The sequence below is a fragment of the Streptomyces sp. MA5143a genome (assembly GCF_900290235.1).
GTDB lineage: Bacteria > Actinomycetota > Actinomycetes > Streptomycetales > Streptomycetaceae > Streptomyces.
This window is the reverse complement of the sequence record NZ_OLMK01000112.1, coordinates 1-41785: the sequence shown is the minus strand read 5'-3', so window position 1 is coordinate 41785 and position 41785 is coordinate 1. Positions and strand designations below refer to the sequence as shown.

25 protein-coding genes and 1 pseudogene are annotated in these 41785 nt (G+C 74.2%); 7 read left to right on the top strand and 19 right to left on the bottom strand.

Features of this window, described 5'->3' with window-relative positions; all coding sequences use genetic code 11:
- Both SMA5143A_RS37460 and SMA5143A_RS37455 read left to right on the top strand, forming a co-directional pair.
- The coding region (locus SMA5143A_RS37460) for a type I polyketide synthase (RefSeq protein ID WP_146194015.1) at positions 1 to 2862 on the top strand (2862 nt) is incomplete at its 5' end.
- A gap of 137 nt (positions 2863 to 2999) precedes the next feature.
- Entirely contained in the window at positions 3000 to 14051 is an 11052-nt protein-coding gene (locus tag SMA5143A_RS37455) for a type I polyketide synthase (protein ID WP_107467267.1), read from the top strand.
- 68 nt (positions 14052 to 14119) lie between these two features.
- On the opposite strand, the gene SMA5143A_RS37450 is transcribed toward SMA5143A_RS37455, so the two are convergent.
- The 8 genes from SMA5143A_RS37450 to SMA5143A_RS37415 form a co-directional block, all read right to left on the bottom strand.
- Positions 14120 to 15121: a Gfo/Idh/MocA family protein gene (locus tag SMA5143A_RS37450; RefSeq protein WP_219923636.1), complete on the bottom strand. Its 1002-nt coding sequence runs from the start codon at positions 15119 to 15121 to the stop codon at positions 14120 to 14122.
- On the bottom strand, positions 15118 to 16476 hold the full coding sequence (locus SMA5143A_RS37445; RefSeq protein WP_107467266.1) for an NDP-hexose 2,3-dehydratase family protein: 1359 nt from the start codon (positions 16474 to 16476) through the stop codon (positions 15118 to 15120). The genes SMA5143A_RS37450 and SMA5143A_RS37445 overlap by 4 nt, the downstream gene beginning before the upstream one ends.
- Entirely contained in the window at positions 16470 to 17627 is a 1158-nt protein-coding gene (locus SMA5143A_RS37440) for a cytochrome P450 (protein WP_181362209.1), read from the bottom strand. Before SMA5143A_RS37440 ends, SMA5143A_RS37445 begins: the two co-directional genes overlap by 7 nt.
- Positions 17628 to 17828: 201 nt before the next feature.
- Positions 17829 to 19070 (bottom strand): activator-dependent family glycosyltransferase, encoded by a 1242-nt coding sequence (locus tag SMA5143A_RS37435; RefSeq protein WP_107467264.1) that lies wholly within the window; start codon positions 19068 to 19070, stop codon positions 17829 to 17831.
- A 198-nt stretch (positions 19071 to 19268) separates the two neighbouring features.
- Positions 19269 to 20534 carry a serine hydroxymethyltransferase gene (gene glyA, locus SMA5143A_RS37430; protein WP_107467263.1) on the bottom strand — a complete coding sequence of 422 codons (1266 nt, stop codon included), beginning with the start codon at positions 20532 to 20534 and terminating at the stop codon, positions 19269 to 19271.
- A gap of 134 nt (positions 20535 to 20668) precedes the next feature.
- A complete protein-coding gene (locus tag SMA5143A_RS37425; RefSeq protein ID WP_107467270.1) occupies positions 20669 to 21931 on the bottom strand; it encodes a sugar ABC transporter permease in 1263 nt (420 codons plus the stop codon).
- A gap of 14 nt (positions 21932 to 21945) precedes the next feature.
- The gene (locus SMA5143A_RS37420) at positions 21946 to 22719 is read right to left on the bottom strand and encodes an ATP-binding cassette domain-containing protein (protein WP_181362208.1); all 774 of its coding nucleotides are present in this window, start codon (positions 22717 to 22719) and stop codon (positions 21946 to 21948) included.
- Between the two features lie 48 nt (positions 22720 to 22767).
- A complete protein-coding gene (locus tag SMA5143A_RS37415) occupies positions 22768 to 23859 on the bottom strand; it encodes a sugar ABC transporter substrate-binding protein (RefSeq protein ID WP_107467261.1) in 1092 nt (363 codons plus the stop codon).
- Between the two features lie 300 nt (positions 23860 to 24159).
- On the opposite strand from SMA5143A_RS37415, the gene SMA5143A_RS37410 reads away from it, so the two are divergent.
- From SMA5143A_RS37410 to SMA5143A_RS37395, 4 genes are all read left to right on the top strand, one after another.
- The gene (locus tag SMA5143A_RS37410) at positions 24160 to 26694 is read left to right on the top strand and encodes a SpoIIE family protein phosphatase (protein WP_107467260.1); all 2535 of its coding nucleotides are present in this window, start codon (positions 24160 to 24162) and stop codon (positions 26692 to 26694) included.
- The gene (locus SMA5143A_RS37405) at positions 26691 to 27776 is read left to right on the top strand and encodes a substrate-binding domain-containing protein (RefSeq protein ID WP_107467259.1); all 1086 of its coding nucleotides are present in this window, start codon (positions 26691 to 26693) and stop codon (positions 27774 to 27776) included. The genes SMA5143A_RS37410 and SMA5143A_RS37405 overlap by 4 nt, the downstream gene beginning before the upstream one ends.
- A gap of 363 nt (positions 27777 to 28139) precedes the next feature.
- A complete protein-coding gene (locus SMA5143A_RS37400) occupies positions 28140 to 29291 on the top strand; it encodes a M48 family metallopeptidase (protein ID WP_107467258.1) in 1152 nt (383 codons plus the stop codon).
- 67 nt (positions 29292 to 29358) lie between these two features.
- Positions 29359 to 29856, top strand: a complete 498-nt coding sequence (locus tag SMA5143A_RS37395) for a GNAT family N-acetyltransferase (protein WP_107467269.1) — start codon at positions 29359 to 29361, stop codon at positions 29854 to 29856.
- On the opposite strand, the pseudogene SMA5143A_RS37390 reads toward SMA5143A_RS37395, so the two are convergent.
- From SMA5143A_RS37390 to SMA5143A_RS37370, 5 genes and pseudogenes are all read right to left on the bottom strand, one after another.
- Positions 29847 to 29978, bottom strand: a pseudogene (locus SMA5143A_RS37390) (aminoglycoside phosphotransferase family protein); the annotation flags it as partial. The gene SMA5143A_RS37395 and the pseudogene SMA5143A_RS37390 overlap by 10 nt on opposite strands.
- Before the next feature lie 37 nt (positions 29979 to 30015).
- Complete coding sequence (locus SMA5143A_RS37385; protein WP_107467256.1) at positions 30016 to 30516, bottom strand: DUF6098 family protein; 501 nt, start codon at positions 30514 to 30516, stop codon at positions 30016 to 30018.
- A 21-nt stretch (positions 30517 to 30537) separates the two neighbouring features.
- Complete coding sequence (locus tag SMA5143A_RS37380) at positions 30538 to 30735, bottom strand: hypothetical protein (protein WP_181362207.1); 198 nt, start codon at positions 30733 to 30735, stop codon at positions 30538 to 30540.
- A complete protein-coding gene (locus SMA5143A_RS37375; RefSeq protein WP_107467254.1) occupies positions 30735 to 31292 on the bottom strand; it encodes a hypothetical protein in 558 nt (185 codons plus the stop codon). The genes SMA5143A_RS37380 and SMA5143A_RS37375 overlap by 1 nt, the downstream gene beginning before the upstream one ends.
- A 174-nt stretch (positions 31293 to 31466) precedes the next feature.
- Entirely contained in the window at positions 31467 to 32474 is a 1008-nt protein-coding gene (locus tag SMA5143A_RS37370) for an NAD-dependent epimerase/dehydratase family protein (protein ID WP_107467253.1), read from the bottom strand.
- A 484-nt stretch (positions 32475 to 32958) separates the two neighbouring features.
- On the opposite strand from SMA5143A_RS37370, the gene SMA5143A_RS37365 reads away from it, so the two are divergent.
- The gene (locus SMA5143A_RS37365) at positions 32959 to 34338 is read left to right on the top strand and encodes an MFS transporter (protein WP_107467252.1); all 1380 of its coding nucleotides are present in this window, start codon (positions 32959 to 32961) and stop codon (positions 34336 to 34338) included.
- 239 nt (positions 34339 to 34577) lie between these two features.
- Here SMA5143A_RS37365 and SMA5143A_RS44890 read toward each other — a convergent pair whose 3' ends face one another.
- From SMA5143A_RS44890 to SMA5143A_RS37335, 6 genes are all read right to left on the bottom strand, one after another.
- Entirely contained in the window at positions 34578 to 36218 is a 1641-nt protein-coding gene (locus SMA5143A_RS44890; protein WP_375136594.1) for a glycosyltransferase family 9 protein, read from the bottom strand.
- Between the two features lie 45 nt (positions 36219 to 36263).
- On the bottom strand, positions 36264 to 37940 hold the full coding sequence (locus SMA5143A_RS37355; protein WP_107467251.1) for a PfkB family carbohydrate kinase: 1677 nt from the start codon (positions 37938 to 37940) through the stop codon (positions 36264 to 36266).
- A complete protein-coding gene (locus tag SMA5143A_RS37350; RefSeq protein ID WP_107467250.1) occupies positions 37937 to 38593 on the bottom strand; it encodes a D-sedoheptulose-7-phosphate isomerase in 657 nt (218 codons plus the stop codon). Before SMA5143A_RS37350 ends, SMA5143A_RS37355 begins: the two co-directional genes overlap by 4 nt.
- Before the next feature lie 98 nt (positions 38594 to 38691).
- Positions 38692 to 39960: a glycosyltransferase gene (locus SMA5143A_RS37345; RefSeq protein WP_107467249.1), complete on the bottom strand. Its 1269-nt coding sequence runs from the start codon at positions 39958 to 39960 to the stop codon at positions 38692 to 38694.
- Positions 39957 to 40922, bottom strand: coding sequence for a glycosyltransferase (locus SMA5143A_RS37340; protein ID WP_107467248.1), 966 nt, complete (start codon positions 40920 to 40922; stop codon positions 39957 to 39959). The genes SMA5143A_RS37345 and SMA5143A_RS37340 overlap by 4 nt, the downstream gene beginning before the upstream one ends.
- Positions 40919 to 41785: glycosyltransferase family 9 protein (locus tag SMA5143A_RS37335; protein WP_107467247.1), on the bottom strand; the 867-nt coding region annotated here is incomplete at its 5' end. The genes SMA5143A_RS37335 and SMA5143A_RS37340, both read right to left, overlap by 4 nt.

Here is a 41785-nt window from a genome sequence, read left to right as displayed (position 1 = left end):
GCGGCGGTGGTGGCGGGGGCCTTGTCGTTGGACGACGGTGCCCGGGTGGTGGCGTTGCGTTCGAAGGCGATCCTGGCCCTGTCCGGCGAGGGCGGTATGGCCTCCGTGCAACTCCCGGTGGTGGAGGTGGAGCAGTTCGCCCCGGTGACGGACGGCCGGGTGGAGGTGGCTGCGGTCAACGGTCCTTCCTCGGTGGTCGTGGCGGGTACGCCGGAGGGTCTGGACGAGGTGATCGTCGAGGCGGAGGCGCGGGGCGCGCGTGCCCGGCGGGTCGAGGTGGACTACGCCTCGCACTCCGTACAGGTCGAGCAGTTGGGGGAGGAGATTCCGGCGGTCCTGGCGGACATATCGCCCACGGGGGCCTCGGTGCCGTTCCACTCCACGGTCACGGCGGGACGGTTCGACACGGCCGGGCTGGACGCCGGGTACTGGTACCGCAACCTGCGGTCGACGGTGCGGCTGGAGTCCGTGATCAGGGGGCTGGTGGAGGCCGGCCATCGGCTCTTCGTCGAGGTCAGCGCGCACCCCGTCCTGGCCGGTGCCGTGCAGGAGACGGCGGAGGCGGCCGGTCGGGACGTGGCCGTCACCGGGACCCTGCGCCGGGACGACGGCGGCCTGGAGAGGCTGCTGCTGTCGTTGGCGGAGGCGTATGTGCACGGGGCACCCGTCGACTGGCGGGTGCGCTTCGCGCCCGTCGGAGCCGACCCCACCCCCGACTCCCGCGTGCCTCACGTCGATCTCCCGACGTACGCCTTCCAGCATCGCCGCTACTGGCCCGAGACGACGGCGGTCGCCGCCGGCAAGGGCCGCGCCGTCGACGACTGGCGCTACCGGGTCGTATGGCGACGAGGCACCCTCCCCGACGGCGAGGGCCCGCGCCTCGCCGGACGATGGCTGCTGATCGCCCCCGAGGCATCCCACATGGAGAGGGACCCCGGCGCGAGCCCCCGGGCCGACGTACCCACGACGGCCGAGGGCCGGATCGCCGCCGCGCTACGGGCGGCCGGAGCCGAGGTGACCCTCGCGGCGCAGGCGGCCCCCGGCGACTACGCGGGCGTGATCGCGGTCCCGCGCTCCCTCGGCGACGCAGTGACTCTGCTCCGTGACCTCCGTGCCGCTGATGTGACGGCGCCGTCGTGGTGGCTGACCGAGGGTGCCGCCCCGGTCGTCGCGGGCGACGTCGTCAGCCCGGAGGCGGCCCAGCTGTGGGGGCTGGGACAGGTGGTGGGCCTGGAGCACCCGGACCGGTGGGGCGGGCTCGTCGACCTGCCGGCCGACTGGACCGAGGACACGGGGCGCAGGCTGGCGGCCGTACTCGCCGCGGGGCGCGACCACCGCACCGGCGAGGGCGACGACAGCCGGGCCCGCGCCGCCCTCGGCGACACGGCCCTCCAAGGTGCCGTCGGCGTCGAGGACCAGGTGGCCGTGCGTGAGTCCGGTACGTACGTACGGCGGCTGGTGCGGGCCCTGTCGGGCGGACGCCGGCCGGAGCAGGTCTGGGAACCGCGCGGCACCGTCCTCGTCACCGGTGGTACGGGCGGCATCGGCGCGCACGTCGCCCGGTGGCTCGCCGCCGAGGGCGCGGAGCACCTGGTGCTGACGAGCCGCCGCGGCAGGGCGGCGCCCGGCGCCGTCGACCTCGGCCGGGAACTGGAGGCACGGGGGACACGCGTGACGTTCGCGGCGTGCGACGTGGCGGACCGCGACGCCCTGGCGGCCGTACTGGCGGACATACCGCAGGAGACCCCCCTCACCGCGGTCGCCCACGCCGCCGGTGTGGCGACCTTCTCCGACGTGCTGTCCATCGACGGGGACGAACTCGTCTCCGGTACGGCGGCGAAGGTGGAGGGTGCCCGTCATCTCGACGAGCTGACGGCGGGTCTGGATCTGGACGCGTTCGTGCTGTTCTCGTCGGGGGCGGCGGTGTGGGGGAGCGCGGGCAACGGTACGTACGCGGCGGCCAACGCGTATCTGGACGGGCTGGCGTACGAGCGGCGGGCGCGGGGGCTGACGGCCACCTCCGTCGCCTGGGGCGGCTGGGCGGGAGGCGGCATGCTCCAAGGCTCCGAGTCCGTCGCCGGACAGCTGGAGCGTATGGGGCTGCGGCAGATGCAGCCGGAATTGGCGATCGGGGTCATGAGCGAGGCCGTCGGACAGGGCGAGACCGCTCTCACCGTCAGTGACATGGACTGGGAGCGGTTCGCACCCGTCTACGCGCTCTCGCGACGCCGCCCCCTCATCGAGGAGATCCCCGAGGCCGCCCGAGTCCTCCACGGCGGGGACCCGGCCGACGACACCGCGACGGCCGACACCAACGCCGCCGCCCGGTTGCGCGAGAGCCTCGCCGGGCTCACCGACCTCGAACGCCGGGACTCTCTCCTGGACCTGGTCCGCGAACACGCGGCGGCCGTCCTCGGTCACGCCTCCCCGGACGCCCTCACGCCCGACCGGCCGTTCAAGGACCTCGGCTTCGACTCCCTCACCGCCACCGAACTCCGCAACCGGCTCAACACCGCCACCGGACTGCGGCTGCCCGCGACCCTCGTCTTCGACCACCCCACCCCCACCGCCCTCGCCGGCCTCCTGCACGACGAACTCCTCGGCGGCGCACCGGACGACCCGATGGACGCCCTGCGCGTCCAGCAGGAGCTCGACCGCATGGAAAAGGCACTCCTCCCGGCGGTGACCGCGCCCGACATGGACCCCGGCACCCGAGCCGACGTAGCACAGCGACTGCGTGATCTCGCGGCCCGGCTCAGCGGCACCGACCCGGACGCCCCACCCCGGACCGCCGACGGCCTGGAGGCCGCCACGGACGACGAGATCTTCGACCTCATCGACCGCGACCTGGGCGTCGGCTGACGCCGGCACCGCCCGTCCTGTCCCGCCCCACCCTGCCCCGCCGCGCCCACCCGCAGCCGGGCGACCTCGTCGCGCCGCGCACGGCCCCCGCCGTCCGCGGCCCGCGCAGGCGCCCCCACACCGATCTGGAGTCGACCATGACCGAGGACAAGCTCCGCACGTATCTGCGGCGGGTCACGGCAGAGTTGCAGCAGACCCGCGACCGGTTGCGCGAGTCCCAGGACCGGTGGCGTGAACCCCTGGCCGTCATCGGCATGGCCTGCCGTCTGCCCGGCGGCGCCGATTCGCCGGAGAAGCTGTGGCGCCTCGTCGCCGACGGCGTGGACACGGTCGGCGGCCTGCCCACCGACCGGGGCTGGGACCTGGACGACCTGTACGACCCGGACCCCGACAAGCCGGGCAAGACCTACACCCGCGAAGGTGCGTTCCTCTACGAGGCGGGCGATTTCGACCCCACGTTGTTCGGCATCTCGCCCCGCGAGGCGCTGGCCATGGACCCGCAGCAGCGCCTGCTCCTGGAGACCTCCTGGGAGGCGATCGAACGCGCCCGGATCGACCCTCTCTCCCTGCGCGGCAGCCGCACCGGTGTCTTCGTCGGCGGCCTGCCCACCGGCTACGGAGCCCTCCTGATCGACTCCGAGGAGGACCAGGGGTACGCCATCACCGGCGGCACCGGCAGCGTCATGTCCGGCCGTGTCTCCTACTCCCTCGGTCTTCAGGGACCGGCGGTGACCGTCGACACCGCCTGCTCGTCCTCTCTCGTCGCCCTCCACCTCGCCGCCCAGTCGCTGCGTCAGGGCGACTGCTCCATGGCCCTGGCCGCCGGAGTCGGCATCCTCGCGACCCCGGCCGGCTTCGTCATCTTCGCCCGTCAGCGCGGTCTCGCCGCCGACGGCCGCTGCAAGGCGTTCGCCGACGCCGCCGACGGCATCGGCTGGGGCGAGGGAGCCGCCGTCGTCCTGCTGGAACGCCTGTCGGACGCTCGGCGCAACGGTCATCCCGTGCTCGCGGTGGTTCGTGGTTCGGCGGCGAATCAGGACGGTGCGTCGAACGGTTTGAGTGCGCCGAACGGTCCTGCTCAGCAGCGGGTCATCCGGCAGGCTCTGGCGAGTGCCGGCCTGTCGCCGTCGGAGGTGGACGCGGTGGAGGCGCATGGTACGGGGACGCGGCTGGGTGATCCGATCGAGGCGCAGGCGTTGTTGGCGACGTATGGTCAGGATCGTGAACGGCCGTTGTTCCTGGGGTCGTTGAAGTCGAACATCGGTCATACGCAGGCGGTGTCCGGAGTCGCTGGTGTGATCAAGACGGTGCTGGCTCTGCGGCAGGGGTTGTTGCCGAGGACGTTGCATGTGGATGAGCCGTCGAAGGAGGTCGACTGGTCGGCGGGGGCGGTGGAGTTGCTGACCGAGGCGCGTGTCTGGCCGGAGACCGGGCGGCCGCGTCGGGCCGGGGTGTCGTCGTTCGGGATCAGCGGCACCAACGTTCATGTGGTGCTGGAACAGGCCCCGGAACCCGACGACACGGCGGAGTCCGCGCCGACGCACGAGGACCGGCCCCACACCGGACCCACCCCCTGGACGCTCTCCGCAGCCACCGAGGCGGCCCTGCGCGACCAGGCCCGCCGCCTCCTGGACCACGCCGCCGCACACCCCGACCACACGGCCCCCGACATCGGACACTCCCTCGCCGTCACCCGCGCCGCCCTCGCGCACCGCGCCGTCGTCCTCGCCGACTCGCGCGACGGCCTCCTCGCCCGCGTACGGGCCCTGGCGGACGGCGACGACGCACCCGGCGTCGTGACCGGCACGGGCACGAAGGGCAAGGCCGTCTTCGTGTTTCCGGGTCAGGGGTCGCAGTGGGTGGGGATGGCGGTGGAGCTGTGGGAGACCTCGCCGGTGTTCGCGGAGCGGATGGGGGAGTGCGAGGAGGCGTTGTCGGCGTATGTCGACTGGTCGCTGCGCGAAGTCCTGTCCGACGAGGCTGCGTTGGGTCGGGTGGATGTGGTGCAGCCGGTGTTGTGGGCGGTGATGGTGTCGCTGGCTGAGGTGTGGCGGTCGTACGGGGTGGAGCCGGCGGCGGTCGTAGGGCATTCGCAGGGGGAGATCGCGGCCGCCGTCGTGGCCGGGGGGCTGTCCCTGGTGGACGGAGCGCGGGTGGTCGCCCTCCGGTCCCAGGCGATCCTGGCCCTGTCCGGCAAGGGCGGCATGGCCTCCGTACGACTTCCGGCCGATGACGTACGCACGATGACGCCCCTCCTCGACGGCCGGGTCGAGGTGGCCGCGGTCAACGGCCCCTCCTCGGTGGTCGTGGCCGGTACGCCCGAGGGCCTGGACGAGGTGATCGTCGAGGCGGAGGCGCGCGGCGCACGCGCCCGGCGCATCGCCGTCGACTACGCCTCGCACTCCGCTCATGTGGAGGACATCCGGGAGGAGCTGGCGGAGGTGCTGGCGCCCGTGGTGCCGGTGTCCTCGAAGGTGGCGTTCCACTCGTGCGTCACCGGGGGCCGCTTCGACACGGCCGGACTGGACGGCGGGTACTGGTTCTGCAACCTGCGGCAGCCGGTGCGGTTCGAGGAGACGACGCGGGGGCTGCTGGAGCAGGGACACGGGCTGTTCGTGGAGATGAGCCCGCACGCCGTGCTGACGGGGGCGGTGCAGGAGACGGCGGAGGCTGCCGAACGCGACGTGGCCGTCACGGGCACCCTGCGCCGGGACGACGGCGGCCTGGAGAGGCTGCTGCTGTCGTTGGCGGAGGCGTATGTGCACGGGGCGCCCGTCGACTGGCGGAAGTGCTACGCCGGGACCGGGGCCCGGACCGTCGACCTGCCCACCTATGCCTTCCAGCACCGGCGCTACTGGACCGACACGCCCGCCGCGACGGGCGCCGCCGTCGGTCGATCCGTGGACGGCTGGCGCTACCGGGTGGCCTGGCGGCGGATCACCCCGACGGCCGCCGCCCCCCTGGAGGGCCGCTGGCTGCTGGTCGCCCCCGGCGGTGACGGGGGCGAGGTCGCCGAGGCACTGCGGACGGCCGGGGCCGAGGTGGAGGTGTCCGGCGTGCCCGCCACCGGGCTCGACGGTGCCTACCGGGGGGTCGTCTCACTGCTCGACTCGGCAACCGACGCCCTCGCACTGACACAGGAGTTGGACGCAGCCGGAGCGCGGGCGCCGCTGTGGTGGCTGACGCGCGGCGGGGCGGCCGTGGCGACGAGCGACGACGTGCGCGGGACGGCCGCCCAACTGTGGGGGCTGGGACAGGTGGTGGGCCTGGAGCACCCGGACCGGTGGGGCGGGCTCGTCGACCTGCCCCGGGTGTGGAGCGAGAGCACGGCGGAGGTGCTGGCCGCCCTCCTGGCGGGCTCCGCGGGGCCCGAGGACCAGCTCGCGATCCGGGGGTCCGCCGTCTACGCGCGGCGGCTGGTCCGCGCCCCGCTCACCGACCGAGGCCCCGTCCGCCCGTGGAAGCCACGCGGCACCGTGCTCATCACGGGCGGCACCGGCGGGATCGCCGCCCATCTGGCCCGTCGGCTGGCCGCCGAGGGCGCCGAGCACCTCCTGCTGCTCAGCCGGCGCGGCCCCGAGGCGCCGGGTACCGGGGCACTCGCCGAGGAACTGCGGGCGCTGGGCGCGGAGGTGACGTTCGCGGCATGCGACGTGGCGGACCGCGACGCCCTGGCGGCCGTACTGGCGGACATACCGGGGGAGACCCCCCTCACCGCGGTCCTCCACACCGCCAGCTCCCATTCCTACGGCCCGGTGCTCGACGTCGGGCAGAGGGAGTTCGCGGACGGTACGGCGGCGAAGGTGGAGGGTGCCCGTCATCTCGACGAGCTGACGGCGGGTCTGGATCTGGACGCGTTCGTGCTGTTCTCGTCAGGGGCGGCGGTGTGGGGGAGCGCGGGCAACGGTACGTACGCGGCGGCCAACGCGTATCTGGACGGGCTGGCGTACGAGCGGCGGGCGCGGGGGCTGACGGCCACCTCCGTCGCCTGGGGCGGCTGGGCCGACGGGGGCATGCTGTCCGGATTCCCGGCACTCGCCGACCAGTTGGAACGGATGGGCGTACGGCCCATGCGGCCGGACTCCGCCATCGACGTGCTGTGGGAGGCCGTCGAGCAGGCGGAGACCACACTCACCGTCAGCGACATGGACTGGGAGCGGTTCGCCCCCGTCTACGCCCTCGCCCGGCGCCGTCCGCTCATCGAGGAGATCCCCGAGGCCGTCCGCGCCCTGAACGGCGAACGGCCCGGCGCCGACCGCGCCGACGGCACCGCAGCCGGGCAGCTGCGCGGCACCCTCGCCGCCCTGAGCGAGCCGGAACAGCGCGCCACACTGCTGGAGTTGGTGCGTTCCCGTGCCGCCGCCGTGCTCGGCCACACGGACGCGGCGGAGGTCGCCGCCCACCGCCCCTTCAAGGACCTCGGCTTCGACTCCCTGACCGCCACCGAACTCCGCAACCGGCTCAACACCGCCACCGGACTGCGCCTGCCCGCCACCCTCGTCTTCGACCACCCCACCCCCACCGCCCTCGCCGGACGGCTGCGCGACGAACTTCTCGGCGGCGCCGACGCCGCGGGCACGGCACCGGCCGTACGGCGTACCACGGACGACGACCCGCTCGCCGTCGTCGGCATGGCCTGCCGCTACCCCGGTGGCGTCCGCGGCCCCGAGGACCTGTGGACACTCGTCACCGAGGGCCGCGACGAGATGGGCGACTTCCCGACCGACCGGGGCTGGGAGGCCCTGTCGCTGTACGACCCGGGACGCGATACCACCCTCGCAGGACAGGGCGCCTTCCTCTACGACGCCGGTGACTTCGACGCCGAGTTCTTCGGCATCTCCCCACGCGAGGCCCTCTCCATGGACCCGCAACAGCGGCTCCTCCTGGAGACCTCCTGGGAGGCGATCGAACGGACCGGCATCGACCCGCTGTCGCTGCGCGGCAGCCGCACGGGCGTGTTCGTCGGCGGCACACCCCAGGAGTACGGCGCCCTGCTGATGAACTCCGCCTCCCTCGCCGGAGGTTACGCGCTGACCAGCTCGTCCGGCAGCGTCATGTCGGGCCGGGTCTCCTATGTACTCGGCCTGGAGGGGCCGGCCGTCACCGTCGACACCGCCTGCTCCTCCTCCCTCGTCGCCCTCCACCTCGCCGGCCAGGCGCTGCGCGCGGGGGAGTGCGACCTCGCCCTCGCCGGCGGCGTCACCGTCATGGCCACACCGGGGGCGTTCGCCGAGTTCGCCAACCAGGGCGGCCTCGCCGCAGACGGCCGCTGCAAGGCGTTCGCGGACGCCGCCGACGGCACCGGATGGGGCGAGGGCGTCGGCATCGTCGTCCTGGAACGCCTGTCGGACGCGCGCGCCAACGGGCACCGCGTCCTCGGCCTGGTCCGCGGCTCGGCGGTGAACCAGGACGGCGCCTCCAACGGCCTCACCGCCCCCAACGGGCCCTCCCAGCAGCGCGTCATCCGCGCCGCGCTGGACGGGGCGGGCCTCACTCCGTCCGACGTGGACGCCGTCGAGGCCCACGGCACCGGCACCCGCCTCGGCGACCCCATCGAGGCCCAGGCCCTGCTCGCCACGTACGGCAGGGACCGCGACGCCGAACGGCCGCTGTGGCTCGGCTCCGTCAAGTCGAACATCGGACACACCCAGTACGCGGCGGGCGTCGCCGGCGTCATCAAGACGATCATGGCTCTGCGGGCGGGCACCCTGCCGCGCACCCTGCACGTGGACGAGCCGACCCGACAGGTCGACTGGTCCGCCGGCGCCGTACGCCTCCTCACCGGCAACCGGCCCTGGCCCGAGACCGGCCGACCCCGCCGCGCCGCCGTCTCGTCCTTCGGCATCAGCGGCACCAACGCCCACCTCATCCTGGAACAGGCCCCGGAAACAGCGCCGGACGAGGCCCCCGGCGACACCCCGGCCGACCGGCCCCCCGTCCCCGCGGACGCGACCTCCACCGGTCACCCGTACGAGACGCCCGCGTCCGGACAGCCGGACATGCCGGTCCCGCCCGGACAGTCGGCCCCGGCGGTCGCCCCCGCACCACCGGTCCCGGCGGTCGCCCCCGCACCGTCGGCCGTCGTCGGCGCACCGGTGCCGTCGGAGCCCCGCCCCGCGGCCGTGGTGCCCTGGCTGGTCTCCGGCCACACCGAGGCCGCCCTGCGCGCCCAGGCCGCGCGGCTCCTCGCCCACCTGGACTCGCGGACCGGGGTCGCGCCGCTCGACATCGCCTGCTCCCTGGCCACCACCCGCGGCGCCCTCACCCACCGCGCGGCCGTCGTCGCCGACGCCCCGGCCGCCCTCCTCGCCGGGCTCCGCGCGCTCGCCGACGGCGACCCCACGGCCCCCGACGTCGTCCGGGGCACCGCACGGGAGACCCCGCTCGCGGTGGTCTTCCCCGGACAGGGCTCCCAACGCCCCCACATGGGCCGCGACCTGTACGAGCGTCACCCCGTCTTCGCCGCCGCCTTCGACGAGATCTGCGCCGCCTTCGACCCGCTGCTCGACCGTCCCCTGCGGGACGTCGTCTTCGCGGACGACTTGGAACGGCGGACGGAACTGGACCGGACCGCATACACCCAGCCCGCCCTGTTCGCCGTGGAGACCGCGCTCTACCGCCTCCTGGAGAGCTGGGGCGTCCGTCCCGACGTGCTCATCGGCCACTCCGTCGGTGAACTCGTCGCCGCCCATGTGGCGGGAGTCTGGTCACTGCCCGACGCCTGCCGTGTGGTCGCCGCCCGCAGCAGCCTCATGCAGGCGCTGCCCGCCGGCGGTTCGATGCTCGCGGTCGAGGCCGACGAGACCACGGTCGTCGCCGTGCTCGCCGCCCACCGGGACCGCCGGATCGGCATCGCCGCCGTCAACGGGCCCACCTCCGTGGTCGTGTCCGGGCCGGAGAACGCCATCCTCGACGTGGCGGCCGAGTTCGTCGGACGCGGCCACCGCACCCGGATGCTCACCGTCAGCCACGCCTTCCACTCCCCGCTCATGGAGCCCATGCTCGCCGACTTCGCCGCAGCCCTGGCCGACGTCGAGTTCCACGAGCCGGTCCTGCCCCTCATCTCCAACCTCACCGGTGCCCCCGCGGCCGTCGGCGACCTGCGCGCCCCCGGCTACTGGGTGCGCCACGTCCGGAACACCGTCCGTTTCGCCGACGGCGTGCGCACCCTGCTCGACCGGGGAGTGCGCACCTTCCTGGAAGCGGGTCCCGGCGGTGCCCTGACCGCCATGGCGGCGGCGACCGCCGCCGAACACACCGAGGACACCGTGACCTGCCTCGCCACCCTCCGCGACGCGGACCGCGACGAGGCGGACGCCCTGGTCACCGCCCTCACCCGCCTCGCCGTCCACGGCACCCCCGTCGACTGGCGGGCGTACTACGCGGGCAGCGGCGCCCGCACCGTCCCGCTTCCCACCTACGCCTTCCAGCACCACCGGTTCTGGCTGCGCGTGCTCGGCACCGGCACGGGCGGCGGCCGGGACGCCTCCTCCATCGGCCTGACCACCGCCGGGCACCCGCTCCTCGGCGCCGTCACCGACTTGCCCGGCACCGGCGGACTGCTGCTCACCGGCCGCCTCGACCGCGCCGACCAGCCCTGGCTCGCCGAGCACGCGCTCGGCGGCGTCCCGGTGCTGCCCGGCACCGCCCTCGTGGACCTCGCCCTGCACGCCGGCGGCCACGTCGGGTGCGACACGCTCGACGAACTCGTCATCCACGCCCCCCTGCCGCTGCCCGAAAGGGGCGGAGTCGCGGTCCGGCTCACCGTCGACAGCGCGGACGACGACGGGCGGCGCCCCTTCACCCTCCACGCCCGGCCGGAGACCGCCTCCGACGACCCATGGACCCGCCACGCCTCGGGTGCGCTCGCCCCCGCCCCCGCCGGGGCGCCCGCGGCCGGCAGCACCGTGTGGCCGCCGCCCGGCGCGCGCCCCGTCCCGCTGGACGACTTCTACGCCACGACCGCCGCGGCCGGCCTCGACTACGGTCCCGTCTTTCGGGGCCTGACCGAACTCTGGCAGGCGGACGGCGCACTGCACTGCCACGTCACCCTGCCCGACACCGCCGAGCGGGGCGCCGACGACGAGAGTGCCGCCGACGACGGGAGCGCCGACGGCTTCACCGTCCACCCCGCCCTCCTCGACGCCGCCCTCCAACCACTCGCCCTCGGCATCCTCGGCGCGGACCGGCCCGACGGCACGGCCGTCCCGGCGGGCCTGCCGTTCGCCTGGTCCGGCCTCCGGGCGTACGCGACCGGCGCGTCCGCACTGCGGGTCCGGCTCACGCCCACCCCCGACGGGGCCGTCACCGTACGAGCCACCACCCCCGACGGCCTGCCCGTCCTGGACATCGACGCCCTGACCCTGCGCGCGCCGTCCGCCGTCCCCGCGGCCCCGGCCGGCACCACCCCCCGAGCCGAGCCGCTGTACCGGCTGGACTGGCCGACGGTGCCCCCGGCCGCCGAACCACCGTCGGCGACCGGAGGATGGGGTCTGCTCGGCCTCGACCCCCGCGAACTGCGTCCCCGGCTGGCCGCGGCCATCGGCCGGGACGTCGTCCCCTACCTCGACCGGGACGCCCTCACCGACACGATCGACACGGGTGTCCCGGCGCCCGCGACCGTCCTCCAGATCTGCGACCCGCCCGGCCGGGGCGACACGGCCGCCGACGCCCACGCGGTGACCCGGCAGCTGCTCGACACCCTGCGCCCCTGGCTCGACGACCAGCGGCTCACCGGCACCCGTCTCGTCCTCGCCACCCACGGCGCCGTCACGGCCGCCCCCGACGACCCCGGTCCGCTCCCCGCCGCCGCAGCCGTCTGGGGCCTGGTCCGAGCCGCCCAGTCCGAACATCCCGAGCGCCTCGTCCTCGTCGACCTCGACGACGACACCGCGTCCCTCGCGGCCCTGCCCCGAGCCCTGGCGACCGGCGAACCCCAACTGGCCCTCCGCCACGGGATCCCCCACGTCCCGAGGCTCACCCCCCTGCCGCCGCCCGAGGACCCGGCGGCCCGACAGACCCCTCCCGCGACCGCCGATGCCCCGGTCGCGGGAGGCCCCCACGCGGAAGGACCGGCGGTGACCCCGTCGTCCGGGACCGCCCCGTCACCCGAGCCGGGCGCGTCCGGGGCGCCCGGACCCGAAAAGGTCAAGTCCGCGGCGCCCCCGCCGCCCATGGCCGCCACCCCCCGGGCACCCCTCCCCGGCACGCCCTTCGGCCCTGACCGTACCGTCCTGATCACCGGTGCCACCGGTGCCCTCGGTGCCCTGGTGGCCCGTCATCTCGTGGCCCGGCACGGCGTGCGGCATCTGCTGCTGGCCGGCCGCCGGGGGCCCGCCGCACCCGGCGCGGACGAGCTGGCGGCCGAACTCGCCGAGGCCGGTGCCCGGGTCACCTGGGCGGCGTGCGACGTCGCCGACCGCGAGCAGCTGGCCGGGCTGGTGTCCGGCGTGCCCGTCGAACACCCCCTCACCGCCGTCGTCCATCTCGCCGGGGTCGTCGACGACGGGCTGCTCGGCGACCTCACCGCGGAGCGGCTCACGGCGGTGCTGCGCCCCAAGGCGGACGCCGCCTGGCAGCTGCACGAGCTGACCCGGGGCCTCGACCTCACGGCCTTCGTGCTGTTCTCCTCCGCCGCCGGTGTGCTCGGCAGTCCGGGCCAGGCCAACTACGCCGCCGCCAACGCGTTCCTCGACGCCCTGGCACAGCACCGCCGCTCGCTCGGTCTGCCCGCGCTGTCCCTGGCCTGGGGACCCTGGCAGGGCGTCGGCGGCATGGCCGACGCGCTCACCGCCGGTGAGCGGCCCCGACCGGGGGCGGACGGAGTACGGCCGTTCACCGCCGCCTCCGGTCTCGCCGCCCTCGACCGCGCCCTGGCAACCCCCGACGACGCCCTGCTCGTTCCCCTCGGGCTCTCCCCGGGTGCCACCCCCGTCCCCGCCGACCGTGTCCCCGCCGTCCTGCGGTCCCTGGTGCGCGGCAGCGCCCCCCGGCGGACCCTTGTCCGCGGCACCGGCCGCGCGGACGCCTCCGCCCTGGCCGCCCTCGCCCCGGCCGACCGGGGGACCGCGCTGGTGGAGCTGGTGTGCGCGGAGGCCGCCCGGGTCCTCGGGCACAGCGGCACCGACGGCCTCACCGCGGACCGTGCCTTCGGTGAACTGGGCTTCGACTCGCTCACCTCCGTCGAACTGCGCAACCGGCTCGCCACCGCCACCGGCCTGCGGCTGCAACCCACCCTGGTCTTCGACCACCCCACCCCCGGCGACCTCGCCGCCGCCCTCGACCGGCAGCTCACCGCCCCGGCGGCGGCACCCGTGCGGGCCGCCGCCCCGGCCGACCCGACCACGGCCGTCGCCCAGGCCGTGGAGTCCCTCTACCGTCACGCCGTCACCGTCGGCCGCTACGACCAGGCCGGGAAGGTCCTGATGAACTCCGCCGGCCTGCGCCCCGCGTTCACCTCGGCCGACGCGGTCGGCAAGGCACCGGCCCTGGTCAAGCTCGGTGACGGAGGCCGCCACCCCGCCCTCGTCGGGCTGCCGTCCACCTCCGTGTGGGCCAGCGACCAGGAGTTCGTCGCCCTGGCCCGGCCGCTGCGCGGACTGCGCGACACACACTCGCTGATGATGCCGGGGTTCGTCTCCGACGAACTGGTCGCGGGAAGCGTCGAGGCGGCCGTGGACCACGCCGCCCGCACCATCGCCCGCACCCTCGACGGCGCCCCGTTCGCCCTCGCGGGCCGCTCCTCCGGAGGTTCCCTCGCCTACGCGGTGGCCACCCGCCTCGAGGAACTCGGCACCCCCGCCGTCGGCGTGGTCATGCTGGACACCTATGTGGCCGGCACCCCGCAGACCGACTACATCGTCCACGCCATGGAGTCCCGCTCCCTCGAACGCGAGGCGGAGTTCGGCCGGATGACCGGCCTCCGGCTCACCGCGATGGCGTCGTACTTCTCCCTCTTCGAGCCGTGGCGGCCGCGCCCCATCGCCACACCCGCACTCCTCGTCCGCGCCTGCGAACCCATCGCCGTCGACGCCGACGACCTGAGGGAGCGCCCCGAGGAGTGGCAGTCGGTCTGGCCCGTCCCCCTGGACGTGATCGACGTCCCCGGTGACCACCACTCCATGATCGAGGAGCACGGCGGGACCACCGCGAGGACCGTGCACGACTGGCTGACCGCGCACGGCGCCTGAACGACGAGGGCGGGGCCCGGGGAGAACCTCTCCCCGGGCCCCGCCCGTGGCGCCCGACTCCCGTGCCTCTAACGGATCTCCCGCGCGCAGGCCCGCACCCGGTCCAGCAGATCGCCCATGCCCAGCAGGTCCTCCTCACGGTCCCGGGGCGGCACCCCGTCCAGCACGGCCGCCGCGAAACTCCGCACCACGGCCCCGTACTGGTCGTCGGCCGCCAGCGTGATCTCCCGCACGAGGTCCTGCTGCTCCAGCCGCAGCACGGGCCGCAGCGTCGGCGGCGGGGTGAAGGCACGATCGAGGACGATCCTGCCCCCGCCGCCCCACAGCGCGTACGAGCAGCGGTAGGAGTGCTCGAAGCCGAAGGACAGCTCGGCGGTGACCCCGTCCGCAGTGGTCAGCAGCACATGGCCCGCCACGTCCACGCCGAGTTCCGGGTCCACCCGCAACACCGCGCCCACGGGGTCGAGTTCGCCGCCCAGCAGCAGTCGTGCGGCACGCAGCGGATACACACCGACGTCCAGCAGCGCGCCCCCGCCGAGGTCGGCCCGGTGCCGGACGTTCCCGGCGGGCAGCGGCGGGATGCCGAACGCGGCGCTGAAGGAACGCAGTTCGCCGATCTCGCCGGCCGCGACCAGCCGCCGTACCTCCTCGTGCTGACCGTGGTGGAGGAACATGAAGTTCTCCATCAACCACACCCCGTTGGCGCGGGCGGTCTCCAGCATCAGGGCCGCCTCGGCGCGGCTGGTCGCCAGGGGTTTCTCCACCAGCACGTGCAGACCCGAGCGCAGCGCCCGCACCGCCCACGCGGCGTGCAGTCCGGTGGGCAGCGGGACGTAGACGGCGTCGAGGTCGCCGCGGTCGAGGAGGCGGTCGTAGCCCTCGACCGGTTCACCGCCGAAACGCTCGGTGAACCGGCGTGCCTTCGCAGCGTCCCGGCTGGCGATCGCGACCAGCCGGGTTCTCGGTTCGGCGGTGATGGCGGGCAGCACCCTGCGCCAGGCGATGTCCGCGCAGCCGAGGACACCGACCCGCACCGTGCGCTCCGGGCCGGTTCCGGACGGCCCGCTCACCGCAGTGCCTCCGCGCAGGCCACGAGGGTGCGCGCCTCGATGTCGACGTAGTGGCTGTGGCGCAGCAGCTCCTTGAGCTGACCCAGGGTGACCCAGCAGTACCCGGCGGGCACCCGGGCCGGGAAGCCCTCGTCCAGCTCAGCGATCACATAGCGGTTCTCCGCGGCGAGGAACCGCCCGCCCTCCTCCGACAGGATCCGGTCGTAGCGGATCCGCTCCGGGGCGAGCGCGTCGAGGACATCGAGGTAGGGGGGCCGCTCCTCCGGCGGGCGGCCGCGGTGCTCGTCCGGTACGCAGTGCACCGTCGGCCCGATCTCCAGCCGGTCGAGACAGCCCTCCTGGGCGTGCGCCTGCACCAGGAAGTGCGGGACCCCGCCGATCGCCCGGTACAGCAGGGCCGCCAGTCCCCGGGAGCAGGGCGCCAGCATCGGCTGTGTCCAGTGCGGCACTTCGCGGTGCGGTGCGCTGACGTCGACGGCGACGATGCGGAACCGCCCGCCGTCCTCGGCCGCGATCTCCGTCGGCGTACGGCGCCAGCCGGGGATCGAGGTGAGCGACACGGGATCGGCGGTCAGCTCGCACCGGGTCTTGGCGTCGGTGAACCAGCTGGACAGCTCCGTCATGGAGTGCAGGGCACCCTGCCGGGGCCCCAGGGCTGCCGTCGAGGCCGCCCAGGCGGGGCCCGTCCCGTCCGCCGCGCCGGCCTCGGTGTCGGCGCGGGGCAGACACGACAGCACCGTACGGGCGTCCATGTTGACGAGGTTGTCCCGGTGGAGCAGGGCCCTGATCTCCTCCAGGGTGAGCCACCGGAAGTCGTCGTGGACGGGCACCTCCTCGTCCACCTCGACGATCATGTTGCGGTTCCGTTTGTGCAGGAACCAGGCGCCCTGCTCCGACTGCAGGACGTCGACCAGCACCCGGCCCCGGCGGTCGGTGAAGTACTCCAGGTAGCGGACGGACCCGCCCCGGTGGACCCGGGTGTAGTTGCTGCGGGTCGCCTGCACGGTCGGGGACAGCTGGACGCCGTCGACGTTGCCGGGTTCGGCCTTCGCCTGGAGCAGGAAGTGCCGGACGCCGTCGAACATCCTGGCGAGGATGCCGAGGACGCCGATCTCCGGCTGGTGGATGATCGGTTGCCACCGTTCGGGGACGCCGCCGTCGCCGCCGGGCCGCACCCGCAGGCCGCGCACGCTGAAGAACCGGCCGGTGCGGTGCCGCAGGTCACCCGTCTCCCCGTCGAATTCCCAGCCGTCCAGGTCCGCGAACGGGATCGGTTCGACGCGCTGGTCGTTGACCCGGGCGCGCTCGGCGAACCAGGTGGCGAAGTCCGCCGTGGCGGGCGCCGCGCTCACCATGTGACGGGCAGGCAGGCGGGGCCGCGCAGGACGCCCCCGGTGAACTCGATCGCGTCCCGGGGGATCGCGAGCGCCAGCTTGGGGAAGCGCCGCAGCAGGGACCCCGCCGCCACCTGGAGCTCCATGCGGGCGAGTTCCGCGCCGATGCAGCGGTGGGCGCCGTGGCCGAAGATGAGATGGGGATTGGCGGGGCGGTGGAAGTCCATCCGCGTCGGCTCGTCGAACACGGCCGGATCGAGGTTCGCGGCCTGGGTGTCGATCACCACGGCCTCGCCCTTGCGGATGGTGCCGGCACTCAGCTCGACGTCGTCGACCGCGATCCGTACGAACCCGCCGGTGACCGAGAGCGGCGCGATCCGCAGGACCTCCTCGACCGCCGCCGGCACCAGTTCGGGTGAGGCCCGCAGCTCCGCCAGGTGCTCGGGGCTGCCCAGGACCAGGGCCGCGAAGTTGGCGATCTCATGGGCGGTGTTCTCGAACCCGCCGACCAGCAGCGTCAGCGCGAGGTTGACGAGTTCCTCCTCGCTCAGCCGGTCGTCGTGGTCACGGGCCTGGACCAGCCTGCCCAGCAGATCGTCGGACGGGGCCCGTCGGCGCTCCGCGACCAGCTCACCTATCAGCCCCATCATCTGCCCGACCGTGGACTCCACCTCGCCCTGATCGGTGCCGGTGAACAAGGTGTGCGCCAGAGCGCGGAAGGTGTCGCTCTGCGCGTCGGGCACGCCCAGCATGTCGCAGATGACGGTGAGGGGCAGCGGCCGGGCCAGTGCGGTCACCAGGTCGGCGGGCGGCCCCTGCTCCTCCATCGCGTCCAGCAGCTCGTCCACGGCTTTCTCGACCCGCGGCCGCATGGTCTCGACACCGCGCACCGTGAACGCCTGGGCGACCAGTTTGCGCAGCCGCGTGTGCTCCGGCGGGTCGAGGCTGAGGATCGAGGTGTCGTGCAGCAGGGGAGCCGTCGGCCGGGGGATGTCCGCGCCCACCGTCGCGGCCCTGCTGAACCGTGGGTCCGACAGCACCGTCCTGACGTCCGCGTACCGGGTGATCAGCCGCGCCTCCGTGCCGTACGCCATGCGGATCCGCGCGAGCGGCTCCTTGTCCTGCAGTTCGCGGTAGCACGGCGGATACGCGAAGCCCGTGGGTTTGCTCATCGGAAACGAATGAATGTTCTCGACTACGTCCATTGGCTGGCTCCCGGTCATGGAGATGGAGGGCGCTGTGAATGTGGGGTGACAGGCGGTACGAGCCGCAGGCAGGCGGTCGGCGCCGTGGGAAACGACGACCTCCGGGGCGGTGAGGACGTGGCGTCCTCGCCGCCCCGGAGGTCTGACCCGCTCGCGGGCGTGCGGGTCTCAGGCGCGGTGGTCCGCCGTCAGCTTCTCCAGCACGGGCACCACGTCCGCCGGCGCGGGCAGGGCCAGGACCCGCTCGTCCCGCAGCCGGCGCGCGGACTCGCCGAAGGACGGGTCCTCGAGCAGCCGCTCCAGCGCGGCACGTATCTCGCGCCGCTCCGACACGTGGAGCCCCGCACCGACGCTCCGCAGGTGCCGTCCCAGGTGCACGGCGTACCAGGTGTCGGCGGCCAGCAGCTGCGGAACACCCGCCGCTAGGGCCGTGTTCCAGGTGCCGCCGCCCGCGTGGTGGATCACCGCCGAGCAGCTCGGCAGGAGCGCCAGCAGGGGTACGAAGTCGACGAGCCGCGTGTTGGCGGGGACCGGCTCCTCCTCGCCCGGGGCCTGCCACAGGGTGGCGATGAGCTCGATGTCCAGGTCCTCGAACATGCGCAGGTCGGCGAGGGAGAGCGCGTCGTGTCCCGCCTGGTTGCGCAAGGTGACCCCACCGGTCAGGCACACCCGGGGCCGGGTGGGCGGCTCGTGCAGCCAGGCGGGCACCGTGGCGGCCCCGTTGTACGGCACGTACCGCATCGGGACCCGCCGCACGTCGAGCGGGAACCGTGCCTCGGCCGGGACCGTGTCGAGGGTCCACTGCCCGACAGCCATGTCCTCGGCGTACCCGCCCCCGCCGAAGCGCTCCAGCAGCGGCCCGAGCCACGCCTCCAACGGGTCGGCGCGTTGTTCCTCGGGCGCCTCGTGACGCAGTCGGAGGAATGTCTGCCGCATCTGCTGGAAGTAGTCCGGGCTGAACACGAGCCGTGCGTGCGCCGCGCCGACGGCCCGCGCGGCGACCGGGCCGGCGAAGGTGTAGGGCTCCCAGACGACCAGGTCCGGCCGGAAGTGCCGGGCGAACTCGACCAGCCCGGCGACGAACTCGTCGTTGTTCACCCCCCGCATGTAGAAGTCGACGAACGCCCGGTACAGCGTTCCCTGGCCCTCCCAGGTCTCGGGCGGCTCGACGGCACCGTCCTGGCCGAAGCCACCCGCGAAGTCGGCCTGGCCGGCCTCCTGGAGCCGCTTCAGGAAGGTGTGGTCCTCACCCACCGGTACGGCGGTCAGCCCGGCCCGGGTGATCTCCTCGGTCAGCGCGGGCTGCGACGCCACGTAGACGTCGTGCCCCGCCGACCGCAGGGCCCAGGCGAGCGGGATCAAGCTGTGGAAGTGGGTCTTCTCTGAGTGGGTCGCGAAGAGCACCCGCATCGGGCGGAAACCTTCCGTTCGGTGGGCGGAGAGGCCGCGTCCCGGGCTGCGGGACCGGCACCCGGCAGCAAGGCTGCTCCGCCGCGGCCCGCCCGCCAACCCCTATCGCCCCCCACCTCGCCGCACCCCGCCCGACCTGTCACCCCTATGTGCGGGGCGCCCGGGGGACAGGGGGGTGCTCCCCGCCGCCGCTCGGGGTCACTTGCCCAGGGTGGGGTAGAGCGGGTGCTTGGCGGTGAGGGTCTTGACCCGTGCCTTGAGGGCCTCGGTGTCGTGGGTCGGCTTGAGGGTCTCGGCGATGATGTCGGCGACCTCGGTGAAGTCGGCGGCGGTGAAGCCGCGGGTGGCGAGGGCGGGGGTGCCGATGCGCAGGCCGGAGGTGACCATCGGGGGGCGGGGGTCGTCGGGGACGGCGTTGCGGTTGACGGTGATGCCGACCTCGTGGAGGCGGTCCTCGGCCTGTTGTCCGTCGAGGTCGGAGTCGCGCAGGTCGACCAGGATGAGGTGCACGTCGGTGCCGCCGGACAGGACGTTGACGCCGGCTTGGCGGGCGTCGGGTGCGGTGAGGCGCTCGGCGAGGATCTTCGCGCCTTCGACGGTGCGGCGCTGGCGGTCCTTGAACTCCTCGCCGGCGGCGACCTTGAAGGAGACGGCCTTGGCGGCGATGACGTGTTCCAGGGGTCCGCCCTGGAAGCCGGGGAAGACGGAGGAGTTCAGCTTCTTGGCGAAGGTCTGCTTGGCGAGGATGATGCCGCCGCGGGGGCCGCCGAGGGTCTTGTGGGTGGTGGAGGTGACCACGTCGGCGTGTTCGACGGGGTTGGGGTGCAGGCCGGCGGCGACGAGGCCGGCGAAGTGGGCCATGTCGACCCACAGGTATGCCTCGACCTCGTCGGCGATGCGGCGGAAGGCGGCGAAGTCCAGCTGGCGGGGGTAGGCCGACCAGCCGGCGATGATCACCTTGGGGCGGTGTTCCTTGGCGAGGCGCTCCACCTCGTCCATGTCGACGAGTCCGGTGGTGGTGTCGACGTGGTAGGGGACGACGGTGAACTGCTTGCCGGAGAAGTTCAGGCGCATGCCGTGGGTGAGGTGGCCGCCGTGGGCGAGGTCCAGGCCGAGGATGGTGTCGCCGGGCTGGGCGAGGGCGAAGAGGGCGGCCTGGTTGGCGGAGGCGCCGGAGTGGGGCTGGACGTTGGCGTACTCGGCGCCGAAGAGGGCCTTGACGCGGTCGATGGCGATCTGTTCGGTGACGTCGACGTGTTCGCAGCCGCCGTAGTAGCGGCGGCCGGGGTAGCCCTCGGCGTACTTGTTGGTGAGGACGGAGCCCTGGGCCTCGATGACGGCGAGCGGAGCGAAGTTCTCCGAGGCGATCATCTCCAGGGTGGACTGCTGGCGGTGCAGCTCGGCGTCGACCGCGGCCGCGACCTCCGGGTCCAGCTCGTGCAGAGACGTGTGCAGAACGGTCATCGACGTCCTCCCCGATGAAGCTGATGCGTATGAAGCAACCGATTGAGCGATACGCAACATGGTCAGGGCGGGGCGGGGCCCGGTCAAGGGTGCGTCACGAACACGCGCGCACGCCGAAGGCCGCCCCGACGCCGTCACGCCCGTCCGTGTGCCTCCTGCGAGCGGCGTGAGAAGGAGTCGATGACCACGGCGGCGAACAGCACCCCGCCCGTGATCATGAACTGGACGGCGACCGGTGTGTCCGTGATGGCCATGCCGGAGGCGATCGACTGGATGACCAGCATGCCGAGCACCGCCGACCAGGTCGTGCCCCGGCCCCCGAACAGGCTGGTACCGCCGATGACCGCCGCCGCGATCGCGTTGAGCAGCAGCACGCCCGAACCGGAACTCTGGCTCACCGACGTGATGCGGGAGGCGAGGAACAGGCCCCCGATCCCGGCCATCGTGCCCGACACCGCCAGCACCGCCGTCTGGACACCGGCCACATTGAGGCTGGCGCGCCGCGCGGCCTCGACGCCGCCGCCGAGCGCGTACACCTGTCGTCCGTAATGGGTGCGGCGGAGCACGATGTCGAGGCCGGCCACCACCACCAGGAACACCAGCAGGGCGAGCGGCAGCCCCTGGAAGCGGTTGAGGACATAGGCGATGGCGAACGCCGGCACCGCCACGACACCCGTGCGCACGGCGATGCCCGTGAACGAGCGGTGCGGCATGCCGACCGCCATACGGCGCCGTCGGTCCTGGTGGGCGGCGGCGAACACCATGACGGCGCTGATCGCCGCCACACCGTAGGCGACGGCGTCATGGCTGAGGTAGTAGCTGGTCAGCTGGGCGACGATGCCGTCCTCGCTGAGGTTGACGGTGCCGCTGGTGCCCAGGATGTAGAGCATCAGACCGTTCCAGGTGAGCAGGCCCGCCAGCGTGACGACGAACGCGGGCACCCGGGTTCTGGCGAAGGAGAAACCCTGGACGCTGCCGGCGGCGGTGCCGGCGAGCACCGCGATGACCAGTGCCAGCCATTCGGGCACACCGTTGTTCACGTTCAGCACGGCGAAGACGGCCGCGGCGAGTCCGCTGATCGCGCCGACCGACAGATCCAGCTCGCCGATCAGCAGCACGAAGACGATGCCCACGGCGATCAGCCCCGTGCCCACGATGTCCACGCTCAGGTTGGACAGGTTCCGGGGGGAGAGGAAGTTCTGGTTGAGGACCTGGAAGGTGATCCAGACGGCGGCCAGGACGAGGAGGACGGGCAGCGAGTTCAGCTCGCCCGAGCTCAGCTTGCGCCGCAGGACGGCGAGGCCGCGCTCCGCCGCCCCGGCGACGGCGCGGCCGCGTCTCGGCTCACGGGCCTCGGTGTCGGATCCGGTGGGCTCCGGCCGCGCTTCCTCCCGCATCTCGCGCATCCCCCTCACCACCCCGCCTCGGGAGCGGCCACCCGGCGGGGCACGTTCTCCGTGGCCCCGGTGATGCAGGCGATGATCTGTTCCTGCGACGCGGTGTTCACATCGAAGAAGCCGTTGTTGCGGCCGAGGCGCAGCACGGCCGCCCGGTCCGCGAGCGCCTTGACGTCGCCCATGTTGTGGCTGATCAGCAGGACCCCGAGACCCCGGTCGCGGAGCTGGTCGACGAGGTCGAGGACCTCGTTGGTCTGCTCCAGGCCCAGGGCCGCGGTCGGCTCGTCCAGGATGAGCACACGGGGCTCGCCCAGCAGGGAGCGGGCGATGGCGACCGTCTGCCGCTGACCGCTGGACAGTGCGACGACGGGGGCGCGCAGATCGGGGATGCCCCGGGTCAGCCGGTCCAGCAGATGCCGGGTGCGGCGCTCCATCTCCACCTCGTCGAGCAGCCCGAACCTGCGGATCTCCCGCCCGAGGAACAGATTGCCGACGACGTCGAGGTTCCCGCACAGCGCGAGGTCCTGGTAGACGGTCGCGATCCCGAGATCGCGGGCGTCGTGCGGGCGCCTGATGTGGACCCTGCCGCCCTCCCACTCGATGACCCCCCGGTCCGCGGGGGCCACACCGGAGATCACCTTGACCAGGGTGGACTTGCCGGCCCCGTTGTCGCCCAGCAGGGCCACGACCTGTCCGGCGTGGATGTCCAGCTCGACGTCCTTGAGGACGTCGACGACGCCGAAGCGCTTGCACACACCGCGCAGCGCCAGCAACGGGGGACTCGGCACGGGCAACCATCTCCTCACCGGGGCGCGGGGCCCGGTCATGACCGGCTGTCAGGTCAGGCCGACCTGTTCGCAGGCGGCCTGTACGGCGGGGGTGCAGATCTGCCCGACCGTGTAGGCGCCGTCCTTCACCAAGGTGTCCTCGATCGTGTCGGCGGTCACGGGTATGGGGGTGAGCATGACGGCGGGCACGGTCCTGCCGTCGCTGGTGACGGTGTCCTTGGCCACCTCGTCGAGGCCGTCCCCGCGGGCCGCCGCCACCGCCATGGCGGCACCGGCGGAGGCCTCCGGGCCGAAGGGCTTGTAGACCGTCATGTACTGGTCTCCGGTGACGATCCGCTGGACGGCCCGCAGTTCGGCGTCCTGCCCGGTGACCGGCGGCAGCGGCTCGACCTTGTTCGCCTTGAGGGCGGTGATGCTCCCGGCGGCGAGACCGTCGTTGGCGGCGTAGACCCCGTCGATGGACTCGGCGCCGAGGCTGGCGAGGGCGCTGGACATGTTCATGTGCGCGGTCTCCGTCCGCCACTGGGCGGTGTCGTACTCCTTGCCGATCTTCACCTTGCCCTGGAGCACGGACAGCGCGCCCTTCTTGAACGCGACCGCGTTGGGGTCGCTGAGATCGCCGTTCATCATGACGATCTGGTTGTCGCCCGCGCTCTGGCCCATGGCCGTCAGGAGGGCCTGGCCCTGGAGCCGGCCCACCTCCTCGCCGTCGAAGGAGACGTAGCCCGAGATGGGGCCCTCGGCGAGCCGGTCGTAGGCGATGACGGGGATGCCCGCGTCCGCCGCCTTCCCGACCGAGCCCGCGAGCGCCTGGGAGTCCACGGCCACGAGCACGATGGCGTCCACCCCTCGGGTGATCATGGAGTCCATCTGCTCCTGCTGGGCGGCCACCTCACCCTTGGCGTTGCCGTGCTCGACCTCGCAGTCGGCGCAACGCTCCTTGATCTCCCGCTCCAGCAGCAGCCTGTCCTGCTTCTCCCACCGCGCCGTGGTGGAGTCCGGCAGCAGCAGGCCGATCGTCGTGGCGTCGCTCCCGCCCGACGCGTCGTCGGAGGCGTCGTCGGCACCGCAGGCGCTGAGGACGACGGCCGTCGAGACCGCGGTCACCGCGGTGGCCGCGTCCCGGATGCGGGCCTTCATGTGACAGACCTCCTCGCCCTGCGCCGCGTCGCCCCTCACCGCGCGCGGGGAAGACCGTGTGCGCCGCGGGGTCGGGGATACGTGTCCGGTCGCGGAACGGCGCCACCGGCTTCGGGACGTACCGCGTGGAAGCGGCGGGGCGACCACGTCGTCAGTTTGTCACCGGCCGCGATGTTCTGCGAATGCTGACCCGCCGACCCCTCCGCCCGTTCTGTCTGGTTGGTTCGTATATGCGATTCTGGTAGGTGAGTGCCTGATCTTGTCAGGGCTCGCGGCATGGACGGGAGGAAGGTTGCGGACATGCCCCATGACGGCCCTGTCCAGGCCGGAGTCTCGGAGCGGCGGGTGTCCGGGTACGGTGCCGCCGACACCCGCTACTCCTCCCTGCTGCCGGAAGCCGCCGCGAGCGAACGGGCGCTGACGTTCGCCGGGGCGGCGCTCGCCGCCGTCTACACGGCCGGCCCCACGGACACGGAGCTCCGGCTGGTGGAGACGACGGGACGCGCCACCGCCGCGTACGCGCCGCCCGACCGGCTGCCCCTGTCGGGCGGCTCGGCCGTCGCGCACGCCGTTCGCACCGGCCGACCGCTCTGGCTCGACGCCCCGGGCCTCGCCGGCTACCCGGAGGGCCGGCCGGTGCCGTCGGACACGCCCGCCTCCCTGGGCGCGCTGCCCCTGAGGACCGAGGGCGGTCGCCGGGGCTGCCTCGTCGTCGTGGGGCCGTCCGCCGCCGGCTTCGACCCCGAGCAGCGCGGATTCCTCGGTCGGTTCGCCGACGCCGTGGCCAACGTCCTACGGGCCGGGGACGGCGACGCCGCACCGACGTCGCCGCTGGCCACCGCCCTGCGCGGGATGCATGTCGGCTCGTTCACCCTGGTGCCGGACAGCGGTCTCATCGAGGCGGACGAGACCCTGCTCGACCTGGTCGGGATCACCCCGGACGAGTTCGACGGCAAGGTGGACACCCTGCTGGCCCACGCCGTCCCGGAGGACATGCACGCCCTGATGTCCGTGGTGGAGCCCACGACCCAGGCCGTCGAGCGCCGGGAACTGGAGTTCCGGGTCCGCTGCCCCACGGGCGGGATGCGCTGGTTGAGCCTCGGCTGCCGGGTCCTCGCCGGAGCCGACGGCCGGCCCGAACGGGTGCAGGGCATCGTGACGGCGACCTCCGAACTCAGCCGCAGCGCCGACGACGTCTCCAGGATCCAGTGGCTGACGGCGGCACTCGACGACGCCACGACCGTCCGCGACGTCGGCCGGGTCGTGGTCAGCGCGCTGCGCGAGCCCCTGGGCGCCGACCGGGTGGCGCTCGCCGAACTCCAGGGCGACCGACTCGTCGTGACCGTGCTGGACCCGCCCCAGACCACCTACTGGCCCGAGAGATGGCGGGCCGAATGGCGTACCGAGTGGCCCGAGGCGCCGATCAGCGTCCTCCCCACCCTCAAGACGGCCCTGCGGGACGGCCGTATGGACCTGTGGCCGGCCGGCACCGAGTTCGAACCGGGCCTCCTCGGCATCGGCGACGGCGGACTGGCCGTCCTGCCGCTGCCCGCCAAGGGCCGCGCCGTCGGCGTGTGCCTGATCGGCTGGGACCGTCCGCACGAGTTCGTCCCCGACGAGCGGGCCCTGCTCACCGCCACCGCCGCACTCGTCGGCGACGCGCTCAAGCGCGCGCAGGCGCACGACGCCGAGCAGGAACTCGCGACGATGCTCCAGCGCAGCCTGCTGCCCCGGCGCCTGCCCGACCTGCCCGGCGGCACCGCCGTCGCCCGCTACGTCCCCGCCCGACAGGGCCTCCAGGTCGGCGGTGACTGGTACGACGTCATCGCCCTCTCCGAGGACCGGGTGGCGCTCGTCATCGGCGACGTCCAGGGACACAGCGCGGGCGCCGCGACGATCATGGGCCAGATGCGTACCGCGGTCCGCGCCTACGCGGTCGAGGGCCACCCGCCCGACGTGGTCATCTCCCACGCCAACCGGCTCCTAGTCGGCATGGAGACCGACCTGTTCGCCACCTGCTGCTACGCCGAACTGGACATGGAGGAGGACAACATCCTCTTCGTCCGCGCCGGACACCTCTCGCCGCTGATGCGCCACCCGGACGGCCGCACCGAGGAGGTCCTGGTCGAGGGCGGGCCCCCGCTCGGCATCCTCGCGGACGCCGAGTTCCCCATGACAGCCGTCCCCATCGTCCCCGGCGCGATGCTCGCGCTGGTCACCGACGGCCTCGTCGAGGCCGCCGACCTGCCCCTGGACGAGGGCATGCGCCGGATGCGCGCCTCGCTCACCGTCGCCGACCCGGCGGACCCCGGACGGGTGGCCGACGCCCTCCTCGGCGACTTCGGCCCCCGCGAGGACGACGTGGCGCTGCTGCTGCTGCGCTACGACGGGATGCGCACCCGGCCGGTCAAGGCGGGCTGGGCGGTGTGGCGGCTGCCCGACGCGGTCATGCACGCCCGCCGCTTCACCGCGCGCACCCTGCGCCGGTGGCACGCGCAGGAGGTGGCCGACGCGGTGCTGCTGGTCGTCTCCGAACTCGTCACCAACGCCCTGGTCCACACCCAGGGCCCCGTACGCATCGACCTCACCCTGCGCGGCGACCGGGTACGGGTCTGCGTCAGTGACTCCTCGCCCCGCGCCCCGGCCAAACCGGTGATCGTGGACTGGGAGTCGACCGGCGGGCGGGGCCTGATGCTCGTCGAGGCGATGTCCGACACCTTCGGCACGGTGCCGGTGGCGGGCGGCAAACAGGTGTGGAGCGAGATCGTCGTACCGCGAAGCGACACGGCCTCCGCGCACCCGGGGACCCGAACGGAACCGAGGGACCTGTCATGAGAACACGTACGGGACAGGTCGGGGCGGCCGTCGTCACCGCGCTCATGGCGATGTCCATGGCCGCCTGCGGAGACGACGGCGCCTCGGACACGGACGGCGGCTTCACCGTCGGTCTGCTCCTGCCGAGCGGAGCCATCCCCCGCTGGGAGCACTCCGACAAGCCGCTGATCGAGAAACGGATCAAGGAACTGTGCCCCCGCTGCACCCTGCGCTACGCCAACGCCCAGAACGACGCGACCCGCCAGCGCGACCAGGTCACCTCCATGATCACCAAGGGGGCGAAGGTCCTGATCCTCGACGCCGCCGACACCCGGGCGATCCGTTCCTCGATCCAGGAGGCCGACCGCGCCGGCGTCCCGGTCGTCGCCTACGACCGGCTCGCCGAGGGCCCGATAGCGGGTTATGTCTCCTTCAACGGCGCACAGGTCGGCAGGCTCCAGGGCGCGGCCCTGCTGAAGGCGATGGGCCGCGACGCGCGGGGCGGGACCGTCGTCATGATGAACGGCGACCCGGCCAGCCCCAACGCCGCCTGGTACCGGGACGGAGCCCTGTCCGTCCTCAAGGGCAGGGTGAAGATCGGCAGGGAGTACGAGACCCAGGGGTGGAGCACGGACAACGCCCACGCCAACATGGCCGCCGCGATCGCCGCCCTCGGCCCCCGGCGCATCGACGGAGTCCTCGCGGCCAACGACGCGATCGCCGCCGGCGCCGTCTCCGCCCTCAAGAAGGCGGGCGTCAGCGAGCTCCCGCCGGTCACCGGCCAGGACGCCGACCTCGACGCCGTACGGCGCATCGTCGCGGGCGAGCAGACCATGACGGTGTACAAGCCCTTCCAGGCGGAGGCGTCCGCGGCGGCCCGCATGGCCGTCGCCCTGGGCCGCGGCGAGGACCTCGACGACATCGCCACCACCACGACCGACAGCCCCACCACCGAGGACATCCCCACGGTGCTCCTCGCACCGACCCCCGTGACGATCGGCACCATCAAACCTGTCCTCGTCGACCACGGCGTCTACACCGTCGACCAGATCTGCACCCCGGCACTCCGCGCCGCCTGCGACCGGGAGGGACTCACCTCCTAGCCAGGTCTCGCCAAGGCCTCCCCGCCTGCGGGGGCCGGGTCAAACTCGCCTTCTGTGCAGAGGGTGTGAGGACCCTTCAGTAACTTTCCTTCCCCTCTTTTCCCACCGGCCCCACGGGTACCACGATGTCCCCACGGGAGCGGCGATGACCTGCGCGGCGAAACGGCCACGGCCCCCGGTCACGGCGACCCCCGACCCCACGTGCGAGCGGCATGTGGTGAGCGCGCCTTCCCGTGGGGACGGGGACTGCGCGAGCGAGGGGCCCGGTGCACCACGCACCGGGCCCCCCGTCGTCGGGCTCGTGTGCGAGCACCGGGGCACGGTACGCGTTTATGATCTCCGCAGCCGACGGGGGAGGGTGCAGTGGGGCAGACACAGGTGGCGGACGCGGCGGGGACCGCGCCGCCCGGCAAGGGCAGAGCGGCCACGGTGACCGCGTACGGCGTCGCGTGCGCGGCGCACCTCATCGTGGCGGGGCTGGTGATCGGCGGCCTGACCCTGATCGTGTTCGGCTGGGCGACGATCGTGCAGCCGGTGATCGGGCTGGTGCTGCTCGGTGTCGCCGCCCAGCTGCGGCCCCGCCTCGGCACCCTCGCGTCCGACTGGCCCACCCTGCGCCGCGGCCAGGCCCCGGCGCTGTTCACGCTGCTCGACGCCGTCGCGGACGAGGTCGGCGAACGCCGCGTCGACGCCGTGCGGATCACCTCGGACTTCGCCGTTCGGGCGTCCGCGTACGGCGTCCGACGCCACCGGGTGCTGGACATCGGGCTCCCGCTCTGGGTGACCTCCCGCCCCGAGCAGCGGGTCGCCGCGCTCGCCCAGGAGTTGGCGTACTTCGGCGGTGACGTCCGGCGGGGCACGCTGGTCGGTACGGCGCTCACCTCCCTGAACGGCGGGATGGAACTCGCGGCGGCCCGCGCCGAGGCGCCGACGGGCATCTGGACGGCGGCCCCCGGCGCCCATCACGCGGACGAGATGTCCGAGGCCACACGCGACTTCAAGAAGCGTGGCCGGATCGTGAACTACGTGCTGTGGATTCCGCAGCTGGTGATGAAGGGCCTGAGTCGGGCGCTGCTCCGGCTCACGGTCCCGGCGGCGGGGTACGCGGAGTTCCGGGCGGACGCCGAGGCGGCCCGGGTCGCCTCCGCCCCCGCGGTGGCCGCCCTGCTGCGGGACCGGCGGTCGGCCGACAGCGTGTGCACCGAGACGCATCGACTGGCCGTCGCCACCCGTACCTTCGGCCGCGGCGAGGCCCTGCGGAACGCGGAGCGGGACTTCTGGACGAAGGTCGCCGACCACGCGGCCACCCTGCCCGGCCGCGCGCCGGACGGCCCGACCGACGCCGGCGCCGGTACCGCGGACGACGATCCGCGTATCGCCCGACTGCCGCGGGACGCGGGGCGGCCGGCGGCGGTCACCCTCGGCGGGTCGGCGGCCGACGCCGTCGAAAGCGAACTGGACGAAGCGCGGCGGCTGGTGGCACGTAAGGTCATCCAGGACTGCGTGCTGGTCTGAACCCACCGCCGGACCCCGCCCGAAACAGGGTGGACACCGTCCGATGCGGTGACCGATGATCTCCGGCATGATCCGGGCAGCCACTGTGAACGACGTCGCGGACATCCGCGCGATGATCCGCGAACTCGCCGCGTACGAGAGGGCGGTGGAACAGGCCCGCGCGACCGAGGAGCAGCTCCAAGAGGCCCTGTTCGGTGAACACCCCGCCGCGTACGCCCTGATCGCCGAGGACGAGGACACCGGCGAGACCGTGGGCTACGCCCTGTGGTTCCCCCGCTTCTCGACCTGGACCGGCACGCGGGGCATGCACCTGGAGGACCTCTACGTCCGGCCGGCGGCACGGGGCGGCGGCTACGGCAAGGCCCTGCTCGCGTCGCTCGCCGCGATCTGCCGACGGGACGGCTTCGAGCGCTTCGAGTGGTGGGTCCTCGACTGGAACGAACCGGCGATCGGCTTCTACAAGTCGCTCGGCGCGGAACTCCTGGAGGAGTGGACGGTGTGCCGACTGAGCGGCACCCCCCTCGACGACCTCGCGGCACAGGCTCCCGGCACCGCTCAGCCGTAGCGAGCGAACAGGGCCTCCAGATAGGTTTCCAGACGCGTGGTGAGGACCGCGGGCGTCAGATCGCGGCGGCCCACCTCCCGCCATGGCACGGCGGCCTTCTCCGCGTCCGGCGCGAAGGCCAAAGGCCGGCATGGGTGCGGCGATCGGGCCGGGTGTAGCTCAGCCGGTGCCGTTCACGGGCCGGTCGCCGTCATCCGCCCGCTGGGACGGCTCGTCGCCGTCACGCTGCATGGGGCCCCATTCGCCTTCCTGGCGGTCGACGGTCTCCGCGGCCTCCTTGATGAGCGCCTCGTCGATCCAGCCGACGGGGTCGATGTCACCGAGGAGAGGCTCGTTGTCGGGCCCCCGGCCCCTCACCCGGCCGCGCAGGATCCAGGGGCGGACCCCCGGTCCCTTCTCGCGCGGAAGGTGCGAGTAGTCGTACAGGCGGCGCGCCACCCACAGTTCGACCGGCCGGTCCTCCCACCAGGGTTCCAGGTCGAGGGGGTTGGCGGACAGCCCCGGCAGCCGTACGCCGGTGAGGCCGTCCCTGCTCGTGACGAGGTCGCGGTCCGCGTCGGGGCCGCGTGACCAGCGGACGTGGAGGCCGGACGTGTGCCGGACCAGGTCCGCGAGCTCCTCCAGGGTCCGCAGGGCGGGAAGTTCGTCGCGGGTGCTCATCGGGTCGTCGGGTTCGTCATCTCAGGGGCGGTCGTCGCCCACGCCACTGCTGTCGCTGTCGCCGTTTTCGGCGTCCCGGGGCTCGGTCTCGTCGTCGCGTGCGCCTTCGGCCTGGGACGGCGTGGTGCGGGGCACCTGCTCGCCTGGGGCCGGTTCGTGGCCGGTGGCGATGTCGGTGTCCGGTTCTCCCTCTGCCTGGGACGGGGTCGGTTCGCTCATCACTGTGCTCCCTGGCCGTGCGGTCCTGCGGTGCGGAAGGTGGACGCGGTCTGTTCGCGATGGAGTTCCTCCAGAGCGTTCAGCTGCCGGTGGCCGCGGCGCAGGAGATCGTCGAGCACGTCGGGGTCGAGGCGGTCGTCGCTCTCGGCGAGTTGCCGCAGGGCCTCCCAGCACGCGATCTTGCCGCTGACCCCGACCCGCAGCATCTCCAGTTCGATCACCGTGCTGAGCGGGGAGCGGCGCACCAGCCTGCCGTTCGCCTTCAGCCGCCCCAGCTTCTCGGCGGCCCAGCCCGCGTAGACCTTGTACCTGCGCGCGGGGATGTGCAGCCGGTGCAGCAGGTCGGTCAGGCTGCGCCGGTCCTTGGCGATCTCACCGGCGATCGCCTCCAGGGTCGGGCCGAGGTCGGTGCCCCGACAGGAGCGGGCCAGATAGCGGGCGCGGTCGGTGCCGGCGGTGGCGCCGGCCAGGTGGTCGTTGAGGTAGACGGAGAGCAGCTGCGTGTCCGTCCGTCGGGTGGAGGTGGGGGTGGGGCGGGTCCGTGTCGCATGACTCATCGAGTTGCTCCTTCGCGGTCTCGACGGGCGCGCGCCCTGGTTGGCGCGGTCGCGTGCCGGGCACCTCGCGGGCCGCCGGGAAGCGACGGTCCCACCGGGTACCCCTCGCGGTCATCATGAGAGCTTTTATCTGTTTTGTTCCGGTTGTGGGTGGTCTATGCGGCGGGTACCCGATCACACCCGCAGAAACGCGCCGCCGCCCCGCGCCAAGTGGGCGATCGTCCGCTCCAGGCCCTCCTCCCACGACACCCTCGGGTTCCAGCCGAACAGCTCACGCAACCACGTGGTGTCGGGCACCCGGCGCTCGGCCTCACCGGAGGGACGGTCGACGAAGCGGAGCGGAGAGTCGGAGCCCGTCAGGGCGAGCACCCGGCGGGCGAGTGCGACGACACTCGTCTCCTCGCCGCCGCCGACGTTGACCGGGCGCACCGAACGGCCCGCCGCCACCAGCAGCACCCCCTCCACCACGTCGTCCACGAAGCACAGCGACCGTGTCTGGCGCCCGTCTCCCGCGACCGTCAGCGGCTCCCCGGCCAGGGCCTGCCGGATGAACGTGGACACCACCCGGCCGTCGTCCGCCCGCATCCGGGGCCCGTAGGCGCTGAACACCCGTACGATCCCCGCGTCCGCGCCCTCGGCGCCCGCGTACGCGGTGACCAGCGCCTCGGAGAACCGGTGGGCCTCCTCGTAGGCACAGCGGGGGCCGACCGGGTCGACCTCGCCGACGTCGTCCTCCCGCTGGGGACGACCGCGGGCGCGGCCGTAGACGGCCGAGGACGACCCGAGGAGGAACCGCGCGCCGTCCCGGCAGGCCACCGCCAGCGCGTTGCGGGTGCCGGCGCTGCCCGCCTCCAGCGTCTCCAGGGGGAGGCGGCGGCGGTCGGCGGGTGCGGCGGGACCGGCGAAGTGCAGGACGACGTCGTACGGGCCGTCGAGCAGGTCGGTGGGGCCGGGCGCTGTCGGGTCGGCGATGTCATGGGTGACGAGGCGGAAGCCCGGCACTTGTCTCAGGTGGGCGATGTTGTCCGGCGAGCCCGTCGAGAGGTTGTCGACGCAGTCCACGGCGACACCCCGCTCCAGCAGCCGTTCGCACAGATGCGAGCCGAGGAAGCCGGCGCCTCCGGTGACCAGGGCCCGCTCCCAGGCTCGGGGTGCCGACGGGACGAACCTCACGGGTGTCATGCGCACCGCCTTTCAGGGGCCCTTCAAGGCCCGTCCGGACGGGGTTTTCGGCGGTCGGCAGAGCCGGGGGCGCGCCGCTCCCGGCCGGGGTGGGCGCTCGATGGGGAAGTGCTGTGAGCAAGCCCACCTGGTGGGGCAAGGGCGGGTGAAGGAGGGGCACTTGGGCCGGCGGTCGAGTGGGCTCTTTGCCGTCACCAGGTGGCTCGCGCTGCCCGTCTGCCACGATGGGCGATGCCGTGCCCGGGACGGGCCCACGCCGCAGCCGGTGGGGGACACCGACCCGCCGGGGCGGCCTCCGGAGTGATCCGGTGGAGCGGCCGTGCAGCGCAGCCGGCGTTCCGAGACCTCGCAGCCGAACCCCTCGTCCCGCCCTGCCCGCGTCCACGGACCCGTCTCCGAGTAGCCCACTGTGCCTTCTTCCCCCGCCGGCCTCGCGCCCGCCCCCGCCTCGCGCTCCCCCTGGCGTTCCCTGAAGTACCCCAGCATGCGCTGGTGGTCCCTCGCGAACTTCATGTCCAACGCCGGGACGTGGATGCAGCTCACCGTCCAGAACCTCCTGGTGCTCCAGATCACCGGCTCCGCCGCCGCGACCGGTCTGTCCATCTCCGTGCAGGCCGCGCCCGCGCTGCTGGTCAGCCTCCTGGGAGGCGCCGCCGTGGACCGCTGGCCCCGGAAGACGACCGCCGCGGTCAGCCAGGCGCTGCTCGGCGCGGTGGCCTTCACGACCGCCGTCCTCGTCGCCACGGACCGGCTCGACGTGACCGTGCTGATGGTGCTGGCCGCCGTCACCGGTCTCGTCGCCACGGTCGACGGGCCCGCCTGCGCGCTCCTCGGCAACGACCTCGTCCGCAAGGAGGACGTGCCCTCCGCCATCGGCGTCGGCTCGCTGGTGCACAGCGCCGGACGGCTCGCCGGAACGGCGCTGGCCGGGGTGACCGTCGGGTTCCTCGGGACGGCTGCCGCGTACACCGCCAACGGAGTGTCGTTCCTCTTCGTCGCGTCGGTGATCCCGTTCCTCCGTCCGGTGCACGAGGCGCTCCAGCCGTCCGGGACCGCCACCGTCGCCGCCGTCACCACCGATGAGCCCGTGATCCCCGCGCAACGGGGGACACGCGCGAGGACGAAGACGCGGCAGCCGGCCACGGCGGATGACCATGGCCGTTCCACCGACATGACCGTGCGCCAGGGGCTCGTCTACTTCTTCCGTCGGCCCCGGCTGGTCGCGCTCGCCGGTATCACCGGGATCAGCTCGATGTTCGGGCGGAACTACGGGCTGACGCTGGCCGTACTCGTCACCGGGCCCCTCGCGGGCGGCGCCGGGGCGTTCGGCACGGTCTCCACGGTGCTCGCGGTGGGCGGCATCCTCGGCGCGGTGCTCGGCGCCAGGCTGCGCAGCCCGTCCGTCCGTCTCGTCGGGGTACTGGCGGCCGGGGGCGCGCTGCTCCAGGCGGTGGCCGGGTTCTCCCCGTCGCTCGCGGTGCTCCTGGTGTTCGTCCTGCCGATGGCCGTGCTGGAGTCCGTCTCCGACACTGCGGGCACCACCGTCCTCCAGACCGATCCGCCCGCCCATCTGCGGGGCCGGGTCCTCGGTGTGTGGGGCAGCATCAGCACCGGCTGGGGTCTCGCCGGTCCGCCCCTGCTCGGCCTCCTCATGGAACTCGCCGGCGCCCGCGGTGCCCTCGTCACCGGCGGCCTCCTCATCGCGGCCACCATCACGGCGGGCTTCGCGCTCCGCCACCGCCGGGCCACGACCGCGCTGGTCCCGGACGCCGAGGAACACGCGGTGCCCGGCTTCACCGCCGAGCCCCTCTCCGCCGACGACCGGACGGCAGCCCCACGACCGGGGCTGAGCACGGCGGCCTGAGGCGCCGGCGCCCGGACGGTGCCCTTCGCCCGACGCCGACGGTTGCGTGCCGCCACCGACCGCCGGCCCGCCCCCTCCTGTGGCCCGGCGGGTCACCGGTGATCTCCGGGACCGGACCGCGACGGGAGCGGAGCCGTCAGAGGGAGGGGAGCCGTTGGGGGGAGGGGAGCCGTCGGGGGGAGAGGCTCCGGCCTTTTTCCCAGGCCCGGAAGCGATGGACATCCTGGCCCGTCGCCCCCTCACCGCAGTACCTCCCGGGTCATGTCGCGTCCGCCCTGCCCGACTGCTCGGCTGCCCGGCTCGGTCACGCGGTGGCCCGGTCCGGCTCGCCGGTCGCCCTTCTCGTCCGCCCGGCCCTCTGACACGCCGGCCCCGTCGCGTGGCTTCCTCGCCCCGCCCTTCCGCTCCTTCGCCTCGCAGCCCCGTTCCCTTGCCCGGCCGTCCGGCTCGGCGGCCCCCCGCTCCGCGTTCAGGACATCCAGCGTGGCCGTGACGACCTCCTCGGTCGTGATGCGGAGCAGGCGTTCGTCGGGGAGGTCGCCGTGGGCGTCGCCGGGGCGGGGGGACGGGGTGCCGCGGGGGTGCCACAGGGCGCGGTGTCGTGGGGTGGTGGGCGGTCCCCACAGGCGGGGGGCCACCGGGCCGAACAGCACGACCGACGGGGTGCCGAGGGCGGTGGCCAGATGGGCCGGTCCCGTGTCACCGACGATCACACAGCGGGAGCCCGCGACGAGCGCGGCGAGCCGGTCGAACGGCAGGTCGCCGTCCGCGTCGACCAGCACGGCGGACGGCGGCAGTCCCGCCGCCGCTGCCACGTACCGGGCTCGCGCCCCTTCCGCGGTCCCCGCCCCCGCGGTCACCACCACCTCGTGCCCCCGGCGCCGCAGCTCCCCGGCCACGGCCGCGAACCGTTCCCCCGGCCAACGGCGGGCCCCGGCGTCCGCGCCGGGGTGCACCACGATCGCGCCGGGCGCGGGCGAGGCGGCCGTCGGCGGCAGGATGCCCAGGTCGTCCGGGTCCGCCTCGACGCCGTACCAGTCCAGCAGCCGGCACCAGCGCTGCCGCTCGTGCTCGTCCTCCCGCCACACCGGCCCGGGCATGTTGGGCGTCCCCGGGTGCGCGTACGCGAGGAGGCGGCGGGGGCCGAGCCGCTGGAGCAACAGATGGCTGGGCGGGCCGTTGCCGTGCAGGTCGACCGCGAGGTCGGGCGGCGGCCCGCTCCACGAGAGATCCTTCGGGACCTCCCGCCCGGTCGCGCACGTCGGCAGCAGCCGGTCCACCAAACCGGTCGCCGCGGCCACCGGGCCCAGCCGCTCGGGGGCGGCCAGCACGATCTCGTGGCCGGGCAGCCGCCGTCGCAGCGCCTTCAGCGCGGGTACGGCGGTGAGAAGGTCCCCGAGCCCGAGCGCCCGCAGCACCAGCACGACGGGACGGCCAGGGCCCACCACCGAGAGGAGCGGCTTCCGCACGGCCCCGACCTCGATCCCGACCTCGTTCGCCAGCCCGGTCCCGGCCGTGTTCCCGGCCTCGTTCGCCAGCCCGGTCCCGGCCGTGTTCCCGGCCTCGTTCCCAGGCCCGGTCCCGGCCGTGTTCCCGGCCTCGTTCCCAGGCCCGGTCCCGGCCGTGTTCCCGGCCTCGTTCCCAGGCCCGGTCCCGGCCGTGTTCCCGGCCTCGTTCCCAGGCCCGGTCCCGGCCGTGTCCCCGGCCTCGTTCCCCAGCCCGGTCCCGGCCGTGTCCCCGATCTCGGCCTCAAGCCCGCCCCGGTCCCCGTTCCCGGCCTCGGCCCTGATCGCGGCCCCCTCCCTGCCCCCGCCCCGGCTCCCGATCTCGGCTCTGGCCGTGTCCCCGACCCGGTCCCCGCCCCCGACCCCATGCCCCACCCTGCCTCCCGGCCCCCACTCGTCCCGTTCCGCGCGGTCCACCGTTCAGCCTCCGGACGGCGCGACGGGGCCGGCCGGGTCGACGCGTGCGGCGGCGCGGGCCGCCCGGTGGGCCAGGAGGGTCGTGGAGCGGCCGTCGAGGTAGGGGAGGACGACCGCTTGGCCGCCCCAGCCGCGCAGGACATGCGCCTCGGGGAGGTCCTGGACGGCGTAGTCTCCGCCCTTGACCCACACATCGGGTCGCAGCCGCCGCAGCACGGCCTCGGGGGTGTCCTCCTCGAAGACCACGACCGCGTCGACACTGCCGAGGGCCGTGAGGACGCGGGCCCGGTCCGCCTGTGGGGTGAGGGGGCGCCCCGGGCCCTTGCGGCGGGCGAGGGACGTGTCGGAGTTGAGGCACACGATCAGACAGTCGCCGATGCGCCGGGCGCTCTCCAGCAGCCCCACATGACCGGCGTGCAGCAGGTCGAAGCAGCCGCCGGTGGCCACCACCGTGCCCCCGCGCGCCCGGACCCGCTCCGCCAGCGTGAACGCGTCGGTGGTGGCCTCGTCCACCGGGCGGGTCGGACGGTCCCGGTGCCACAGCCCGGGGTTGCCCGCACCGCCCGCCGCCACGAACGCGGCGGCCTCGGCCACGGCCCGCTGGACCGCCTCCTCCGGCAGCGCGCCGTCCGCCAGCGCCACCGTCGTCGCCGCGGCGAAGCAGTCACCCGCCCCGCACGGATCACCGACGGCCCGGTACGGCGCCGGAACCAGCATCGGTGTGCCGCCGCCGGACCCCGTCAGCAGCGCACCGCGCTCACCCAACGTCACCGCGACCCCTGCCGCCCGCCATCGGGCGGCCAGCTCCGCGCCCCGCTCGGCGTACGCGCGCAGCGTGGTGTCGTCGGCCCCGGGCGGGCCGGGCGTCCTCGCCTCGCAGCGGCGGCCGTCGACCACGTCCACAGCGCCCGCGTCACCTTCTCCGTACGCGACGCCCGCGTCACCTTCGCCGGGCGTAACGCCCGCGCCCCGCCCGCCCGGCACGACGCCCGCACCGTGCCGACCGCCGCCCGGCTCCGCTTCCCTGCCCCCGCCCTTCCCGGGGCACAGTCCCCGAACCTCCGCCCCGTTCGGCGTCACCAGCCGGGCGCCGGGCACGGGCGCCCCGCCCCGGGGATGGGGGTCCCAGACCAGCGGGGTGTGCGGTGCCACGGCCGCCAGGTGGTCCCGTACGGCGTCGGCGGTGTGGCGTCCGTAGTCGGCGACGAGAATGGCGCCGGCCCGGTCCAGGGCCTCCCGTACGGCGGCGCGGGGAGCGCCGGGCGTGCCGCCGCCCGTGTCCATCCGCAGGAGGGGGCGGCCGCCCGAGAGGACCCGTGTCTTCACGGGCAGCGTGCCCTCCAGGGGGAGTTCGACGAGCCGGACCCGGCCGCGCAGCTCCCGTCGCACGGCGTCGCTCGCCTCGTCCGCGCCGAGCGCGGTCACCAACACCACCTCACGGCCGTCGCCGGCCGTGAGAGTGGCCGCCAGGGCGGCGGCGAGTCCGGCCCCGCCGGGGCGGCGCCGACTGCCGGTGACGTCGACGACGGGCGCGGGCGCGTCCGGGGCCAGCCGGGTGGTCGTGCCCTCCACGTCCTCGTCCAGCAGCGTGTCTCCCACGACCACCAGCGGACCGGAGGCCTTACGTGCCCTGCCCGCCCCCGCCCGCCGTATGCCGTCAGCCCGGTGCGCCCCGCTCATGACGCCCTCCCGCGGATCGGCACCGGGTCCGGGCGGCGGGTGTCCGTGGCGACGGTCGCGCCGAGCGGTGGTGCGGCGACGGCGGCGTCGAAGAACTCGCACAGCAGGTGGACCGCGACCAGGTGGGTCTCCTGGACGGTCGCGGTGCTGTCGGCGTCGACGGCCAGCGTCTCGTCGGCGGCGTCGGCCAACGGGTTGGGCGAGGGCCCCGTCATCGCCCAGACCCGCAGTCCGGCCCGGCGGGCGGTGACCGCCGCGGTGATCAGATTGGCGCTGCGACCGGACGTGGACAGCAGCAGGAGCAGATCGCCGGAACGGCCGTGCGCCGCGACCTGCCGGGCGAAGACGTGGTCGAAGCCGTAGTCGTTGCCGATGGCGGTCACGCTCGAGGTCTCGGCGTGCAGGGAGATCGCCGAGTACGCGGGTCGTTCGCGCTGGTAGCGGCCCACGAGTTCGGCGGTGAGGTGCTGGGCCTGCGCGGCGCTGCCGCCGTTGCCCGCGGCGAGCAGCCGACCGCCGGCCGGCAGGACGCCGGCGAGGCGCCCGCCCCACTCCGCGATCCGGCCGAGACCGTCCCGCCGGAGTCGGCCGAGCGCCTGTTCGAGGGAGCGGCAGTGCAGGTGGGCGGCGTCGAGTGCACGGGATTCGGTCATGGCGATCGGGTGCGCCGCGTCCCCGAGGGGACGGCGGCCTGACCCGCACCTCCTTCGGACCTGTGGTGGACGTTCGGAATGCCGCAGGGCGGGGGCCGTCAGACGACGCCGGTCATGGCGGGGCGGGCGTCGACGACCCTCTCGTACGCCGCCTCGGTGGCCACGCCGACACGGTCCCAGCAGTAGCGGCGCAGGACGCGGCGGCGGCCGGTCTCCCCGCACGCGGCGCGGGCCGCGGGGTCGGCGAGGAGTTCGCCGACGGCAGCGGCCAGCGCCTCAGGGTGCCGGGGCGGCACCAGCCGCCCGGTGCCGGGGTCGGCGACCGTGTCGAGCTGACCGCCCACCGTGCTGGCGACCACCGGCCGGCCGCAGGCCATCGCCTCCAGCGGCACGATGCCGAACGGCTCGTAGTCGGCGGGGCACACCACCACGTCGGCGCCGCGCAGCAGCGGCGGCACCTCTCGGCTCGGCACCCCGCCCGTGAAGCGGACCCGGTCGGCGACGCCCACCGTGTCGGCGAGGGCGCGCAGCCTTCGGACCTCGGGGTCGTCGGCGAGCCGGTCCGCCGGAGGGCCGCCCGCCACGACGAGTTCGGTGTCGGGCAGCAGGGCGAGGGCGGTGATCGAGACGGCGGCTCCCTTGCGCGGCACCAGACGCCCCAGTTGCAGCACCCGATGGGGGTGGGGGCCGCGTGGCATGGCCGGACCGCGCGGCGTGAACAGCGCGGTGTCGACCCCACAGGGCACGACGCACACCTTGCTCGACGGGACCCCCATACGGGCCAACTCGTCGACCTCGTCCCGGCAGGTCGCCACGACCCGGTCGCAGGCGAGGCCCACCTCCCGCTCCAGCGCGATCCGCTGCGGCGGACTGGTGTCTGCGAGCTGCTGGTGCCGTCGCTTCACCGTGCCGAGGGCGTGGTACGTGTGCAGCAGCGGCAACCCCAGCTCACGGGTGGCCCGCAGCGCGGCGACGCCCGACATCCAGAAGTGGGAGTGGACCACGTCCGGCGGCCCCGACCGCCACACCTGGGCGAGATGGCGGCCGAAGTCCCCCATGTAGGGCAGGAGTTCGTCCTTGGGGAGCGCTTCCGGGGGACCGGCGGGCACATGGTGCACCGTCACCCCGCGGCGCAGCGGCACCTCGTCGGGCAGGTCCGGCGCGTCCCGGCGGGTGTACACGGTGACCTCGTGGCCCCGGTCCGCGAGCGCGGAGGCGAGGGCGGCCACATGGACGTTCTGCCCGCCCGCGTCCACCCCGCCGAGGACGGCGAGCGGACTCGCGTGCTCCGAGACGAGCGCGACGGATCGGGGACGCGGAGGGGAGGCGATACCGCCGAGCCGAAAGGGCGTGAGGATCGAGTTCATGAGCGTGCCTCCGTCATCACGCGCTCCCAGTCGTCCAGGAAGCGCTTGAGTCCGTACCGTCGGAGGGCCGCCTGCCGGGCGCGCGCACCGTCCTCGGCGGCCGCCGCGGGGTCCTCCAGGTAGTTCCGTACGGCCCGGGCGAGCACCTCGGGCCGGGTGGACAGGGTGCCCGCGCCCGCCGGGACCGCCTCGACGGCCTCGGTGGTCGCGAGCGCCACGACCGGCATCCCCAGCTGCATCGCCTCCAGCAGGGACAGGCCGAGGGACGTCCAGCGCACCGGGTGCAGATACAGGCGGCGCTGGGCCATGGCGGGGTGCAGGTGGTTCTGGGGCAGGTCGGCGGAGCGACAGCGGTCCTCCGGCAGGCCCAGGTGCGCGGCCAGGCCCTCGGTGCCCATGCCGAACACGTCGAGCGGCGCCGCCCGGGCGAGGGCGGGCAGCAGGTCGGTGCCGGTGTACCGGCCGCGCCGTACGGGTTCGTTGACGACGACGGCCGCGCGGGGGAGCCGCCCCGTGTACTGGTGCCCGGGGTCGACGATGCCGTGCTCGATCACCTCGGTGGGGGTGGAGCCGCAGTCCCAGAACAACCGGTTGAAGTGGGTGACGTGCACCAGCGTCAGATCGTCGCGGTCGGCGCACGGGTGCCGGGTCCCCGGCACGTCGCCGTCGGGCGCGTTGTGCTCCAGATAGACGGCGGGCACGTCACGTCCGGGCCGTCGGCCGCCCAGCCAGCGTTCGGCGAGCGCGCGTTCGTGCGGCCGCTGGAGCACCACCAGGTCCACCGGAGCCTCCCGCAGGTCCTCGGGTGGCACCTCGCGCACCGAGGCCGGCCAGGAGAACGTCCGGGCGCGGCCGAGGCCGTCCGGCCCCCGGTCCGGGGTCACGGGAACCAGATAGGTGTGGGGGCCCTGCACGAAGGCCGTCGTCCAGGAGCCGTGCACATGCCACAGCAGGATGTTCATACGGTCGCTCCTCGTTCCGTCGCACGGTCGCCGGCCCGCCCCGGCCGGGCCGCGTCGCGGTTCCACGGGCCGGGGCGGACGGACCGCTCGGTGCGGTCGTCGGACGGGCCGCCGAGTGCCGCGACGGCGGCCAGGACCTGCCGGTCGCCGACACCGTCGAGGCAGGGGTGCCCCGGCAGCGGGCACCGCCGGGCCCGGCTCCCGGCGCACCCGGCGCCCTGATCCCCGAGCAGGACGTGCGGCACGCCGTACGGGCGCCAGCGCTCGGCCGGCACCACCGGCGCGAACAGACAGACCACGGGGGTCCCCACCGCGGCGGCCAGATGCGTCGGCCCGGTGTTGCCGGCCACCATCACGCGTGCCCCGGCCAACACCCCCGCCAACTGCCGCAGATCGGTGGTGCCACCGAGGTCGAGGGCGTGCCCGCCGGCGACGTACGCGGTGAGGTCCCGCTCGTCCGGTCCCCCGGTGACCACGACGCGGTGGCCCGCCGCGGACAGGGCGGCCGCCGCCCGCGCCGCCCGGTCGGGACTCCAGGCGCGGGCCGGTACCGCGGCCCCTGGATGCAGCACCACGTACGGTGCGCCACCGGTCAGCGGCGTCATGTCCGGGGGCGGCAGCACACGCAGTGCCCCGTCGTCGCCGGGTGGCAGCGCGCAGCCCGCGTCCCGCGCGAGGTCCAGGGCCGCCAGGGCCTCGTGACGGTGGGGCAGCCGCCGGTGGCGCAGATCGAGCAGTGCGCCGGGGTAGTCCTCGCTGTCGGCGGCGATCCGGCCGACGCCGGCCAGTTTCAGCAGCAGCGCCACCGGCAGCGGGCTCTGGTGGTACGACACCAGCACCAGGGCGCGGTCGAAGCGGCGGGC

Coding starts and splice junctions, on each gene's coding strand:
- SMA5143A_RS37340 (WP_107467248.1), bottom strand. CDS start 40,922: ATGAACATCCTGCTGTGGCATGTGCACGGCTCCTGGACGACGGCCTTC.
- SMA5143A_RS37445 (WP_107467266.1), bottom strand. CDS start 16,476: ATGGTGAGCGCGGCGCCCGCCACGGCGGACTTCGCCACCTGGTTCGCC.
- SMA5143A_RS37455 (WP_107467267.1), top strand. CDS start 3,000: ATGACCGAGGACAAGCTCCGCACGTATCTGCGGCGGGTCACGGCAGAG.
- glyA (WP_107467263.1), bottom strand. CDS start 20,534: ATGACCGTTCTGCACACGTCTCTGCACGAGCTGGACCCGGAGGTCGCG.
- SMA5143A_RS37345 (WP_107467249.1), bottom strand. CDS start 39,960: ATGAACTCGATCCTCACGCCCTTTCGGCTCGGCGGTATCGCCTCCCCT.
- SMA5143A_RS37385 (WP_107467256.1), bottom strand. CDS start 30,516: ATGAGCACCCGCGACGAACTTCCCGCCCTGCGGACCCTGGAGGAGCTC.
- SMA5143A_RS37370 (WP_107467253.1), bottom strand. CDS start 32,474: ATGACACCCGTGAGGTTCGTCCCGTCGGCACCCCGAGCCTGGGAGCGG.
- SMA5143A_RS37405 (WP_107467259.1), top strand. CDS start 26,691: ATGAGAACACGTACGGGACAGGTCGGGGCGGCCGTCGTCACCGCGCTC.
- SMA5143A_RS37375 (WP_107467254.1), bottom strand. CDS start 31,292: ATGAGTCATGCGACACGGACCCGCCCCACCCCCACCTCCACCCGACGG.
- SMA5143A_RS37435 (WP_107467264.1), bottom strand. CDS start 19,070: ATGCGGGTGCTCTTCGCGACCCACTCAGAGAAGACCCACTTCCACAGC.
- SMA5143A_RS37415 (WP_107467261.1), bottom strand. CDS start 23,859: ATGAAGGCCCGCATCCGGGACGCGGCCACCGCGGTGACCGCGGTCTCG.
- SMA5143A_RS37395 (WP_107467269.1), top strand. CDS start 29,359: ATGATCCGGGCAGCCACTGTGAACGACGTCGCGGACATCCGCGCGATG.
- SMA5143A_RS37440 (WP_181362209.1), bottom strand. CDS start 17,627: ATGAGCAAACCCACGGGCTTCGCGTATCCGCCGTGCTACCGCGAACTG.
- SMA5143A_RS37355 (WP_107467251.1), bottom strand. CDS start 37,940: ATGAGCGGGGCGCACCGGGCTGACGGCATACGGCGGGCGGGGGCGGGC.
- SMA5143A_RS37365 (WP_107467252.1), top strand. CDS start 32,959: ATGCGCTGGTGGTCCCTCGCGAACTTCATGTCCAACGCCGGGACGTGG.
- SMA5143A_RS37425 (WP_107467270.1), bottom strand. CDS start 21,931: ATGCGGGAGGAAGCGCGGCCGGAGCCCACCGGATCCGACACCGAGGCC.
- SMA5143A_RS37380 (WP_181362207.1), bottom strand. CDS start 30,735: ATGAGCGAACCGACCCCGTCCCAGGCAGAGGGAGAACCGGACACCGAC.
- SMA5143A_RS37350 (WP_107467250.1), bottom strand. CDS start 38,593: ATGACCGAATCCCGTGCACTCGACGCCGCCCACCTGCACTGCCGCTCC.
- SMA5143A_RS37410 (WP_107467260.1), top strand. CDS start 24,160: ATGCCCCATGACGGCCCTGTCCAGGCCGGAGTCTCGGAGCGGCGGGTG.